This is a genomic window from Citrobacter sp. Colony219, assembly GCF_019382635.1.
Classification (GTDB): domain Bacteria; phylum Pseudomonadota; class Gammaproteobacteria; order Enterobacterales; family Enterobacteriaceae; genus Citrobacter; species Citrobacter youngae.
This window is the reverse complement of the sequence record NZ_CP080033.1, coordinates 1,662,825-1,704,449: the sequence shown is the minus strand read 5'-3', so window position 1 is coordinate 1,704,449 and position 41,625 is coordinate 1,662,825. Positions and strand designations below refer to the sequence as shown.

Annotated in this window: 43 protein-coding genes; 30 read left to right on the top strand and 13 right to left on the bottom strand. The window is 51.2% G+C overall.

The features are described 5' to 3' along the window. Window positions 1–462, bottom strand: a 462-nt coding sequence (locus JTI85_RS07350; protein ID WP_219352357.1) for a zinc ribbon-containing protein, incomplete at its 3' end; no start/stop codon positions are given. A gap of 235 nt (window positions 463–697) precedes the next feature. Between JTI85_RS07350 and leuS the strand changes: the two genes are divergently transcribed. The 4 genes from leuS to nadD are packed head-to-tail and all read left to right on the top strand — an operon-like array spanning window position 698 to window position 5,562. Continuing rightward, on the top strand, window positions 698–3,280 hold the full coding sequence (leuS, locus tag JTI85_RS07345) for a leucine--tRNA ligase (protein ID WP_086523620.1): 2,583 nt from the start codon (window positions 698–700) through the stop codon (window positions 3,278–3,280). Between the two features lie 14 nt (window positions 3,281–3,294). Beyond that, the gene (gene lptE / locus JTI85_RS07340) at window positions 3,295–3,888 is read left to right on the top strand and encodes an LPS assembly lipoprotein LptE (RefSeq protein WP_048212293.1); all 594 of its coding nucleotides are present in this window, start codon (window positions 3,295–3,297) and stop codon (window positions 3,886–3,888) included. Beyond that, complete coding sequence (gene holA, locus JTI85_RS07335; protein ID WP_115600775.1) at window positions 3,888–4,919, top strand: DNA polymerase III subunit delta; 1,032 nt, start codon at window positions 3,888–3,890, stop codon at window positions 4,917–4,919. Before lptE ends, holA begins: the two co-directional genes overlap by 1 nt. A gap of 1 nt (window position 4,920) precedes the next feature. Then, on the top strand, window positions 4,921–5,562 hold the full coding sequence (gene nadD / locus JTI85_RS07330) for a nicotinate-nucleotide adenylyltransferase (protein WP_086523834.1): 642 nt from the start codon (window positions 4,921–4,923) through the stop codon (window positions 5,560–5,562). Here the strand turns inward: nadD and cobD are convergent. Further along, the gene (gene cobD / locus JTI85_RS07325; protein ID WP_219352355.1) at window positions 5,537–6,631 is read right to left on the bottom strand and encodes a threonine-phosphate decarboxylase CobD; all 1,095 of its coding nucleotides are present in this window, start codon (window positions 6,629–6,631) and stop codon (window positions 5,537–5,539) included. The genes nadD and cobD overlap by 26 nt on opposite strands. Window positions 6,632–6,728: 97 nt before the next feature. Here cobD and JTI85_RS07320 point away from each other — a divergent pair, with 97 nt between their 5' ends. From JTI85_RS07320 to lipA, 10 genes are all read left to right on the top strand, one after another. Beyond that, on the top strand, window positions 6,729–7,340 hold the full coding sequence (locus JTI85_RS07320; RefSeq protein ID WP_061067512.1) for an adenosylcobalamin/alpha-ribazole phosphatase: 612 nt from the start codon (window positions 6,729–6,731) through the stop codon (window positions 7,338–7,340). Between the two features lie 255 nt (window positions 7,341–7,595). Next, window positions 7,596–7,913 (top strand): ribosome silencing factor, encoded by a 318-nt coding sequence (gene rsfS / locus JTI85_RS07315; RefSeq protein WP_003022728.1) that lies wholly within the window; start codon window positions 7,596–7,598, stop codon window positions 7,911–7,913. 3 nt (window positions 7,914–7,916) lie between these two features. Then, a complete protein-coding gene (rlmH, locus tag JTI85_RS07310; protein WP_003022725.1) occupies window positions 7,917–8,384 on the top strand; it encodes a 23S rRNA (pseudouridine(1915)-N(3))-methyltransferase RlmH in 468 nt (155 codons plus the stop codon). 30 nt (window positions 8,385–8,414) lie between these two features. Further along, complete coding sequence (gene mrdA, locus JTI85_RS07305) at window positions 8,415–10,316, top strand: peptidoglycan DD-transpeptidase MrdA (RefSeq protein WP_048212298.1); 1,902 nt, start codon at window positions 8,415–8,417, stop codon at window positions 10,314–10,316. A gap of 2 nt (window positions 10,317–10,318) precedes the next feature. After that, complete coding sequence (gene mrdB / locus JTI85_RS07300; RefSeq protein ID WP_003022718.1) at window positions 10,319–11,431, top strand: peptidoglycan glycosyltransferase MrdB; 1,113 nt, start codon at window positions 10,319–10,321, stop codon at window positions 11,429–11,431. Between the two features lie 10 nt (window positions 11,432–11,441). Then, window positions 11,442–12,545, top strand: coding sequence for an endolytic peptidoglycan transglycosylase RlpA (gene rlpA, locus JTI85_RS07295; protein WP_116360528.1), 1,104 nt, complete (start codon window positions 11,442–11,444; stop codon window positions 12,543–12,545). Window positions 12,546–12,687: 142 nt separating this feature from the next. Next, window positions 12,688–13,899, top strand: coding sequence for a D-alanyl-D-alanine carboxypeptidase DacA (dacA, locus tag JTI85_RS07290; protein ID WP_048212300.1), 1,212 nt, complete (start codon window positions 12,688–12,690; stop codon window positions 13,897–13,899). Window positions 13,900–14,005: 106 nt separating this feature from the next. Further along, entirely contained in the window at window positions 14,006–14,269 is a 264-nt protein-coding gene (gene ybeD, locus JTI85_RS07285; RefSeq protein ID WP_000850547.1) for a DUF493 family protein YbeD, read from the top strand. Between the two features lie 113 nt (window positions 14,270–14,382). Next, the gene (lipB, locus tag JTI85_RS07280; RefSeq protein ID WP_061067510.1) at window positions 14,383–15,024 is read left to right on the top strand and encodes a lipoyl(octanoyl) transferase LipB; all 642 of its coding nucleotides are present in this window, start codon (window positions 14,383–14,385) and stop codon (window positions 15,022–15,024) included. Between the two features lie 206 nt (window positions 15,025–15,230). After that, window positions 15,231–16,196: a lipoyl synthase gene (lipA, locus tag JTI85_RS07275; RefSeq protein ID WP_003022702.1), complete on the top strand. Its 966-nt coding sequence runs from the start codon at window positions 15,231–15,233 to the stop codon at window positions 16,194–16,196. Window positions 16,197–16,293: 97 nt separating this feature from the next. On the opposite strand, the gene tatE is transcribed toward lipA, so the two are convergent. Both tatE and JTI85_RS07265 read right to left on the bottom strand, forming a co-directional pair. Continuing rightward, complete coding sequence (tatE, locus tag JTI85_RS07270) at window positions 16,294–16,497, bottom strand: twin-arginine translocase subunit TatE (RefSeq protein WP_048212302.1); 204 nt, start codon at window positions 16,495–16,497, stop codon at window positions 16,294–16,296. A 128-nt stretch (window positions 16,498–16,625) separates the two neighbouring features. Then, window positions 16,626–17,414, bottom strand: coding sequence for a deaminated glutathione amidase (locus tag JTI85_RS07265; RefSeq protein ID WP_219352353.1), 789 nt, complete (start codon window positions 17,412–17,414; stop codon window positions 16,626–16,628). 90 nt (window positions 17,415–17,504) lie between these two features. Between JTI85_RS07265 and crcB the strand changes: the two genes are divergently transcribed. Continuing rightward, window positions 17,505–17,888 carry a fluoride efflux transporter CrcB gene (crcB, locus tag JTI85_RS07260; RefSeq protein WP_043015566.1) on the top strand — a complete coding sequence of 128 codons (384 nt, stop codon included), beginning with the start codon at window positions 17,505–17,507 and terminating at the stop codon, window positions 17,886–17,888. Between the two features lie 51 nt (window positions 17,889–17,939). On the opposite strand, the gene cspE is transcribed toward crcB, so the two are convergent. Beyond that, window positions 17,940–18,149 (bottom strand): transcription antiterminator/RNA stability regulator CspE, encoded by a 210-nt coding sequence (cspE, locus tag JTI85_RS07255; protein WP_000034825.1) that lies wholly within the window; start codon window positions 18,147–18,149, stop codon window positions 17,940–17,942. Window positions 18,150–18,321: 172 nt separating this feature from the next. Further along, window positions 18,322–18,885, bottom strand: a complete 564-nt coding sequence (pagP, locus tag JTI85_RS07250) for a lipid IV(A) palmitoyltransferase PagP (RefSeq protein ID WP_048212304.1) — start codon at window positions 18,883–18,885, stop codon at window positions 18,322–18,324. A 457-nt stretch (window positions 18,886–19,342) separates the two neighbouring features. Here pagP and dcuC point away from each other — a divergent pair, with 457 nt between their 5' ends. Next, window positions 19,343–20,725 (top strand): anaerobic C4-dicarboxylate transporter DcuC, encoded by a 1,383-nt coding sequence (gene dcuC / locus JTI85_RS07245; RefSeq protein ID WP_048212305.1) that lies wholly within the window; start codon window positions 19,343–19,345, stop codon window positions 20,723–20,725. Between the two features lie 149 nt (window positions 20,726–20,874). On the opposite strand, the gene dpiA is transcribed toward dcuC, so the two are convergent. Together dpiA and dpiB are read right to left on the bottom strand one after the other, a co-directional pair. Continuing rightward, entirely contained in the window at window positions 20,875–21,555 is a 681-nt protein-coding gene (dpiA, locus tag JTI85_RS07240; protein WP_005120841.1) for a two-component response regulator DpiA, read from the bottom strand. Beyond that, window positions 21,524–23,185 (bottom strand): sensor histidine kinase DpiB, encoded by a 1,662-nt coding sequence (dpiB, locus tag JTI85_RS07235; protein WP_219352352.1) that lies wholly within the window; start codon window positions 23,183–23,185, stop codon window positions 21,524–21,526. Before dpiB ends, dpiA begins: the two co-directional genes overlap by 32 nt. A gap of 389 nt (window positions 23,186–23,574) precedes the next feature. On the opposite strand from dpiB, the gene citC reads away from it, so the two are divergent. From citC to rna, 8 genes are all read left to right on the top strand, one after another. Continuing rightward, window positions 23,575–24,651: a [citrate (pro-3S)-lyase] ligase gene (gene citC, locus JTI85_RS07230; RefSeq protein ID WP_048212308.1), complete on the top strand. Its 1,077-nt coding sequence runs from the start codon at window positions 23,575–23,577 to the stop codon at window positions 24,649–24,651. Further along, window positions 24,648–24,944 (top strand): citrate lyase acyl carrier protein, encoded by a 297-nt coding sequence (gene citD, locus JTI85_RS07225; protein WP_005120843.1) that lies wholly within the window; start codon window positions 24,648–24,650, stop codon window positions 24,942–24,944. The genes citC and citD overlap by 4 nt, the downstream gene beginning before the upstream one ends. Further along, window positions 24,941–25,849 (top strand): aldolase/citrate lyase family protein, encoded by a 909-nt coding sequence (locus JTI85_RS07220; RefSeq protein WP_048212309.1) that lies wholly within the window; start codon window positions 24,941–24,943, stop codon window positions 25,847–25,849. The genes citD and JTI85_RS07220 overlap by 4 nt, the downstream gene beginning before the upstream one ends. 9 nt (window positions 25,850–25,858) lie before the next feature. Beyond that, complete coding sequence (gene citF / locus JTI85_RS07215; RefSeq protein WP_048212310.1) at window positions 25,859–27,391, top strand: citrate lyase subunit alpha; 1,533 nt, start codon at window positions 25,859–25,861, stop codon at window positions 27,389–27,391. A 3-nt stretch (window positions 27,392–27,394) separates the two neighbouring features. After that, complete coding sequence (gene citX, locus JTI85_RS07210; protein ID WP_219352351.1) at window positions 27,395–27,949, top strand: citrate lyase holo-[acyl-carrier protein] synthase; 555 nt, start codon at window positions 27,395–27,397, stop codon at window positions 27,947–27,949. Beyond that, window positions 27,918–28,823 carry a triphosphoribosyl-dephospho-CoA synthase CitG gene (gene citG / locus JTI85_RS07205; protein WP_048212312.1) on the top strand — a complete coding sequence of 302 codons (906 nt, stop codon included), beginning with the start codon at window positions 27,918–27,920 and terminating at the stop codon, window positions 28,821–28,823. The genes citX and citG overlap by 32 nt, the downstream gene beginning before the upstream one ends. A 23-nt stretch (window positions 28,824–28,846) precedes the next feature. Next, a complete protein-coding gene (gene citT / locus JTI85_RS07200; protein WP_048212313.1) occupies window positions 28,847–30,310 on the top strand; it encodes a citrate/succinate antiporter CitT in 1,464 nt (487 codons plus the stop codon). Between the two features lie 110 nt (window positions 30,311–30,420). After that, the gene (gene rna, locus JTI85_RS07195; protein ID WP_137345363.1) at window positions 30,421–31,227 is read left to right on the top strand and encodes a ribonuclease I; all 807 of its coding nucleotides are present in this window, start codon (window positions 30,421–30,423) and stop codon (window positions 31,225–31,227) included. A 41-nt stretch (window positions 31,228–31,268) separates the two neighbouring features. On the opposite strand, the gene JTI85_RS07190 is transcribed toward rna, so the two are convergent. After that, window positions 31,269–31,892 carry a flavin reductase family protein gene (locus tag JTI85_RS07190; protein ID WP_219352349.1) on the bottom strand — a complete coding sequence of 208 codons (624 nt, stop codon included), beginning with the start codon at window positions 31,890–31,892 and terminating at the stop codon, window positions 31,269–31,271. 96 nt (window positions 31,893–31,988) lie between these two features. Further along, entirely contained in the window at window positions 31,989–32,819 is an 831-nt protein-coding gene (locus tag JTI85_RS07185) for an alpha/beta fold hydrolase (RefSeq protein WP_048212316.1), read from the bottom strand. A gap of 732 nt (window positions 32,820–33,551) precedes the next feature. On the opposite strand from JTI85_RS07185, the gene rnk reads away from it, so the two are divergent. Both rnk and uspG read left to right on the top strand, forming a co-directional pair. After that, window positions 33,552–33,962, top strand: a complete 411-nt coding sequence (gene rnk / locus JTI85_RS07180) for a nucleoside diphosphate kinase regulator (RefSeq protein ID WP_005120853.1) — start codon at window positions 33,552–33,554, stop codon at window positions 33,960–33,962. A gap of 183 nt (window positions 33,963–34,145) precedes the next feature. Then, window positions 34,146–34,574 carry a universal stress protein UspG gene (gene uspG, locus JTI85_RS07175; protein ID WP_005120854.1) on the top strand — a complete coding sequence of 143 codons (429 nt, stop codon included), beginning with the start codon at window positions 34,146–34,148 and terminating at the stop codon, window positions 34,572–34,574. A gap of 122 nt (window positions 34,575–34,696) precedes the next feature. Here the strand turns inward: uspG and ahpF are convergent, their stop codons facing one another. Then, window positions 34,697–36,262: an alkyl hydroperoxide reductase subunit F gene (gene ahpF / locus JTI85_RS07170; protein ID WP_048212318.1), complete on the bottom strand. Its 1,566-nt coding sequence runs from the start codon at window positions 36,260–36,262 to the stop codon at window positions 34,697–34,699. Between the two features lie 187 nt (window positions 36,263–36,449). After that, a complete protein-coding gene (gene ahpC / locus JTI85_RS07165) occupies window positions 36,450–37,013 on the bottom strand; it encodes an alkyl hydroperoxide reductase subunit C (RefSeq protein WP_002894394.1) in 564 nt (187 codons plus the stop codon). Between the two features lie 374 nt (window positions 37,014–37,387). Here ahpC and dsbG point away from each other — a divergent pair, with 374 nt between their 5' ends. From dsbG to JTI85_RS07145, 4 genes are all read left to right on the top strand, one after another. After that, entirely contained in the window at window positions 37,388–38,134 is a 747-nt protein-coding gene (gene dsbG / locus JTI85_RS07160) for a thiol:disulfide interchange protein DsbG (RefSeq protein ID WP_048212319.1), read from the top strand. 225 nt (window positions 38,135–38,359) lie between these two features. Then, on the top strand, window positions 38,360–39,301 hold the full coding sequence (locus JTI85_RS07155) for a LysR family transcriptional regulator (RefSeq protein WP_115600783.1): 942 nt from the start codon (window positions 38,360–38,362) through the stop codon (window positions 39,299–39,301). Between the two features lie 122 nt (window positions 39,302–39,423). Continuing rightward, window positions 39,424–40,647, top strand: coding sequence for a phosphoadenosine phosphosulfate reductase (locus JTI85_RS07150; RefSeq protein WP_199982250.1), 1,224 nt, complete (start codon window positions 39,424–39,426; stop codon window positions 40,645–40,647). After that, on the top strand, window positions 40,632–41,249 hold the full coding sequence (locus tag JTI85_RS07145) for a ParB/RepB/Spo0J family partition protein (RefSeq protein ID WP_048212322.1): 618 nt from the start codon (window positions 40,632–40,634) through the stop codon (window positions 41,247–41,249). Before JTI85_RS07150 ends, JTI85_RS07145 begins: the two co-directional genes overlap by 16 nt. 13 nt (window positions 41,250–41,262) lie before the next feature. Here JTI85_RS07145 and JTI85_RS07140 read toward each other — a convergent pair. Continuing rightward, a partial coding sequence (locus tag JTI85_RS07140; protein ID WP_219352347.1) for an aminotransferase class I/II-fold pyridoxal phosphate-dependent enzyme occupies window positions 41,263–41,625 on the bottom strand: 363 nt, incomplete at its 5' end.

Genomic DNA, 41,625 nt, shown 5'->3' with positions numbered 1-41,625 from the left:
TTGGAACTGATCATGACCACATTTCGGGCACAGCGGCAGCACATCCGGTGTGTAAACGGCTAAGTGGAAGTGGCACTTCTCGCACACAAGATTGCCCAGCCCAACCACTTCACCGCTGTGATAAACCCCGTGATGGCTCAGATCCTGGAACACTTCGCGCCATTCGAGCTGCGTTTTATCGGTAATATCGGCCAGTTCCTGCCAGATACTCTCCTTGATAACCCGCATAAAGACGCTGTCTGTCTCCTCATCGAGACTTTCTTCATAACTGAGTGCAAACTCTTCCAGGTCGCGTCTGACGGCCCTTGTGAGTTCCTCCACCTCGGTTCGGGTTAACTCCCCGGTCTGCATAACTCGCTGACGCGCCTGCTCCACCAACGCGTCGATATCGCGTTCGCCGTTACGCAGACGTTCGCTGAGTGACGTCACCAGTTCACGGTAATATTGAGCAACCTTGTTCATCGCTTCGCCTCCTGGGTCGTTAACTGTCTATAATAATAGACGTTATTTACGCTACGCTTTGCAAGACTGTCCACAGAGTGTGTAAATTCGTGTCAGAATTATCCTTGCGGGAATTCAACGCTGAATGCGCGAAAGGCTGTTTTGACGCGGGCGTTTGGGCTATGCTATGCGGATCTGAAACACCACATCTAGAGCTACGTTTGTAGCTGTATTGAAAACAGGACCACTGGCTGCCATGCAAGAGCAATACCGCCCGGAAGAGATAGAATCCAAAGTACAGCTTCACTGGGATGAGAAGCGCACATTTGAAGTTACCGAAGACGAGAGCAAAGAGAAGTATTACTGCCTGTCTATGCTTCCCTATCCTTCTGGTCGACTACACATGGGCCACGTACGTAACTACACCATCGGTGACGTGATCGCCCGCTACCAGCGCATGCTGGGCAAAAACGTACTGCAGCCCATTGGCTGGGATGCGTTCGGCCTGCCTGCGGAAGGTGCGGCGGTAAAAAACAATACCGCGCCAGCACCGTGGACGTACGACAACATCGCGTACATGAAAAACCAGCTCAAAATGCTGGGCTTTGGTTACGACTGGAGCCGTGAGCTGGCGACCTGCACCCCGGAATATTACCGCTGGGAACAGAAGTTCTTCACCGAACTGTACAAAAAAGGTCTGGTATACAAGAAAACCTCTGCGGTGAACTGGTGCCCTAACGACCAGACCGTACTGGCGAACGAACAGGTTATTGACGGCTGCTGCTGGCGCTGCGATACCAAAGTTGAGCGTAAAGAGATCCCACAGTGGTTCATCAAAATCACCGCTTACGCAGACGAACTGCTGCGTGATCTGGATAACCTGGATCACTGGCCTGACACCGTTAAAACCATGCAGCGCAACTGGATTGGCCGCTCTGAAGGTGTAGAAATCACCTTCAACGTGAACGGTTACGACAACACGCTGACCGTCTACACCACCCGTCCGGATACCTTTATGGGTGCGACCTACCTGGCCGTTGCCGCAGGTCACCCGCTGGCGCAAAAAGCGGCGGCAAATAACCCGGAACTGGCTGCCTTCATTGACGAATGCCGTAACACCAAGGTTGCTGAAGCCGAAATGGCGACCATGGAGAAGAAGGGCGTCGATACCGGCTTTAAAGCGGTTCATCCGCTGACTGGCGAAGAAATCCCGGTTTGGGCGGCAAACTTCGTCCTGATGGAATACGGCACCGGTGCGGTGATGGCCGTTCCGGGTCACGATCAGCGCGACTACGAATTTGCCACCAAGTATGGCCTGTCCATCAAGCCGGTAATTCTGACTTCTGAAGGCGCAGAGCCGGATTTGTCCGAGCAGGCACTGACCGAAAAAGGCGTGCTGTTTAACTCCGGTGAGTTTGACGGCCTGGCCTTCGAAGACGCGTTCAACGCCATTGCCGACAAGCTGGTCGCTCTGGGTGTCGGTGAGCGTAAAGTTAACTACCGTCTGCGCGACTGGGGTGTTTCCCGTCAGCGTTACTGGGGCGCGCCAATTCCGATGGTGACGCTGGAAGACGGTACCGTACTGCCGACACCAGAAGATCAACTGCCGGTAATTCTGCCAGAAGATGTCGTCATGGACGGTATCACTAGCCCGATCAAAGCCGATCCGGAGTGGGCGAAAACCACCGTTAACGGTATGCCTGCCCTGCGTGAAACCGACACCTTCGATACCTTTATGGAGTCCTCCTGGTACTACGCGCGCTACACCTGCCCGCAGTACAACGAAGGCATGCTGGACCCAGAAGCGGCAAACTACTGGCTGCCGGTTGATATCTACATTGGCGGTATTGAACACGCCATCATGCACCTGCTCTACTTCCGCTTCTTCCACAAACTGATGCGCGACGCGGGCATGGTCAACTCTGACGAACCGGCTAAACAGCTGCTGTGTCAGGGAATGGTGCTGGCCGATGCGTTCTACTACGTTGGCGCAAACGGCGAACGCAACTGGGTTTCTCCGGTTGACGCCATCGTTGAGCGCGACGAAAAAGGTCGTATCGTTAAGGCGAAGGATGCTGAAGGCCATGAACTGGTGTATACCGGCATGAGCAAAATGTCCAAGTCCAAAAACAACGGTATCGACCCGCAGGTCATGGTTGAGCGCTACGGCGCGGACACCGTGCGTCTGTTCATGATGTTCGCCTCTCCGGCTGATATGACCCTGGAATGGCAGGAATCCGGCGTAGAAGGGGCAAACCGCTTCCTGAAGCGTGTCTGGAAACTGGTTTATGAGCACACTTCACAGGGTGATGCTCCGGCGCTGAACGTTGCTGCACTGACGGAAGATCAAAAAGCGCTGCGTCGCGACGTGCACAAAACCATTGCTAAAGTGACTGATGATATCGGTCGCCGTCAGACCTTTAACACCGCAATTGCGGCGATTATGGAACTGATGAACAAGCTGGCGAAAGCACCGCAGGAAGACGAGCAGGACCGTGCCCTGATGCAGGAAGCGCTGCTGGCCGTTGTACGCATGCTCAACCCGTTCACCCCACACGTTTGCTTCACCCTGTGGCAGGCGCTGAAAGGCGAAGGCGATATCGACAATGCGCCGTGGCCGGTAGCTGATGACGCCGCAATGGTTGAAGACTCAACGCTGGTTGTGGTTCAGGTAAACGGCAAAGTACGTGGCAAAATCACCGTTCCGGTAAACGCCACTGAAGAGCAGGTTCGTGAACGTGCTGGCCAGGAGCCTCTGGTGGCAAAATATCTTGATGGCGTTACCGTACGTAAAGTGATTTATGTACCGGGTAAACTCCTCAATCTGGTCGTTGGCTAAGCGCGGGAGGAAGCGTGCGATTTCTGACAACATTGTTGTTATCTCTGGCGGTGCTGGTCACCGCCGGGTGTGGCTGGCATCTGCGTAGTACTACGCAGGTTCCCCCCACGATGAAAACCATGATTCTGGTCACGGGTGATCCGAACGGCCCGTTAAGCCGGGCGGTGCGTAATCAGTTGCGTTTGAATGGCGTTACACTGCTGGAAGACAGCTCAACGCGCAAAGACGTTCCGTCCTTACGCCTTGGCGCGGTCAGCATTTCGCAGGATACCGCCTCCGTGTTCCAGAACGGTCAAACCGCTGAATACCAGATGGTGATGTCCGTGAGTGCTTCAGTCCTGATCCCGGGCCATGATATTTACCCGATCAGCGCTAAAGTCTATCGTTCATTCTTCGACAACCCGCAAGCGGCACTGGCGAAGGATAACGAGCAGGAGATGATCGTTAAAGAGATGTACGACAAGGCGGCCGAGCAGTTGATTCGTAAACTGCCAAGCGTACATATTGCTGATGTTCAGTCATCCGGCGATGACGTCGAGCCTGCAGTGAAAACTGCAGCGCCAGCGTCCTCCTCTCCGGCGCGTGTTTCCACCACGCTGGGTAACTGATGCTCAAGTTGTACCCTGAACAACTCCGCGCACAGCTCAATGAAGGGCTGCGCGCGGCGTATTTACTCTTAGGTAACGATCCCCTCTTATTGCAGGAAAGCCAGGATGCCATCCGCCAGGCTGCCGCAACGCAAGGGTTCGAAGAACACCACGCTTTCACCCTGGACAACAGCACCGACTGGGGGGAAATTTTTTCACTCTGCCAGGCGATGAGCCTGTTTGCCAGTCGTCAAACGTTACTCCTGCAGCTGCCAGAAAATGGTCCCAATGCCGCCATTAACGAACAACTTGCCTCGCTCGTCACACTGCTACATGACGATCTGCTGCTTATTGTTCGTGGTAACAAGCTGACCAAAGCCCAGGAAAACGCCGCATGGTATACCGGACTGGCGAATAACGCGGTACTGGTCAGTTGCCAGACACCTGAACAGGCACAGCTTCCGCGTTGGGTAGCCGCAAGGGCGAAACATCATAATCTGCAGTTGGATGACGCTGCCAACCAGCTCTTATGCTATTGCTACGAAGGCAATCTGCTAGCGTTAGCGCAGGCGCTGGAGCGGTTGTCGCTACTTTGGCCTGACGGTAAATTAACATTGCCTCGTGTGGAGCAAGCCGTTAACGATGCCGCGCACTTTACCCCGTTTCACTGGGTGGACGCGCTGCTGATGGGCAAAAGCAAACGCGCGCTGCATATTCTGCAACAGCTCCGTCTTGAAGGCAGTGAACCCGTTATTTTGTTACGTACTCTGCAGCGGGAATTATTACTGCTGGTGAACCTGAAACGGCAGTCGGCCCATACCCCATTACGGGCATTGTTTGACAAACATCGGGTATGGCAAAATCGCCGTGGCATGATGGGAGAAGCGTTAAACCGGCTGACTCCCACGCAGTTACGTCAGGCGGTCACGCTGTTAACACGTACGGAAATTACGCTTAAACAAGACTATGGTCAGTCAGTGTGGGCAGAGCTTGAGGGACTTTCCCTGTTGCTTTGCCATAAATCACTGGCAGATGTTTTTATTGATGGTTGATATGAAATCATTGCAGGCTCTGTTCGGCGGCACCTTTGATCCGGTGCATTATGGTCATCTGAAACCCGTTGAAATTCTGGCTAATCTGATTGGCCTCTCTCGGGTCATTGTCATGCCCAATAACGTGCCACCACATCGTGCGCAACCGGAAGCCTCCAGCGCCCAGCGTAAACATATGCTTGAGCTGGCCATTGCCGACAAACCTTTGTTTTCACTGGATGAACGCGAGCTAAAACGCGATACCGCCTCGTACACCGCGCAAACGCTGCAAGAGTGGCGTGTGGAACAAGGCCCGGATGCACCGCTGGCATTCATTATTGGTCAGGATTCACTGCTGACCTTTCCTTCCTGGCATGACTACGACACGATTCTGGACAACACCCATCTTATCGTGTGCCGACGTCCGGGTTACCCGCTCGAAATGGCACAGGAACAGCACCAGCAGTGGCTGGAAAATCATCTGACCCATACGGCAGATGATCTGCATAATCTGCCGGCAGGTAAGATTTACCTTGCCGAAACGCCGTGGTTCAATATCTCCGCCACGCTTATCCGCGAACGCCTGGAAAAAGGCGAGCCGTGCGACGACTTACTGCCACGCGCCGTGCTCGACTATATCAACCAGCAGGGTTTGTACCGCTAAGCGTGTTGTTTAATGCCGCCAACAGGCGGTCATTTTCGTCCTTACTGCGAACAGCAACCCGGTAATAACGCGCGTCCAGGCCAGGGTAATTGGCACAACTGCGGATCAAAACATGTTGTTCCAGCAGTGATTTTTGCAAATCGATATCCGGTCGATCGCAGCGTAACAGCCGATAGTTAGCCCGACCGGGATAGACTGTCAGGCCGGGCAGTGTTTGCAATTGTTGATCAAATCGCTGTCCTTCCTGTGCCAGCCATTGCCACGTCGCCTGCTGGTAGGCGCTATCGCTAAGAATCAGCTCTCCCGCCAGCGCGGCAAATGCGTTAATTGACCACGGCATTTGTCGGCTGCGCATCCGTGCCACGGCCTGTTCATCGCTATTGACCAGATAACCCAGTCGCAACCCCGGTATCGCATAGAACTTGGTCAGCGAGCGAAGAACCCAAATGTGCGGATTCTCTTGTAGCCGCGGAATAAAACCTTCCTCCCCGGCAATAAAATCGATAAAGGCTTCATCCAGAATCAAGGTAATCCCCAATTCAGCGCAGCGCGTTGCTATCGCAGCAAGCAGATGACCATCGGGCAATAGCCCTGTAGGGTTGTTGGGCGTACAGAGAAAAAGGCAGTCCAGCTCTGGCGTTAACACATCAAGGATCGTGGTGGTGAGCTGCCAGCCATCCTCCTCGCGCAGCGCAAATTCATGGATCGCACATTCTCCCCATTCCAGCGCCCGGCGGTATTCAGCAAATCCAGGGGCAACAATCATCGCATGACGCGGCTTGAGCCCATTAACCAGGGTGAAGATAGATTCTGTTTCGCCATTCCCCGCGAGGATCCACGAAACAGGTATCTGGTGATGCTGCGCCAGCGCCGCATGCAACTGGGTGTAGTCAACGTCCGGGTAGCATTCAGCCCTGTCCAGATTGTCGATAAGCGCGCATTTTAAGGTTGCGGGCATACCCAGCGGGTTAATATTCGCGCTAAAATCCAGCAATTGCTCAGGCGGGATGCCCAACAATGCGGCGGCTTCTCGGGTATTACCGCCGTGCGCGCTCTTCAATAAAGACATCGTGCCGCTCCAGTTAAAAAGGGGTATTTTATTGAAAAAATCTCTGCGCAATCAGGGCAAGCATCATATTTTGTGCGAATAGCCCCAAGAGGAAAAAATGAGACTCTGGTTAGTACGTCACGGAGAAACCGAAGCCAATGTCGCTGGGTTATACAGCGGTCATGCTCCCACACCGCTAACGGAACGGGGGATTGTTCAGGCGCAATCACTGAGTGGGCTGCTACGCAATGTCCCTTTCGACAACGTTCTGTGCAGCGAACTCGAACGCGCCCGCCATACAACCCAACTGATTCTGGCGGAACGCGATGTTCCTGTGCGTGTCATGCCTGAACTTAATGAGATGTTCTTTGGCGACTGGGAAATGCGCCATCATCGCGATCTTGCGCGCGAAGACGCTGAAAATTATGCCGTATGGTGTAACGACTGGCAGAACGCAACCCCAACTAATGGCGAAGGATTTCAGGCATTTTCACAGCGTGTTGAACGTTTCATTGCTCAGCTTGCTGAATACAAAGACAGTAAAAATCTGTTGGTGGTAAGTCATCAGGGCGTGCTGAGCGTACTGGTGGCCCGGCTGCTGTCCATGCCCACGGCCGCCATGTGGCACTTTCGCATCGAACAGGGATGCTGGAGTGCCATTGATTTTTGTGACGACTTTGCAGTTCTGAAAGTTCTCAATAGTCGCGCCGTGTGGCACGAGGGTGAGTGAATGCACTGTTTTTTCTGCCGAAGGGCCTCTCTCCCATTGACACCCTATGACAGGCTGCTATTCTCCGCAACCTGACTTTTCCCGCCTTTCAGAGCTTTGCAGAAATTGTTTTACAAAAATGGCGATGCATTCTGTTGCGTGGGGTGGGATGATAGCGCACCTCAAAAGCGCTTTCGGAGACATTTGTCCCGATATCGCCTCTGGTTCAGGTATACTAACAGACGTTTTTAACTCTTTTTCACCCAGGGGGAACACTTGCAGGGTAAAGCACTCCAGGATTTTGTAATCGACAAAATTGATGACCTGAAAGGTCAAGACATCATCGCCTTAGATGTTCAGGGCAAATCCAGTATCACCGATTGCATGATTATCTGCACTGGCACGTCCAGCCGCCATGTCATGTCTATCGCCGATCACGTTGTTCAGGAGTCTCGCACCGCCGGTCTGCTGCCGCTTGGCGTAGAAGGCGAAAACGTAGCTGACTGGATCGTCGTCGATCTTGGTGATGTGATTGTCCACGTTATGCAGGAAGAGAGCCGTCGCCTGTATGAACTGGAAAAACTCTGGAGTTAATGCGTGAAGCTGCAACTTGTCGCTGTGGGTACGAAAATGCCTGACTGGGTGCAAACCGGTTTTACGGAGTACCTGCGCCGGTTTCCGAAAGACATGCCCTTTGAGCTGATCGAAATCCCGGCAGGAAAACGCGGCAAGAACGCGGACATTAAGCGCATTCTCGACAAAGAGGGTGAACAGATGCTGGCCGCCGCAGGCAAAAACCGCATCGTCACCCTTGATATCCCAGGAAAACCCTGGGACACGCCACAACTGGCGACCGAGCTGGAACGCTGGAAACTGGATGGTCGTGACGTCAGTCTGTTGATTGGCGGACCGGAAGGACTGTCCCCCGCCTGTAAAGCGGCAGCGGAGCAAAGCTGGTCACTCTCTGCATTAACCCTTCCCCACCCTCTTGTCCGGGTGCTGGTCGCAGAGAGTCTGTACAGGGCGTGGAGCATTACCACCAACCATCCTTATCACCGTGAGTGATCATTGATTCTTGAGTAGATTAAGCAGCGGATGAAACTACAGAATTCTTTTCGCGACTATACGGCTGAGTCCGCGCTGTTTGTGCGCCGGGCGCTGGTCGCTTTTTTGGGGATTTTGCTGCTCACTGGCGTGCTAATCGCCAATCTTTATAATCTGCAAATCGTTCGCTTTACTGATTATCAGACCCGTTCGAACGAGAACCGCATCAAACTGGTGCCTATCGCCCCCAGCCGTGGCATCATTTATGACCGCAACGGAATTCCCCTCGCCCTTAACCGCACCATTTATCAGATAGAAATGATGCCGGAAAAGGTCGACAACATTCAGGATACGCTCGACGCGCTGCGTAACGTCGTCGATCTGACGGACGATGACATTGCCGCCTTCAAAAAAGAGCGCGCCCGTTCACACCGCTTCACCTCTATTCCGGTAAAAACCAACCTGACTGAAGTTCAGGTCGCACGCTTTGCCGTGAATCAGTATCGTTTTCCTGGCGTCGAAGTTAAAGGCTATAAACGCCGCTATTACCCCTACGGCTCTGCACTGACCCACGTGATCGGCTACGTATCGAAGATCAACGATAAAGACGTTGAACGCCTGGATAAAGACGGCAAGCTGGCCAACTACGCGGCGACGCACGACATCGGTAAGCTGGGTATTGAACGTTATTACGAAGACGTACTTCATGGTCAAACCGGTTATGAAGAGGTTGAAGTCAATAACCGCGGCCGCGTTATTCGCCAGCTTAAAGAAGTGGCGCCGCAGGCCGGGCACGATATCTATCTGACGCTTGATTTGAAACTCCAGCAATACATTGAAACGCTGCTGGCGGGTAGCCGTGCCGCCGTCGTGGTCACAGACCCGCGTACTGGCGGTGTCCTGGCACTGGTCTCTATGCCAAGCTATGACCCGAACCTGTTTGTGGACGGCATCTCCAGCAAAGATTATTCCGGGTTACTCAATGACCCCAATACCCCACTGGTTAACCGCGCCACGCAAGGCGTTTACCCTCCGGCGTCCACGGTTAAACCTTATGTTGCGGTCTCTGCGTTAAGCGCAGGCGTTATTACCCGCAATACCGGGCTATTCGATCCGGGCTGGTGGCAATTACCCGGTTCAGAGAAACGTTACCGTGACTGGAAAAAATGGGGTCACGGTCATCTGAACATCACCCGTTCTCTGGAAGAGTCCGCTGATACGTTTTTCTATCAAATCGCCTATGATATGGGGATTGACCGTCTTTCTGAGTGGATGAGCAAATTTGGTTACGGCCATTATACGGGCATCGATCTCGCTGAAGAGCGCGCGGGTAACATGCCAACCCGCGAGTGGAAGCAAAAACGGTTTAAAAAGCCCTGGTACCAGGGTGATACAATCCCTGTCGGTATCGGTCAGGGCTACTGGACAGCAACGCCTATCCAGATGAGCAAAGCGCTGATGATCCTCATCAACGACGGCATGGTGAAAGTCCCTCATCTGCTGATGAGCACAGCGGAAAACGGCAAGCAAGTGCCGTGGGTACAGCCACATGAGCCTCCTGTCGGTGACATTCATTCTGGCTACTGGGAAATCGCCAAAGACGGTATGTACGGTGTAGCGAATCGCCCTAATGGGACTGCGCACAAGTATTTTGCTGGCGCACCCTACAAAATTGCGGCGAAATCCGGTACCGCGCAGGTATTTGGCCTGAAAGCCAATGAAACCTATAACGCACATAAGATCGCCGAACGTTTACGTGACCACAAACTGATGACTGCATTCGCGCCCTATGACAAACCCGAGGTCGCTGTCGCGATGATCCTCGAAAACGGTGGGGCCGGTCCGGCTGTAGGTACACTCATGCGCCAGATCCTTGACCACATTATGTTGGGTGACAACAACACCAATCTGCCTGCTGAAAACCCGGCGGTTGCAGCAGGTGAGGACCAATAATCGTGACGGATAATCCGAACAAAAAAACATTCTGGGACAAAATTCATATCGATCCCACAATGTTGCTTATCTTGCTGGCTCTGCTGGTCTACAGCTCGCTGGTCATCTGGAGCGCCAGCGGCCAGGATATTGGCATGATGGAACGTAAGGTCGGCCAGATCGCTATGGGGCTGGTCATCATGGTGGTGATGGCGCAAATTCCTCCCAGAGTCTATGAAGGTTGGGCGCCGTACCTCTATATCTTCTGTATCATCCTGTTGGTTGCTGTCGATGCCTTCGGCGCCATTTCCAAAGGTGCACAACGTTGGCTGGATTTGGGAATCGTGCGTTTTCAGCCCTCGGAAATCGCCAAGATAGCCGTCCCGCTGATGGTGGCGCGCTTTATCAACCGCGATGTCTGCCCACCTTCGCTGAAGAATACGGCTATAGCGCTGGTGCTCATTTTTATGCCCACGCTGCTGGTTGCCGCGCAGCCTGACCTCGGCACCTCAATCCTGGTTGCGCTTTCCGGCCTGTTTGTCTTGTTCCTCTCCGGCTTGAGCTGGCGTTTAATCGGCGTTGCTGTGGTTCTGGTGGCCGCATTTATTCCAATACTGTGGTTCTTCCTGATGCATGATTACCAGCGACAACGCGTGATGATGCTTCTCGACCCGGAAACCGATCCGCTGGGCGCGGGCTATCACATTATTCAGTCTAAAATTGCTATTGGTTCAGGTGGGCTACGCGGCAAAGGCTGGTTGCATGGTACGCAGTCGCAGTTGGAGTTTTTGCCCGAACGTCATACTGACTTTATCTTTGCAGTACTGGCGGAAGAGCTGGGTCTGGTAGGGATTTTAATCCTGCTTGCCCTGTACATTTTGCTGATTATGCGCGGATTGTGGATCGCCGCCCACGCACAAACGACCTTTGGTCGCGTCATGGCCGGTGGTTTAATGTTGATATTATTCGTTTATGTCTTCGTAAATATTGGTATGGTGAGCGGTATTCTGCCTGTAGTTGGGGTTCCACTCCCACTGGTCAGTTACGGAGGCTCTGCACTAATCGTGCTGATGGCCGGGTTCGGGATTGTCATGTCGATCCACACCCATAGAAAAATGTTGTCAAAAAGCGTGTAAGGGGTACGCAATGCGTAAGCAGTGGATTGGAATCTGCATCGCAGCAGGAATGCTCGCGGCGTGTTCAAGTGATGATGGTCAGCAACAGGCTGCCGTCGCGCCGCAACCTGCGGTGTGTAATGGTCCGATTGTTGAAATCAGCGGAGCCGATCCGCGTTTTGAACCCCTGAACCCAACGGCGAATCAGGACTATCAGCGTGACGGTAAGAGCTACAAGATAGTCCAGGATCCCTCCCGCTTTAGCCAGGCTGGACTGGCCGCCATTTACGATGCGGAGCCAGGAAGTAATTTGACCGCATCAGGTGAAGCGTTCGACCCGATGCAGCTGACTGCTGCGCACCCGACGCTGCCCATTCCAAGCTATGCCAGAATTACTAACCTGGCAAACGGTCGAATGATCGTCGTACGCATTAACGATCGTGGTCCATATGGCAACGATCGCGTCATTTCGCTGTCGCGAGCAGCAGCCGATCGTCTGAACACATCTAACAACACGAAAGTGCGTATCGATCCTATCATTGTCGCACAGGATGGTTCTCTGTCCGGCCCAGGTATGGCCTGTACGACAGTGGCCAAACAAACCTATGCCCTGCCCTCTCGCCCTGATTTAAGCGGCGGTGGCAGCATGCCTGCTACACCGGATGCGGGTCAGCCGCAAGGAGATATCCGCCCGATCAGCAATTCCACGCTGAAAAGCGATGACCCTACCGGAGCACCAGTAAACAGCGGTGGATTCCTCGGTGCGCCGACTACGCTCGCTTCCGGCGTGCTTGAAGGTAGCGAACCGACGCCAGCGCCACAACCGGCTGCCCCTGTGACTGCCCCAGCCACAACACCGACTGTCGCAGCAGCACCAGCCGTCGCCGTTGCCACTCCGGCAGCTGCAGCCAACGGTCGTTACGTCGTTCAGGTTGGTGCGGTAAGCGAGCAGGCGCGTGCACAGCAGTATCAAAAGCGTTTAAGTCAGCAGTTTGGCGTTCCGGGCCGGGTTGTGCAAAACGGTGCCGTTTGGCGTATTCAGATGGGGCCATTCGCCAGCAAGGCTGAAGCCTCCACACTGCAGCAGCGTCTGCAATCCGAGGCGCAATTACAGTCCTTCATCACCGGCGTGTAATAACGTAAACCAGGCATCTGAATTGTCAATTTCTGTAAATGACATTAACAAAGTCACGCGGAAAGTCAGATGCCTGCCAGTTATGCATTTGCTATAGTAGGGCACTTTTTTTAATTTCACCACGGACGTCGTAGTTCAGACCATGAAGACCACTTTTTCCGCTCGTTTCGTGCAGCGCATGGCGCTCACCGCGGCTCTCTGCGCAGCCTCTCTTTCTGCTGCCCATGCAGATGACCTGAATATTAAAACCATGATCCCGGGTGTTCCGCAGATCGATGCGGAGTCGTATATCCTGATTGACTACAATTCAGGCAAAGTTCTCGCAGAACAAAATGCGGACTCTCGCCGTGACCCCGCCAGCCTGACCAAAATGATGACCAGCTACGTCATCGGCCAGGCGATGAAAGCCGGGAAATTCAAAGAAACCGATCTGGTCACCGTCGGCAACGACGCCTGGGCTACGGGCAACCCGGTGTTTAAAGGTTCATCGCTGATGTTCCTCAAACCTGGCATGCAGGTTCCTGTTTCTCAATTGATCCGTGGTATTAACCTGCAATCAGGGAACGATGCTTGCGTGGCAATGGCGGACTTCGCAGCCGGAAGCCAGGATGCTTTCGTCGGTCTGATGAACAGCTATGTGAATGCGCTGGGCCTGAAAAACACCCACTTCCAGACCGTTCATGGTCTCGATGCTGACGGTCAGTACAGCTCGGCCCGTGACATGGCACTGATTGGTCAGGCGCTAATTCGCGACGTGCCCAACGAATACTCTATCTATAAAGAAAAAGAGTTCACCTTTAACGGTATCCGCCAGCTCAACCGTAACGGTCTGCTGTGGGATAACAGCCTGAATGTTGACGGTATCAAAACCGGCCACACTGACAAAGCTGGCTATAACCTCGTTGCATCCGCAACCGAAGGCCAGATGCGTCTGATCTCCGCCGTGATGGGTGGTCGCACCTATAAAGGCCGCGAAACTGAAAGTAAAAAACTGCTGACCTGGGGCTTCCGTTTCTTTGAAACCGTGAACCCGCTGAAAGTCGGCAAAGAGTTTGCTTCAGAACCGGCCTGGTTTGGTAATACCGATCGTGCGTCATTAGGTGTCGATAAAGACGTGTACCTGACTATTCCACGCGGCCGCATGAAAGATCTGAAAGCCAGCTATGTTCTGAACACCACGGAACTGCATGCACCGCTGCAGAAAAACCAGGTTGTCGGCACCATCAACTTCCAGCTTGATGGCAAAACCATTGAACAGCGTCCGCTGGTGGTTCTGCAGGAAATCCCGGAAGGCAACTTCTTTGGTAAAATCATTGATTACATTAAATTAATGTTCCATCACTGGTTTGGCTAAAAATCGAACACTTGAAAGTGTGATTTACGTCCCCATATACTAGGTATCCAGATAACTCCCACGCGCCGTGGGAGTTATTATTTTTTGATGTAACGCCGGAGCTGACATGAAAACCAAACTTAACGAACTGCTTGAATTCCCTACTCCATTTACTTACAAAGTAATGGGGCAGGCGTTGCCTGAGCTGGTTGATCAGGTGGTTGAAGTGGTACAGCGCCATGCGCCAGGTGATTACTCCCCAACGGTAAAACCGAGCAGCAAAGGCAATTACCACTCGGTCTCTATCACTATTAATGCGACACACATTGAGCAGGTTGAAACACTGTACGAAGAATTAGGTAATATCGATATCGTACGTATGGTGCTGTAAAAGCCTGTCGGTTACCCGCTGCATCCCCGCTCGGGTAACCCCTCCCCCCTGTGATATACTTTTCCCCTCTTTAACATTCTCTACTCTATGTGAGTATCTACGGAGATGCCGTTTTGTATCAGGATAAAATTCTTGTCCGCCAGCTCGGTCTTCAGCCCTACGAGCCAGTCTCTCTGGCCATGCACGAATTCACCGATACCCGCGATGAAAATAGTCATGATGAAATCTGGCTGGTAGAGCATTATCCTGTCTTTACCCAGGGTCAGGCCGGTAAAGCAGAGCACGTACTGATGCCCGGTGATATTCCCGTTATCCAGAGCGATCGGGGCGGTCAGGTGACATACCACGGACCCGGCCAGCAGGTTATGTATGTTCTGTTGAATCTCAAACGCCGCAAACTGGGCGTGCGTGAACTGGTAACACTGCTGGAACAAACCGTGGTGAATACGCTTGCGGAGATAGGTATTGACGCTCATCCGCGCGCTGATGCGCCTGGCGTATACGTCGGGGAGAAGAAAATCTGCTCTTTGGGGTTACGTATCCGTAGAGGATGTTCGTTTCACGGCTTAGCGCTCAACGTGGATATGGATTTGTCGCCTTTCCTGCGTATCAATCCTTGTGGTTACGCCGGAATGGAGATGGCGAAAGTATCGCAGTGGGATAGCGCAGCCACGACCGAGAGCGTGCGTCCTCGTCTGCTGGCTAACATTTTAGCGCTGTTGGGCAATCCCCCCCACGAGTACATCGCAGACTGAAAAACAGGTTATCGTTTGCCGCAGCATATGTTGTGGCAAATGGCACAAAACAACAACTATTTTACATTTTGCCAGCCTGTCAGGCTGCTTTCTGGCCCGTTTCAATGATATACTGCGTATCACTAATTCAAAAATAGTTGATAAATGCAACATTCCCTTGAATTGAAACGCTTTCCTTCGTAATTCGCAACTGGAACACGCAAGCTATGAGTAAACCCATTGTGATGGAACGCGGTGTTAAATACCGCGATGCCGATAAGATGGCTCTTATCCCGGTAAAAAATGTAGCAACAGAGCGCGAAGCCCTGCTGCGTAAGCCGGAATGGATGAAAATAAAACTGCCAGCGGACTCCACTCGCATCCAGGGTATCAAAGCAGCGATGCGCAAAAATGGCCTGCACTCTGTCTGCGAAGAAGCGTCCTGCCCTAACCTGGCAGAATGTTTCAACCACGGGACCGCGACCTTTATGATCCTCGGCGCAATCTGTACCCGCCGTTGCCCATTCTGTGACGTCGCCCACGGTCGCCCGGTTGCCCCTGATGCTAACGAACCGTTAAAACTGGCCCAGACGATTGCGGACATGGCGCTACGCTATGTTGTCATTACCTCCGTTGACCGCGACGATCTACGCGATGGTGGCGCTCAGCATTTCGCGGATTGTATCACCGCAATCCGTGAGAAAAGCCCGTCGATTAAAATCGAAACGCTGGTACCTGACTTCCGTGGTCGTATGGATCGTGCGCTGGATATCCTCACGGCCACCCCGCCAGACGTGTTTAACCATAACCTCGAGAACGTTCCGCGTATTTACCGTAACGTACGCCCTGGGGCTGATTACAACTGGTCACTGAAGCTTCTGGAACGTTTCAAGGAAGCGCACCCTGAGATCCCAACCAAATCCGGTCTGATGGTGGGTCTGGGTGAAACCAATGCTGAAATCATTGAGGTTATGCGTGACCTGCGCAGCCATGGCGTGACCATGCTGACGCTGGGGCAGTATTTACAGCCAAGCCGTCACCACCTGCCGGTTCAGCGCTATGTAAGCCCGGACGAGTTTGATGAGATGAAGGCTGAAGCCATGGCAATGGGCTTTACCCATGCAGCCTGCGGCCCATTTGTTCGTTCTTCTTATCATGCGGACATGCAGGCGAAAGGGCTGGAAGTGAAGTAATCGTGTAATACTCACTTACATTTCAGCAATAAAAAAACCGGCAATTGCCGGTTTTTTTTCATGCAGAGTATGCAGTATGAGCATCGTGCTCCTGACATTACTCTTTATGGGAAAGCTTCTCAGTCTGAACGCTACCGTCAGCATCTTTCTTAGCATCGGCATTATCATCGTTCATCGCTTTCTTGAAGCCTTTAATTGCCGTTCCCAGGTCTCCACCCAGTGTACGTAACTTCTTGGTACCAAACAGCAGAACGACCAGTGCGGCAACCACCAGCAGTTTGGTAATACTAATCTCACCCATAGATACCTTCTTAACTTAAACCAGGCTGCATAAAGCGCCATATTAACCTGAGAATATTAACGGCCTTTCGACGCGCGCACACAATAGCAATCTGTAACAAGGTGAATCAAGCCTTGTTTAAAAAAACGTCATAATAATTGCGGTGGCGCAAAGCGGCGGTTACGTAACACAGGAAGTTGCGCCCTGACCTGCCTCACCCGCTCAGCAGAAACCTCCGTCATTATCAGCGCAGGCGTTTCCGCCGCAGCGGCAATCGTCACGCCAAACGGATCGATGACCCGGCTTTGACCTATATTCTTGTTACCACACTCCCCCGCAGCAATCACATAACAGGTTGCATCCAGAGCTCTTGCCGCCAACAGCGTTGTCCAATGATGCTCTTTGAGCGATCCTCGCACCCAGGCCGCCGGTAAGACCAGGATTTCAGCCCCCTGTAACGCGAGCGCCAATGCCAGCTCAGGAAAGCGCAGGTCATAGCAGGTCATTAACCCTACCCTTAATCCGTCTACGTCCAGCAATGGCGCTACAGCCTCACCTGCATCGACATTCCGCGACTCCTGAATCGAAAAGGCATCATAGAGATGTAATTTTGCGTAATGGGCGATAACCCGACCTCTCCGTAGCGCAACCAGCATGTTCAACGCCCGGCCAGGTACAGAGGGAACATGAATCGTCAGAATCGTCGTCATCTCATTTTGCGCACTCTCTTGCTGTAACCGCGTCAGAAAACCGCCTTCCAGTAGCTGGGCTGACTTCACCGATAGATCGGGGTCGAGATCGTCACGGGCCAACAGCGCTTCCGGCAGCACCAACAGAGATGCGCCTTCTCCTGCGGCCTGAGACATCAACTGGACACACGTTTCCGCATTTTTTTCCCACGAGGGGCCCACGGCAAATTGCCCTGCTGCAACAAACATATTCCCTCCAGAAAAATGGGTTAAGCTCGCCAACAACGATTATTCAGCGTTACACTCACGCTATATACAATCAAATAGCAGGATTATGCAGTGTTACAACTCCTTTTAGCAGTTTTTATCGGTGGCGGTACAGGAAGCGTAGCAAGATGGATGTTAAGCATGCGGTTCAATCCGCTGCATCAGGCTATCCCATTCGGTACGCTGGCAGCAAATCTGATTGGCGCGTTTATTATTGGCATGGGGCTGGCGTGGTTTAACCGCATGACAAACATTGATCCAATGTGGAAAGTGCTCATTACCACCGGTTTCTGCGGAGGGCTGACGACGTTTTCAACCTTCTCGGCAGAAGTCGTGTTTTTGCTGCAAGAGGGACGCTTTGGTTGGGCAATGGTGAATGTGCTGGTTAACCTGTTGGGTTCATTTGCGATGACGGCTCTGGCATTCTGGCTGGTTTCTGCCTCTCCTGCACACTAGGCGAAAAAAAACCCGCAATTAAGCGGGTTTTGAATGCTTGCTGTCGTATGCTTACAGAGCGATTACGTTTGCAGCAGAAGGGCCTTTGGCACCGTTAGTGATTTCGAACTCTACGCGCTGACCTTCAGCCAGAGTTTTAAAACCATTGGTCTGGATTGCAGAGAAGTGTACGAACACGTCTTTGCTGCCATCTTCCGGAGTAATGAAACCGAATCCTTTGGACTCATTAAACCACTTAACGTTACCTTTAATCTTAGACATCAAAATTACCTTTACATGAAAAATAGACACAAATGCTGTGTCGGGTATCAGTACAACAATTGTGATGCACTTTGTCCAGTCGAACTTTGTCAAAAAGTGATAAATGTCGCGTTATTTTTCGGACAAACAATGTATCCATCTGTTTTTAAACAAGTTTATAATAATCCACCTGTCAAAACTGGAAACGCATCCAGGCAAAGTAGACATTTCCGTTGTTATACGTACCCGGAATGTAGGTCATCTGGAACGTTGCCGGCCCATAGCCTATCGATGCCAACGGCAGGATCAATGGCACGGGAATATAGTTCCAGTTATCGCGCGCGGTGAAACCAGCTGTATAGCCCAGCCCCAGCCGGAAATTATCATCGGCCAGCGGTCGCCAGGTTTTTTCCCAGCCATAGCCGCCAATCGGCTCCCATTTATTAAAGGAATCCTTGAAGGCCATAATATAGAGCCCGTGCCAATTACCTTTATCATCCCAACGGGACTGGCCAAATCCTGCCCCCCAGGGACGTTCGTTGTAGCGATCGGTTTTCTCTTTATCGTAGGCAAAACGCGCATGCCAGGTAATGGCCGGCACATACAGATCATAATGCTCAGGCTGCTGCCAGGTTTCACTGACATTATCTTTAAAAGTATCAAACCACCCTTTATCCTCAGCAAAACCCTGAGGAATAAAGGCTAACTGAATAAAAAGAAATGAAAAAATGAGAAAATAACGTTTAGCGACAATCACGACTTAATTACCATCCTGGGAGTTAGTATTAATTGTAGCAAACAAAACCTTAATGTTAGCTTAACAAAGATGCGCTAATAAAAAATCAGAATATTCTCCACATATAAATTTCAGATCGTTGTCATTATATTTATTGTGGTTTTTATATGTGACATGTTCTCTTATTTCTATTAACCGGCTTCTTTTACGCAAAAACACCAAATAAATTACAATTAATTAACATTAATGCATCATTACAAAACAAAATGACACATAAAACCAGAGTGTTTCACAGTTTTTGATTGCCGTACTCCCTTTTCATCCGCTATGTTGAAAAAACGCCTGCGCCATCGGTTGAATCCGTATTTTTATTGATTTTAATCAGCAAGAGGCAGGTGTTTATTAGGCACATTCTCACACCGCTTTATGCTTTTTTTAGTTTTTTTACTTTCTGGGCGTCAATATGACAGGGGAAACAATGTTGACATTTATAGAACTCCTTATTGGAGTCGTTGTTATTGTGGGTGTGGCTCGCTACATCATTAAAGGTTATTCCGCGACCGGCGTATTGTTTGTCGGGGGCCTGGTTTTATTGATTATCAGCGCCCTGATGGGACATAAAGTTCTGCCCGGCAGTGCCGAAAGTACCGGCTACACCGCGACAGATATTGTTGAATATATTAAAATTTTGCTGATGAGCCGCGGCGGCGACCTCGGCATGATGATTATGATGCTGTGTGGTTTTGCCGCCTACATGACGCATATCGGCGCGAACGATATGGTCGTTAAGCTGGCCTCCAGGCCCCTGCAATATATCAACTCGCCTTACATGCTAATGATTGCCGCCTATTTTGTTGCCTGCCTGATGTCACTGGCAGTCTCTTCGGCAACCGGGCTGGGCGTGCTGTTGATGGCGACACTCTTTCCGGTCATGGTTAACGTTGGGATCAGTCGTGGTGCTGCGGCGGCCATTTGCGCCTCCCCTGCCGCAATCATTCTTTCTCCAACTTCCGGGGATGTCGTGCTGGCTGCAAAAGCAGCGGAAATGCCACTGATCGACTTCGCGTTTAAAACCACGTTGCCGATTTCCATTGCTGCCATTATTGGTATGGCGATTGCTCATTACTTCTGGCAGCGCTATCTGGATAAAAAAGAGAACATCTCTCACGAAATGTTAGATGTGGCAGAAATCACCACTACGGCTCCCTCGTTTTACGCCATTCTGCCGTTTACCCCGATCGTCGGTGTACTGATTTTTGATGGTAAATGGGGCCCGCAACTGCACATTATCACGATTCTGGTGCTGTGCATGCTTATTGCCGCAGTGCTGGAGTTTATCCGCGGATTCAACACCCAGAAGGTTTTCTCAGGTCTGGAAGTCGCCTACCGCGGAATGGCAGATGCCTTTGCTAACGTCGTCATGTTGTTAGTTGCAGCCGGTGTATTTGCTCAGGGTCTGAGCACCATTGGCTTTATTCAGAGTCTGATCTCTATCGCCACCTCATTTGGTTCTGCGAGCATTATTCTGATGCTGGTCCTGGTGATTCTGACCATGCTGGCCGCAATGACCACGGGCTCCGGTAACGCGCCTTTCTACGCCTTCGTTGAGATGATCCCAAAACTGGCGCACTCTTCCGGTATCAACCCTGCCTACCTTTCGATCCCAATGCTGCAGGCGTCAAACCTCGGACGCACAATCTCCCCGGTATCCGGTGTGGTTGTGGCTGTCGCGGGGATGGCGAAGATTTCACCGTTTGAAGTCGTAAAACGAACTTCTGTTCCGGTAATGGTCGGACTGCTGATTGTGATTATCGCCACTGAAGTGATGGTACCGGCAACGTCTGCCCTGATTGGCGGTTAACGATACCTGTTAATACCTGACCTTAATACACAAAATCATTTATGCTGCATCGCGGCGGCAAGTGAAGACATCCCCAGGAGCATAGATAACTATGTGACTGGGGTTTCTGCACGCAGCCAACAAAGAGGCAGCTTAAAGGATGACGTGTATTAGCCGCCGTGGTAAATACGCTGCGGTCTACCTACCTTCCCGTGAATAATCTCTGCAATGATCAAATGGCGGCTGGCACAGTACTCCAGGTAGCGTCTGGATGTTGTACGGCTGATGGTTAGCGCCTGGGCGATCGTTTCCGCAGTATGATGTACCGTCGGATCAGCAAATAACTTCAGTACAGCATTCAGCGTTAGCGCGTCGATCCCCGTCGGCAAATCCCCTTTCGGCTCACCGCGCGCATAGGCATTAAACATTTCATCAATCTGTTTTTGGCTGGCACTGTCATTACCGGCCAGCATTCTTCTGCGTTGCTGATAGCGGGTAAGCGTCTGCCCCAGTCGCTCGTAGGCTATAGGTTTAACCAGATAATCAAACGCCCCGCTGCGTACGGCTTCTGAGACCGTATCCATATCACTGGCTGCCGTGGTAAACACCACGCCGCCAGGGTAACGTGCCTGAGTCAGCTCGTGTAACAGAGTTATGCCCTTGCCATCCGGCAAGTAATTATCAAGAAGAATCAAACCGGGCTTAAAACGCTCAATCATCATTCTTGCCTGCGCAAGATTACCCGCCAGCCATATCTGGCTAAAACCGGGTATATGGCGGATATATTCAGCATGCATTTCCGCCAGTAGCGTTTCATCCTCAACGATCAACAGCGTTAATGGTTCCGTCATTGTTTTTTTTCACTTTCGGAAGAAATAAAGAAAATAAGGTGCCGCAGGGGGCGTTATCTTCGAGCGTAATAACCCCATTACAGCGCCTCACATAACTTGCAATCAGATACAAACCGATGCCATGTTCGCCTGGTTCATCAGTACGAGTGCTCACACCCTGTTCAAATATTTTTTCGCGCAATGCTTCCGGTACGCCACAACCTTGATCGGCGACTTCGATGATCACCTCATCGCCCTCATCGCTCAGATAGAGTTCAACGACCTTGTTACCCTGCTGGGTACGCAAACTGGCTTCAAAAGCATTATCAAGCAGATTGCCAACAATTGCTGCAAACTCTGTGCTATCCAACCCCTCAGGAAGTTTATGCAGTTGACTGCCAGGCACAATGGTCATTGTGAGACCCAGTTCCCGCGCACGCTGTACCTTGCCAAACAGCAGGCCTGCAACCTGACGATCGGCGAAAGCGCCGCGCAGACTATCAATGAGTTGCTGCTGCGCCTGGGATTCTCCCTGCACCATGGCCAGAACCTTGTCATATTCTTTCATTTGCAGCAGGCCATTGATGGTCGACATCCAGTTCAGGTGCTCATGGCGCAGCGTTCTCAGGCTCTCTACATACTGTTTGATCTGCGTTAATTGCGCATTAAGGGTAGCAATTTCATCTTTACTACGAAAACTGATGATTGCCCCGAGCAGTTCATCGCCTGAGCGGATAGCCTCGCGGTTGGCAATAACACTCAACCCATTAAAGTTAACCATCGCATCCTGGCGCTTTTCCGCAATCTGCTGGGTAAAAAAGTCTGCTGGCTGAACGACGTCCGCAATCGGCTTACCCAACCACTTACGTCCAGGCGACGAGAGCCCCAGCATTTTTCTCGCACTGCGGTTTATCGCCGTAATGCACCCGTCAGGATCAACAGCAATTAAGCCTTCGTAGACTGAGCTAAACAGCGCCTCCTGCTGACGTACCACCCGCGCGATTTGTTTAGGCTCCATACCCAACATCTGACGCCGAATATGGGCGGCAAAAAACCAGGAAAGTAACATAAGTACCAGCAACAACAGAATGAACACCCCAGCCATCGGAAGTAAGAAATCCGAGCGCCAGCTGTCTATTTTACTGATCAGGTAGCCAATTGAGACAACACCGATGATTTTACCATCATCATCAAAGATAGGGGTTTTGGCGCGCATCGCCATCCCGATAGACCCTTTACCGGTAATAAAGTAGCTTTCCCCTTTCTCCAGCGCGCCGGGTTTGGTGAACTGCATGGGGTAGCCAATTTTATCCGGATTAGGGTGATAAAGACGGATCGAGTGGGTATCGCCAATAACCACATAGTCAAAGTCAGTCCCGCTCTGCAACTTATCCGCTATCGTTGCCAGACGCTCGTAATCACGGTGCTTTACGGCAGCAATAATGCTGTCGTTGGAAGCGATAATTTTCGCCTGATTCATTGCCATATCGCGGACATGCGTTGTCAGATAATCTTCAAAGCTGGCGGTAAAGTATTGTGCTAACGCCGCGATGATAAAAACAGAAACGACCAGAATGAGTAGAAAAATACGCAACGGAAACGCCAGGCTGCGAAAAAAAGGAAACCGTGTTTTATTTTTCTTTTTTGACATGTTTTTTCCTCACCGACGTTAACCGAAACTTATTTTTCGTTGTATATGTAATAAAAATGTTTTATTTACAAGTCGCGGCCTAAAATAGGATCGTTACAGATTCCCCACCTTAAATCAATTAAACAAATAAAAACCACACGCTATTTTCGGGTTAAATTAATTAAAAAACTTAAAACCATAAAACACATTAAAACCATCTAACTTATTGTGAAATAAATCAAAATTTGCCGCCAAAATACTCCTTACGATGTATGCAACAGGGAAAAAAAGAAATACTCCGTAATAAAAAAACATTCCCTTCAATTGCAAACAAAACGTTATCAAGTTGCTAAACAGAGCAACAAAAACAGAAACCCAGTAACAAATATACCATCGGGGCTCTATTTACTATGTTCGGTAATAATATATTCACGCAAGTTAAACGCTCAGAAAATAAAAAGATGGCGGTTATCGCTCAATTTCTGAAAGAGAACGATTTGAGCGTTGATACCACCGTCGAAGTATTTATCACCGTCACCCGTAACGACCGTCTGATCGCTTGTGGCGGTATCGCCGGCAATATCATTAAATGCGTCGCGATCTGTGAATCCGTACGCGGTGAAGGCTTAGCGCTGACGCTGGCGACTGAGTTAATCAACCTTGCCTACGAGCGGCATTGCACCCATCTCTTCATCTATACCAAAACCGAGTATGAGTCACTGTTTAAGCAGTGCGGCTTTTCGACGCTGACCAGCGTGCCCGGCATTATGGTACTGATGGAAAACAGCACCACGCGTCTGAAACGTTACGCTGAATCTCTGGCAAAACAGCGTCGTGAAGGGAAAAAAATTGGCTGTATCGTCATGAATGCCAACCCCTTCACCAACGGGCACCGTTTTCTGATCCAACAAGCCGCTGCACAGTGCGACTGGCTGCATCTGTTTTTGGTGAAAGAAGATACTTCGCGTTTCCCGTATGAAGACCGACTGGACCTGGTCCTCAAAGGGACAAAAGATATTCCACGTTTAACCGTACACCGCGGTTCGGAATACATCATCTCTCGCGCCACGTTCCCGTGCTACTTCATTAAAGAGCAGAGCGTTATTAACCACTGCTACACCGAAATAGACCTGAAAATTTTCCGTCAGTACCTGGCCCCGGCACTCGGCGTTACGCACCGTTTCGTCGGTACTGAGCCATATTGCACCGTCACCTCCCAGTACAACAACGATATGCGCTACTGGCTGGAGACCCCAACACTTCCCGCCCCGCCGATTGAACTGGTGGAAATTGAGCGGCTGTGTTTCCAGGAGATGCCGATTTCCGCCTCCTGGGTGCGCAAGCTGCTGGTTAAAAAAGATCTCACGGCTATCGCATCCCTGGTACCCGAAGCCACGCTGCACTACTTGCAAAGCATGGTTGAGCGAACCTCATCGGCTGCGGCAGTCCGCCAAAATACCCCCGCATTAGCAACAGGTGAAAAATGAAAATAAACCAGGCAGCCGTCGCAGGCACTCTCGAGTCCGGTGATGTGATGATCCGCATCGCCCCGCTCGATACGCAGGATATTGACCTGCAGGTTAACAGTAGCGTCGAAAAGCAGTTCGGTGATGCCATCAGGGCCACCATTCTGGACGTTCTGTCCCGCTATAACGTCCGCGGCGTGCAATTAAATGTTGATGATAAAGGCGCACTGGACTGCATTTTACGTGCGCGACTGGAAGCATTACTGGCCCGCGCCAGCGGCATTCCGGCACTGCCATGGGAGGATTGCCAATGATTTCCGATTCTTTACAACAACGTAAATCCCGCACACGCCGCAGCATGTTGTTCGTACCAGGCGCTAACGCCGCGATGGTCAGCAACTCATTCATCTACCCGGCAGATGCGCTGATGTTCGACCTGGAAGACTCCGTCGCACTGCGTGAGAAAGACACCGCGCGCCGCATGGTCTATCACGCGCTGCAGCATCCGCTGTATCACGACGTTGAAACTATCGTGCGCGTAAACGCCCTCGACTCCGAATGGGGCATCAACGACCTTGAAGCCGTGGTACGCGGTGGTGCTGACATCGTACGTTTACCCAAAACGGATACCGCCCAGGATGTCATCGACATCGAAAGCGAAATCCTGCGCATCGAGAAAGCCTGTGGTCGTGAACCCGGCAGCACCGGTCTGTTGGCCGCTATCGAATCACCATTAGGTATTACCCGCGCGGTAGAAATTGCCCATGCTTCCGAGCGTCTGATCGGTATTGCGCTCGGCGCAGAAGACTACGTGCGTAACCTGCGCACTGAACGCTCCCCGGAAGGTACTGAACTGCTGTTTGCCCGCTGCTCAATTCTGCAGGCTGCGCGTTCTGCTGGCATTCAGGCGTTCGATACCGTCTATTCCGATGCCAATAACGAAGCGGGTTTCCTGCACGAAGCCGCACACATCAAGCAACTGGGTTTCGATGGTAAGTCGCTCATCAACCCGCGTCAGATTGAACTCCTGCACAACCTGTATGCCCCGACGCGCAAAGAGCTGGCTCACGCACGTCTGGTGGTAGAAGCCGCTGAAGCCGCCGCCCGTGAAGGCCGTGGCGTAGTTTCCCTCAACGGCAAGATGGTCGACAGCCCGGTTATCGAGCGCGCCCTTCTGGTTATCTCCCGTGCAGAACTTTCCGGCATTCGCGAAGAATAAGGCAAAAAAATGACGCAGAAAATCGAACAGTCTCAACGCCAGGATCGCGTGGCGACCTGGAGCCGTCATGCAGAAAGCGAGCTTTCCGCTTATCAGAGCACCGCAAAAGTTGAATTACAGGCGCAAAAACCGCGCAACAAAAAACTGTGCGCTAACCTGGAAGAGGCCATTCGCCGTTCAGGCTTACAGGATGGCATGACCATCTCCTTCCACCACGCTTTCCGTGGTGGCGATCTGACGATCAACCTGGTGATGGATACCATCGCTGCAATGGGCTTTAAAAACCTGACGCTGGCTTCCAGCTCCCTGAGCGACTGCCATGCGCCGCTGGTTGAACACATTCGTCAGGGTGTCGTCAGCCGTATTTATACTTCTGGTCTGCGTGGCCCGCTGGCAGAAGAGATCTCTCGCGGTCTGCTGGCTGAACCTGTTCAGGTCCACTCTCACGGTGGTCGTGTACATCTGGTACAAAGCGGCGAGCTCAACATTGATGTCGCCTTCCTCGGCGTGCCGTCCTGTGACCCGTTTGGTAACGCCAACGGTTATACCGGTAAAGCGTGCTGCGGCTCACTGGGCTATGCCCGCGTAGACGCCGAAAACGCAAAACAGGTTGTCCTGCTGACCGAACAGCTGCTGACCTACCCGCATAATCCAGCCAGCATTACCCAGGATCAGGTGGATCTGATCGTGCAGATCGATCAGGTCGGTGATGCGGACAAAATTGGTGCTGATGCCACTCGCATGACCACCAACCCGCGCGAATTGCTGATCGCCCGCAGCGCAGCAGAGGTTATTGCTAACTCCGGCTACTTCAATGAAGGCTTCTCACTGCAGACAGGCACCGGCGGCGCGTCTCTGGCCGTTACCCGTTTCCTGGAAGACAAAATGCGCAGCCGCGACATCCGTGCTGACTTTGCGCTGGGCGGTATCACTGCCACCATCGTTGACCTGCATGAGAAAGGTTTAATCCGCAAACTGCTGGATGTACAGAGCTTCGACCGTAATGCGGCTGAGTCCCTGGCCCGCAATCCAAATCACATTGAAATCAGTGCTAACCAGTATGCCAACTGGGGCTCAAAAGGCGCCTCTGTCGATCGTCTGGACGTCGTGGTGCTGAGCGCACTTGAAGTGGATACCCACTTCAACGTTAACGTACTGACCGGTTCTGACGGCGTACTGCGCGGCGCATCCGGTGGTCACTGTGATACAGCTGTTGCCGCAGCGCTTTCCATCATCGTCGCACCGCTGGTTCGCGGGCGCATCCCGACGCTGGTTGATAACGTCCTGACCTGCGTAACCCCGGGTTCCAGCGTTGATATCCTGGTCACTGACCACGGTATCGCCGTCAACCCTGCGCGCCCTGAGCTGGCAGAACGTCTGCAAGAAGCGGGTATGAAAGTCGTGTCCATTGAATGGTTACGCGAACGTGCACAGCAGCTTACCGGTCAGCCACGCGCAATCGAATTTACTGACCGCGTAATTGCCGTTGTGCGTTATCGCGATGGCTCAGTGATTGACGTTGTGCATCAGGTGAAGGAATAAGCCATGCACCTGCTCCCTGAACACGCCACCTGCCACGCGGTTTCCATTCCCGAGCTGCTCGCCAGCCGTGATGAGAGACAAGCGAGGCAACATGCCTGGCTCACGCGTCAACACGCGCCATTGGTCTCTTTTACCGTGGTAGCGCCAGGTCCGATCAAAGACAGCGAATTAACCCGTCGCATCTTTAATCACGGCGTCATCGCCCTGCTTGCGCTGGCGAAACAATCATCCTGGATTGTCAGGGAGCAAACTGCGCTGGTCTCCGCCAGCGGTCCGGAAGGTCTGTTGTCCATCCAGGCACCAGCCCACGACCTCAAGCTTGCCACTATCGAGCTTGAGCATTCACATCCGCTGGGACGGTTATGGGACATCGATGTCCTGACCCCTGAAGGAGAAATCCTGTCCCGCCGTCATTTCGCGCTTCCTGCCCGCCGCTGTCTGTTGTGCGAGCAAAGCGCTGCCGAATGTGCGCGGGGTAAAACCCACGCGCTTTCCGACTTACTCATTCAAATGGAGGCACTGCTGCATGATGCCGATTCCCGCAACATCGACGAATAACGCAGTCCTTCCACTGGATCTGCCCGACGCCTACGCAACGCTTGCCTGGCGCGCCATGCTGACTGAAGTCAACTTATCGCCCAAGCCGGGTCTGGTGGATCGCATTAATAATGGCGCGCATAAAGATATGGCGCTGGAAGATTTTCATCGCAGCGCAGAGGCTATCCAGGCCTGGCTGCCACGTTTTATCGAATACGGCGCATTCAGCGCGCAGTTGTCACCTGAAGAAGTACTGAAAGGACTGCGTCCGCTGGGTATGGCCTGCGAAGCTGATATGTTTCGCGCCACCGCTGGGGTAAATACCCACAAAGGCAGCATCTTTTCTCTGGGACTGCTGTGTGCCGCCATTGGCCGCCTGCACCAGCTCCAACTGACTGTTACCGCTGAAACCATTTGCTCTACGGCAGCAACATTTTGCCGGGGCCTGACCGAGCGCGAACTGCGCCAGAACAATCAACAACTCACGGCTGGCCAACGTCTTTATCAGCAACTGGGATTAACCGGCGCACGGGGCGAAGCCGAAGCGGGATACCCGCTCGTCATCCAGCATGCCCTGCCGCACTACCGCGCACTGCTGACTCAGGGCCGCGACCCTGAACTGGCGTTACTCGACACTTTATTGCTGCTGATGTCTATCAACGGCGACACCAACGTGGCTTCACGTGGCGGCGCAGAAGGTCTGCGCTGGCTACAGCAGCAGGCCACCGCCCTGATACAGCAAGGGGGGATTCGTACCCCTGCCGATCTCGAATACCTACACCAGTTCGACCAACAGTGCATTGAACGCAACCTCAGTCCCGGAGGCTGCGCCGATCTGCTGATCGTCACCTGGTTCTTAGCTCAGATTTCACAAGTTCATCATTATCACAATTAAAGATCCTTTCCGGAGAATCACACATGTCTTTAGCAAAAGATAAAATATGGAAGTTACTGGCCCCATTGGTCGTAATGGGCGTCATGTTTCTTATCCCCGTCCCTGATGGAATGCCTCCACAGGCCTGGCACTACTTTGCCGTGTTTGTGGCGATGATCGTCGGTATGATCCTGGAGCCAATTCCGGCAACAGCGATCAGCTTTATCGCCGTAACGATCTGCGTTATCGGCAGCAACTATCTGCTGTTTGATGCTTCAGAACTGGCCGACCCGGCATTTAAAGCGGGTAAGCAAGCGCTGAAATGGGGTCTGGCGGGCTTCTCCAGCACCACCGTGTGGTTGGTGTTTGGTGCGTTTATTTTCGCGCTGGGTTATGAGGTCACCGGTCTGGGTCGTCGTATCGCGCTGTTCCTGGTGAAATTCATGGGGAAACGTACCCTGACGCTGGGCTATGCGATTGTTATCATCGACATTCTGCTGGCGCCGTTTACACCGTCCAACACCGCGCGTACCGGTGGTACTGTATTCCCGGTTATCAAAAACCTGCCGCCGCTGTTTAAATCCTTCCCTAACGATCCTTCCGCGCGCCGTATCGGCGGATATCTGATGTGGATGATGGTTATCAGTACCAGCCTGAGCTCCTCTATGTTCGTTACTGGCGCTGCGCCAAACGTACTGGGTCTGGAATTCGTTAACAAAATCGCCGGAATTCAAATCAGCTGGTTGCAGTGGTTCCTCAGCTTCCTGCCGGTCGGTATTATTTTGCTGATCGTTGCTCCGTGGCTGTCCTATGTTCTGTACAAGCCGGAAGTCACCCACAGTGCTGAAGTTGCCGCATGGGCCGGTGATGAACTGAAAACCATGGGTAAACTGACCCGTAAAGAGATAACGCTGATCGGTCTGGTTCTGCTCAGCCTGGGTCTGTGGGTTTTCGGTGGCAAGCTGATTGACGCTACCGCAGTGGGTCTGCTGGCGGTCTCCCTGATGCTGGCGCTGCACGTGGTACCGTGGAAAGATATTACCCGCTATAACAGCGCATGGAACACCCTGGTCAACCTTGCCACTCTGGTAGTAATGGCCAACGGTTTAACCCGTTCCGGTTTTATCGACTGGTTCGCCAACACCATGAGTACGCATCTGGAAGGTTTCTCGCCTAACGCGACAGTAATCGTGCTGGTGCTGGTGTTCTACTTTGCTCACTACCTGTTTGCCAGCCTTTCTGCGCACACCGCCACCATGCTGCCGGTTATTCTGGCTGTAGGTAAAGGTATCCCGGGCGTGCCGATGGAACACCTGTGTATCCTGCTGGTGTTGTCCATCGGTATCATGGGCTGTCTGACTCCATATGCAACAGGCCCTGGCGTTATCATCTACGGCTGTGGTTATGTGAAGTCTAAAGACTACTGGCGTCTGGGTGCTATCTTCGGCGTTATCTACATCTCTATGCTTCTGCTGGTCGGCTGGCCGATTCTGGCAATGTGGAGCTAATCATTTCGGTTCACGCCTGATGAAAATGATGCCAGTCAGCTAAACCTGACTGGCATTTTTTATGATTAAATAGATGATATTCATAATTTATATAAGTATTCGAAATCATCATGACATCAACATGGCGTTATTCTTCATTACTGGCAGCGCTTCTGCTGCCAGTTTCTGCGGCTCAGGCCGATGAACTCCAGGCAAAACAGTACGCTGACTTTGACAGCTACGTGCTGGCCCTCTCCTGGCAAACCGGATTTTGTCAGAGCCAACACGAGCGTAATCGTCAGGAGCCTGACGAATGTCGTTTACAAAAAGAGAGCGCAGACAAAGCGGATTTCCTGACCGTTCACGGTTTATGGCCCAGCCTGCCTAAATCCATTGCCGCCCGAGGAGTAGACAACCGCCGCTGGATGCGTTTTGGCTGCGCGACTCGCCCTATTCCCAACCTGCCTGAAGCACGTGCCAGCCGTAAATGCGCGGCCCCCGAAACCGGGCTGTCGCTGGAAAGCGCAGCAAAACTCAGCGCTGTAATGCCCGGCGCTGGAGGGAGATCCTGTCTGGAACGTTACGAGTATGCCAAACATGGCGCGTGTTTCGGTTTTGATCCCGACGCGTACTTTAGCACGATGGTACGGCTGAATAATGAGGTTAAGAACAGCGAGGTGGGCAAATTCCTGGCGGAAAACTACGGCAAAACCGTCAGCCGTAACGCATTTGACGCTGCAGTTGCCAAAAGCTGGGGCAAAGAGAACGTCAAAGCTGTGAAGCTAAGCTGCCACGGCAATCCAGCGTATCTCACTGAGATCCAGTTCTCCCTGAAAGCCGACAACATCAACCAGACGTTATCTGCACAGTCATTCTTACCGCAACCACATCCAGGTAGCTGTGGTAAACAGTTTATTATCGACAAAGTGGGATATTGAAACTTGCGACCGACGCTGCAAGCTGGCGTCGGTCCGTAAGCTTAGCGTTTTGCTCGGGCGTCCGGGCGAACTAAATCAAAACGGTGTGTTTCACTGATCGAATAATACGCCGTTGGCCCACCAGCACGCAGTACCGGCTTCGCTTTCGCCGTCTGATAGATGCCGTCTTCCAGCAGCGTTTCATCGATGTGGATGCCCACCACTTCCCCCAATACCAGCCAGGTATCAACCGGTGAGCCATCTGCGGCCGTCAGTTGCAGGCTCTGTGATAAACGACACTCAAAATTGACGGGACTTTGTGCCACGCGCGGCACGTTGACTATCCGGCTATCTGCCTTGCTAAGCCCTGCGGCAAAGAACTCATCCTCGCCGTGCGGCAGACTGGCCGACGTTTCGTTCATCGCACTGGCCAACTCAAGGGTGGTCAGGTTCCAGACAAACTCACCTGTTTCGATAATATTCTGCACACTGTCTTTCCAGCCGCTGCTGGCAAAACCGATAATCGGTGGATGATAGTTAAAGCAGTTAAAGAAACTGTACGGCGCCAGATTATGCCGACCGTTACTGTCACTCGACGTAATCCATCCAATAGGGCGTGGCCCAATAATGGCATTGAGCGGGTCATGTGGCAGGCCGTGTCCCTGTGACGGTTGATAGAAATACATAGTTTTCCCTGGTGAAGTTAACCTCTGCTAAGCATAAATTGTGCTTCGCTCATCCCCCTGACGGAAGAGGATCAGCGTAGAACAATCCACGAACGATTACGACTGAATAAAGTTGAGCAGGTCACCGTTGATCTGTTGTTTATGGGTGGTGCAAATACCATGCGAGCCGCCGACATATATCTTCAACTGCGAATCAGGCAGTATTTCCGCCGCGACCTTTCCGCAGGTTTCAAACGGGACAATCTGATCGTCGTCACCGTGGATCACCAGCGTCGGGATGGTCATTTTTTTGAGATCCTCACGCAGATCTGTTTCCGAAAACGCGTGGATACAGTCGTACAACGCTTTGATGGAGCCTTGTAAACCCTGTTCAACAAAACTTTCCCTGACGGCTTTCGACTCTTTTGCGCCAGGACGGTTGTAGCCATAGAATGCAGCGGTCAATTCATAGAAAAAGGCGGCGCGATCGTTCACAACCCCTTCACGAATGCCATCGAATACCTCTTTCGGCACGCCATTTGGATTAAAGTCGGTCTTGATCATAATGGGCGTCACCGCGCCAATTAACACCGCTTTTGCGACCCTCTGCGTCCCATGGCGGCCAATATAACGAGCAACTTCGCCACCGCCGGTAGAGTGCCCGACATGCACAGCATCTTTGAGATTGAGATACGCGGTAAGTTCGGCCAAATCGTCAGCATACTGATCCATATTGTGGCCATCCCAGGGCTGGGCCGAACGCCCGTGCCCTCGTCTGTCATGGGCTATCACACGAAATCCTTTCGACCCGAGAAACAGCATCTGATCTTCAAATGCATCTGCGGTTAGCGGCCAACCATGGCTGAACACAATGGGCTGGCCGCTTCCCCAGTCTTTGAAATGCAAATAGCTGCCATCTTTTAAGGTAAGTTTGTCGTACTGGCTCATGAGATCTCCTGTCGAGGAACACTGAGTTGTCGTGACGCGCCCGCAGCGAGCGCTTAAAAAGCATAATGCAAATTTGAGAACGATCACGTTTTTCGGCTAAAATCACACCATACGCGTAATGCTTGTCAGTTACGAACTAAAGGTAATGAACCTGTTGCCTCTGGTGTATTGTTCCGTTCACCTTATGTTTTTCACTTCTCTGAAACCATACTGCCTGTGAACGTGTTAAGGGTACTATCGCTGTACCCTTAACAATCCCGGCTCCCGGCGGAAAATCGATGAGGCGTTGACGGCTGACCGGGTCTGTCCGCAGGGATGCGGACAGAGGGGACGGCCTGCATGGACGTAGGCTCGGCCCCGACCCGACAGGCAGACGGCATAAGACGAATACATCGCGTAGCGACGATTTTCCCGCCGGGAGCCTGGGTTGCAAGGGAGGCGGCGGCGAGCCTCCCTTGCCCGTTCACGGGGGCTGTGCCGCAGAAAAGTGATGCCGCTGAAGTGAACGGAACCCTGAGCCGGAATCACATGTTCCCTATAATGCTTAACTGGCTGACATTACACCATACGCGACAATATTGATGATTTGCCTGAATGTGAACTAAATCACTTCAAACATGGGGTAAGTCTCAGTATCATCATAAAAGCTAAACCCTTGCCGCCTGACGGTGAGGGTTTTCTTTTGGGATTATTTACCTGCGCATCCGCAGTATCGACGACATGGAGTAATAAATGTCCAGACCAACTATTATCATTAACGACCTCGATGCGGAACGCATTGACCGCCTGTTGGAGCAACCTGCGTTTGCTGGTTTACCGATAGCGGACGCATTAAACGCTGAACTGGATCGCGCCCAAATGTGTTCCCCGGAAACCATGCCGCACGACGTGGTGACCATGAACAGCCGCGTGAAATTCCGCAATCTGAGCGATGGCGAAGTGCGTGTACGTACCCTGGTATATCCGGCCAATATGACTGACAGCAGTACACAGCTTTCGGTAATGGCGCCAGTCGGTGCAGCGCTTCTGGGCCTGCGCGTTGGCGATACGATCCATTGGGAATTACCGGGCGGTACATCGACCCACCTCGAAGTCATCGAGCTTGAGTACCAGCCTGAAGCTGCAGGCGACTACCTGCGCTAACTCTGTCTTATCAAAGCGACTCGCTTTATCTTACAGGGGATGCATCCGCATCCTCTTTCCGCTTAGATCTCCCTGCTCCTCACTTCCTTTCCTGTTCGCAAAACATAAATCTGTGTCGTGACTGACAGAATCATTTTTAATACTATGCTGTTATGTGTTCATGTAATGACAAGGAGAATGTTTATGTACAACACAATCATAATGCCTGTTGATGTATTCGAAATGGAACTGAGCGACAAGGCTGTTCGCCATGCAGAATTTCTGGCACAAGATAAAGGGGTGATCCATCTGCTGCATGTGCTCCCGGGTTCTGCCAGTCTGAGTCTGCACCGTTTTGCCGCTGACGTTCGTCGTTTTGAAGAGCATCTGCAACACGAAGCGGAAACCCGTCTGCAAACGATGGTCGGTCACTTCAGTATCGATCCTTCCCGCATTAAGCAGCACGTTCGCTTTGGTAGCGTGCGTGATGTGGTAAACGAATTGGGTGAAGAGTTGAATGCAGATGTGGTGGTCATCGGATCGCGTAACCCATCGATCAGCACCCATCTGCTCGGATCTAACGCCTCCAGCGTTGTCCGCCACGCTACCTTACCGGTGCTGGTCGTTCGCTAATAAAAAAAGAGGCTACCTTCCGGTAGCCTCTTTCTCCTACAAACCGATGATATCCCATTTGTAGGCCCGATATGCTTGTGCTATCGGGCATTTCGCTTCTTTTGCAGGTGAGTCTTACTTTCTTATACGGTTGTGGTGCGAATCAGATAATCAAACGAGCTCAATGATGCTTTGGCACCTTCGCCAGTCGCAATGATAATCTGCTTATACGGTACGGTGGTGCAGTCTCCGGCCGCGAAAACGCCCTTCACGCTGGTCTCGCACTTGGCATCAATGATGATTTCACCCATGCGGTTACGCTCAACGGCGCCTTCCAGCCAGTTGGTATTTGGCAACAGACCAATCTGTACAAAGATACCCGCCAGTTCCACATTGTGGATATCACCGCTGACGCGGTCACGATACTCCAGACCGGTGACTTTACTGCCGTCGCCTTTCACTTCTGTGGTTTGCGCATTCAGAATAATGTCGACGTTTTTCAGACTGCGGACTTTATTCTGCAGAACCTGATCGGCTTTCATTTCCGGGGCAAATTCCAGCAACGTCACGTGCTCGACGATACCCGCCAGATCGATAGCCGCTTCAACACCCGAGTTACCGCCACCTATCACCGCGACACGCTTGCCTTTAAACAGCGGGCCATCACAGTGCGGACAGTAGGTTACGCCCTTGGTGCGATACTGATCTTCACCCGGAACATTCATGTTGCGCCATTTTGCACCGGTAGCAATGATGATGCTGCGTGCTTTCAACACCGCGCCGGAAGCCGTTTCAATCTGATGCAAACCACCTTCCTGAGCTGCCGGAACCAGTTTGCTCGCACTCTGGCTATCAATAACATCAACATCGTAATCATCAACATGTGCTTTCAGTGCGCCAGCCAGTTTCTGGCCTTCGGTTTTCGGTACAGAGATGTAGTTTTCGATATCAACGGTATCAAGAACCTGACCGCCAAAGCGTTCGCCCATCAGACCGGTGCGAATACCTTTACGTGCAGAGTACACCGCAGCCGCTGCCCCGGCAGGACCCGAACCGACGATCAGCACATCGTAAGCATCACGCTTATTCAACTCTTCCGCTGCGCGCTTTTCTGCACCGGTATCCACTTTCGCTACGATTTCAGTCAGCGTCATACGACCCTGGCCGAACTCTTTGCCGTTCATATAGACCGCCGGTACGCCCATGACGTTACGATCGGTAATTTCGTTCTGGAATGTACCGCCATCAATCGCCGTATGCTTGATGCGTGGGTTAAGTACAGACATCAGGTTGAGCGCTTGCACCACATCCGGGCAGTTATGGCAGGACAGTGAATAATAGGTTTCAAACTCAAAGTCCCCGTCGAGGTCGCGGATCTGCTCCAGCAGTGACTGTGCCTCTTTTGACGGATGACCACCGGTCCACAACAGCGCCAGAACCAGAGAGGTAAACTCATGCCCCAGCGGAGAACCGGCAAAGCGCGGCCCCTGGTGAGAACCAGGATTGGTAATCAGGAACGATGGCTTACGTACCGCCAGAGTATTGTCTTCTTTAAAGGTGACTTTTTCTGACAGTTCAGCAATTTCAGTCAGCAGTTCCTTGATTTCTGCCGATTTAGCGCTGTCATCCAGCGTAGCAATCAGCTCAACAGGTTTGGTCAGTTTCTCAAGATAAGCCTTGAGCTGGGTTTTCATATTTGTGTCGAGCATTATTCTTCCCTCTCTGAAAACATCATCATGCAAGCCGAATTCGCGGGGCCGCATCAATGCAACTTGCGTCATGGTGCTGGAATGAAATGGGCGCGTCTGCGCCCATTGATTGCCGGGTGGCACTTCGTTTACCCGGCCTACGGTTTCGTAGGCCTATGCAAGCGCAGCGCCGCAAGGCAAAACAGACTTAGATCTTGCCGACCAGATCTAAAGATGGCGCTAAGGTCGCTTCGCCTTCTTTCCATTTAGCCGGGCAAACTTCACCTGGGTGGGAAGCGACATACTGTGCAGCTTTAATTTTGCGCAGCAGGTCAGACGCATCACGGCCGATACCTTCAGCGGTAACTTCGATTGCCTGGATGATACCCTGCGGGTCAACAACAAATGTTGCACGGTCAGCCAGACCTTCATCTTCACGCATGTTGTCGAAGTTACGGGTCAGGGCGCCAGTCGGGTCGCCGATCATCGCATATTTGATTTTCGCGATGGTTTCAGAGCTGCTGTGCCATGCTTTGTGAGTAAAATGAGTGTCAGTAGAAACAGAGTAAACGTCCACACCCAGTTTCTGCAGTTCTTCGTAATGGTCAGCAACGTCGCCCAGCTCGGTCGGACATACGAACGTAAAATCAGCCGGGTAGAAGAAGAAGACACTCCAACGACCTTCGGTATCTTTCTCGGTTACTTCGATGAACTCACCGTTTTTGAACGCCTGGTTTTTGAAAGGTTTAATTTTGGTATTAATCAAAGACATCTGTACTTCCTCCGTGTTTTCGTTGAGGGATAAGTTAACGAAAATCATTGATAAGGGCTAATGCGTTTCCTTTATCAAATCAATAAGCGTTAACTAACAACCGACTCAACCGCATGGTGTAAACCCTATTCTAAAAGTAAAAAAGGCTCCCTTTGCAGGGAGCCTCATTACCCGAGTTACCCGCAAGTAACTTCAGTGCCAGCAGAACTGGCTATGTGTTGCGCTCTACATTACCTTAACCAAGGTCGTAACAGCGATTGGGATTACATCACCCAACTACCGAAAGGGCAATCGACAGACTGTCGATCTTACCTATGGCTGCGATAGGTTTTGCAACTTAACTCCCTTTCCTTCTAATTTTATAAGGAAAATCAATGTTTAAACGTACATTACTCTTAGCTCTGCTCCCTGCAGTCGTCCACGCTGAAGAGCTTCCTGCCCCCGTGAAAGCGATTGAGAAACAGGGCATTACGATTCTGAAGTCGTTCGACGCCCCGGGAGGCATGAAAGGTTATCTGGGCAAATATCAGGACATGGGGGTCACTATCTATGTGACGCCTGATGGAAAACAGGCGATCTCCGGCTATATGTATAACGAGAAAGGTGAAAACCTGAGTAATGCGCTGATAGAAAAAGAGATCTATGCCCCTGCCGGGCGCGAGATGTGGCAACGCATGGAAAAAGCGTCGTGGATTCTGGATGGCAAAAAAGACGCGCCAGTTATTGTGTATGTGTTTGCCGATCCCTTCTGTCCCTATTGTAAACAGTTCTGGCAGCAGGCGCGCCCGTGGGTGGACGCCGGTAAAGTCCAACTGCGCACGTTGCTGGTTGGCGTAATAAAACCCGAAAGCCCGGCAACCGCTGCGGCCATTCTGGCAAGCAAGGACCCCGCTAAAACCTGGCACGACTATGAAGCCTCCGGCGGCAAAATGACGCTGGCACTGCCAGCAAACCCGCCTGCCGAGCAAATGAAGACGCTGAATATCAACCAAAAACTAATGGACGATTTAGGCGCCAATGTCACGCCCGCCATTTATTACATGAGCAAAGATAATACCCTGCAACAGGCAGTAGGTTTGCCCGATAAAGAGAAGCTGGATATTATCATGGGAGCCAAATAAATATACGCAACGAATGATTGATATTATTTTCATATCAATCATTCTTCTTTTCTATATCAATTAACCCGTTAGCACTTTTTACCGAAAAAATAACCCTGCCTGTGCTATTTTAAGTAGTAGTAAACTATTCATTAAGTTTTACATGTATATGAAACGATGATGCATTAAAACTCATACATAACAAAATGAAATATTTCACAACTAAACTAAAACAGGAATTAGCGTATGGCTAACCTTTACGACCTCAAAAAATTCGATCTGAACCTGCTGGTTATTTTCGAGTGTATCTATCAGAATCTGAGCATAAGCAAAGCCGCCGAAACGCTGTTTATTACCCCCTCAGCCGTTAGCCAGTCGCTACAAAGGCTTCGCACTCAATTCAATGATCCTTTGTTTATTCGGGCAGGGAAAGGCATTACGCCTACCGTAACGGCGGTCAATCTACACCATCACCTTGAGAACAATCTCAACAGTCTGGAAGAAACAATAAATATCATGCACAGCTCCAGTCTGAAGAAAAAATTCGTCATTTACAGTCCGCAAATTATCAGCAATGCCTACATAAGTGAGTTAATTAAATCTATCAGGGAAGACAAATATGTTGAAATTGAACATCGTGATATTCTGATAACATCGGAAACCGCTGAAGACTTACTCGCCTACCGTAAAGCGGATGTTGTCATCACGACATCACCGATCGTTAACCGCTCAATTATATGCACCCCATTCAGGACAATTGAGACCGTATTGGTCTGTGGCAAAAACCACCCCAGAATAAATGAAAAAACAACGTTAAATGAAATACTGGAAGAACAGTTTTCGTGGTTTCTCTCTGACGATGCTGGTGTAAAAGAGTACCAGTCGGAAACAAATGCTTTTCTCGCCAATCGTAAAACTGGGTTCTCTAGTGATTCACTGATGTCAATTATCAACATTATATCCATTACAGATATCATTGGTTTCATTCCTAAATCAACCTTCGAATTATATTCATCATTATTCAATTTAAAGAAAATCAAAACAGATATTAAGCCACCATCAATGAATCTATTTTTAATGTACAACCGGGCCTCACTTAACAACAAAAACTTTGAGAATTCCATAACAAAAATAAACAAAAAAACCGAAAAAAACGACATATCAAAGAACCATACATACACTAAATAAAAAAATATTTTAAATACATTAAGTGAATATATTTAAAGGTTGCACGCTTCATAAATTGGCATATCTTATTCAAAGTATACATTAGAGATGTTACTCTTTTATTCTTTCAGTATGGACTTGCTATGTCTGTTTACAAAATCCCTCTGAGTCAGAGCGTGCTGGAAGCCGCTCAGGAACGCATTACCTGGACTTTGGAAACACTGCCTCGCGTGTGCGTTTCACTGTCTGGAGGGAAAGACTCCGGGCTCATGATGCATCTCACCGCCACTCTTGCACGCCAGTTACATAAAAAAATAAGCGTATTGTTTATTGACTGGGAAGCCCAGTTCTCTTGTACTATCGACTATGTTGAAGCGCTACGAGAACACTATTCTGACGTTATAGAACGTTTTTATTGGGTAGCAATACCGCTCACCACCCAAAATTCTCTCTCACAATTTCAACCGGAATGGCAGTGTTGGGAACCCAATACACAATGGGTGCGGCAACCACCAGCAGATGCGATTACCGATCCCTGTTTCTTTCATTTCTACCAACCCGGCATGACCTTTGAACAATTCGTTCGTGAGTTCGCTGACTGGTTTTCAGAAAAACGTCCTGCGGCAATGATGGTGGGCATCCGTGCCGACGAGTCATATAACCGTTTTGTCGCCATTGCCCATTCACGTAAGCAACGTTTTGCCGATGACAAACCGTGGACTACCGCCGCACCGGGAGGACACACCTGGTATATCTATCCGGTGTATGACTGGAAAACAGCCGATATATGGACATGGTTTGCGAAAACAAAAATGCCATGCAACCCCCTGTATAACCTGATGTACCAGGCTGGCGTGCCAACACGATATATGCGCATTTGCGAACCCTTTGGCCCGGAACAACGCCAGGGACTGTGGCTGTATCATGTTATTGAGCCACAGCGATGGGCAGCCATGTGCACCCGGGTTAGCGGCGTTAAAAGCGGCGGAATATACGCCGGCCATGACAACCATTTTTACGGCCACCGGAAAATATTAAAACCTGAGCATTTAAGCTGGCAAGCGTACGCCATGCTGCTATTAGACAGCATGCCGCAACAGACCGCAGAGCACTACCGCAACAAAATCGCCGTCTATTTACAGTGGTACAAGAAAAAAGGGATCGATAATATTCCTCAAACCCAGGAAAACGATATTGGTTCTAAAGATATCCCTTCATGGAGACGGATCTGCAAAGTACTGCTGAATAATGACTACTGGTGTCGGGCACTCTCATTCAGTCCCACAAAAATGAAAAACTATCAGCGTTATAACGAACGTATGAAAACCAAACGCCAGGAATGGGGGATCTTATGCAACGACGACTAACTCAGGAACTCACCGGTTTTCTTTCTGGCCTTTCAGAAGAAGAACGAATTGAAGCAATCAATGAATTCAGGATGGCAATCCATAGCGTCAGCCCTTTCCGTGAAGAACCGGTAGACTGCGTTCTGTGGATCAAAAACAGCGCTATTTCGCCAAATGATTACAACCCAAATAACGTTGCGCCGCCGGAGAAAAAGCTACTGCTGAAATCCATTGAAGCCGATGGCTTCACACAACCGATCGTCGTGGTTCAATCAACCCCGGAAGAATATGAAATCGTCGACGGATTCCATCGACATGAAATCGGCAAAAACAAATCATCACTAAAATCACGCCTGAAAGGTTATCTGCCCGTTGCCTGTCTGCAACGCGGGCGTCATGAGCGCATGGCGGCAACAATCCGCCACAATCGTGCCCGTGGGCGGCATCAAATCCATGCTATGTCGGAAATCGTTCGTGAATTATCACAATTAGGCTGGAGCGAAGAGAAAATCGGTAAAGAACTGGGAATGGATAGCGACGAAGTCTTACGTTTGAAGCAAATCAACGGTCTGCAAGAGTTATTTGCCGACCGTCGATTCTCCAAAGCCTGGACGGTGAAGTAGCGAAATCGCGTCACTACAGCGTAACCAGGCGTTCTGCCGCTGCCAGCAGCGTCGATTCTTGCTTAGCAAAACACAGGCGAATCAGCTTATGTGGGAAAGGATCGGCGCAGAAAACGGACAGCGGTATCGCCGCCACGCCGACCTCTTTAGTCAGCCATTGGCAAAACGCCACATCGTTGAGATCAGAAACAGCACTGTAATCAATCAGCAAAAAGTACGTCCCTTCGCAGGGTAGTATTTCCAGCCGACTGTCACACAGCGCATTCACCAGCACATCACGTTTTTTCTGATAAAAGGCTGGCAACTCACGATAGTGTGCAGGATCTTCTCGTAGCATATCCGCCAGTGCCAACTGAGCCGGCGTGTTGACGGAAAA

Coding starts and splice junctions, on each gene's coding strand:
- leuS (WP_086523620.1), top strand. CDS start 698: ATGCAAGAGCAATACCGCCCGGAAGAGATAGAATCCAAAGTACAGCTT.
- holA (WP_115600775.1), top strand. CDS start 3,888: ATGCTCAAGTTGTACCCTGAACAACTCCGCGCACAGCTCAATGAAGGG.
- nadD (WP_086523834.1), top strand. CDS start 4,921: ATGAAATCATTGCAGGCTCTGTTCGGCGGCACCTTTGATCCGGTGCAT.
- cobD (WP_219352355.1), bottom strand. CDS start 6,631: ATGTCTTTATTGAAGAGCGCGCACGGCGGTAATACCCGAGAAGCCGCC.
- JTI85_RS07320 (WP_061067512.1), top strand. CDS start 6,729: ATGAGACTCTGGTTAGTACGTCACGGAGAAACCGAAGCCAATGTCGCT.
- mrdA (WP_048212298.1), top strand. CDS start 8,415: ATGAAACTACAGAATTCTTTTCGCGACTATACGGCTGAGTCCGCGCTG.
- rlpA (WP_116360528.1), top strand. CDS start 11,442: ATGCGTAAGCAGTGGATTGGAATCTGCATCGCAGCAGGAATGCTCGCG.
- dacA (WP_048212300.1), top strand. CDS start 12,688: ATGAAGACCACTTTTTCCGCTCGTTTCGTGCAGCGCATGGCGCTCACC.
- ybeD (WP_000850547.1), top strand. CDS start 14,006: ATGAAAACCAAACTTAACGAACTGCTTGAATTCCCTACTCCATTTACT.
- lipA (WP_003022702.1), top strand. CDS start 15,231: ATGAGTAAACCCATTGTGATGGAACGCGGTGTTAAATACCGCGATGCC.
- tatE (WP_048212302.1), bottom strand. CDS start 16,497: ATGGGTGAGATTAGTATTACCAAACTGCTGGTGGTTGCCGCACTGGTC.
- JTI85_RS07265 (WP_219352353.1), bottom strand. CDS start 17,414: ATGTTTGTTGCAGCAGGGCAATTTGCCGTGGGCCCCTCGTGGGAAAAA.
- cspE (WP_000034825.1), bottom strand. CDS start 18,149: ATGTCTAAGATTAAAGGTAACGTTAAGTGGTTTAATGAGTCCAAAGGA.
- dcuC (WP_048212305.1), top strand. CDS start 19,343: ATGTTGACATTTATAGAACTCCTTATTGGAGTCGTTGTTATTGTGGGT.
- dpiA (WP_005120841.1), bottom strand. CDS start 21,555: ATGACGGAACCATTAACGCTGTTGATCGTTGAGGATGAAACGCTACTG.
- dpiB (WP_219352352.1), bottom strand. CDS start 23,185: ATGTCAAAAAAGAAAAATAAAACACGGTTTCCTTTTTTTCGCAGCCTG.
- citC (WP_048212308.1), top strand. CDS start 23,575: ATGTTCGGTAATAATATATTCACGCAAGTTAAACGCTCAGAAAATAAA.
- citD (WP_005120843.1), top strand. CDS start 24,648: ATGAAAATAAACCAGGCAGCCGTCGCAGGCACTCTCGAGTCCGGTGAT.
- JTI85_RS07220 (WP_048212309.1), top strand. CDS start 24,941: ATGATTTCCGATTCTTTACAACAACGTAAATCCCGCACACGCCGCAGC.
- citF (WP_048212310.1), top strand. CDS start 25,859: ATGACGCAGAAAATCGAACAGTCTCAACGCCAGGATCGCGTGGCGACC.
- citX (WP_219352351.1), top strand. CDS start 27,395: ATGCACCTGCTCCCTGAACACGCCACCTGCCACGCGGTTTCCATTCCC.
- citG (WP_048212312.1), top strand. CDS start 27,918: ATGATGCCGATTCCCGCAACATCGACGAATAACGCAGTCCTTCCACTG.
- citT (WP_048212313.1), top strand. CDS start 28,847: ATGTCTTTAGCAAAAGATAAAATATGGAAGTTACTGGCCCCATTGGTC.
- rna (WP_137345363.1), top strand. CDS start 30,421: ATGACATCAACATGGCGTTATTCTTCATTACTGGCAGCGCTTCTGCTG.
- JTI85_RS07190 (WP_219352349.1), bottom strand. CDS start 31,892: ATGTATTTCTATCAACCGTCACAGGGACACGGCCTGCCACATGACCCG.
- JTI85_RS07185 (WP_048212316.1), bottom strand. CDS start 32,819: ATGAGCCAGTACGACAAACTTACCTTAAAAGATGGCAGCTATTTGCAT.
- rnk (WP_005120853.1), top strand. CDS start 33,552: ATGTCCAGACCAACTATTATCATTAACGACCTCGATGCGGAACGCATT.
- uspG (WP_005120854.1), top strand. CDS start 34,146: ATGTACAACACAATCATAATGCCTGTTGATGTATTCGAAATGGAACTG.
- ahpF (WP_048212318.1), bottom strand. CDS start 36,262: ATGCTCGACACAAATATGAAAACCCAGCTCAAGGCTTATCTTGAGAAA.
- ahpC (WP_002894394.1), bottom strand. CDS start 37,013: ATGTCTTTGATTAATACCAAAATTAAACCTTTCAAAAACCAGGCGTTC.
- dsbG (WP_048212319.1), top strand. CDS start 37,388: ATGTTTAAACGTACATTACTCTTAGCTCTGCTCCCTGCAGTCGTCCAC.
- JTI85_RS07155 (WP_115600783.1), top strand. CDS start 38,360: ATGGCTAACCTTTACGACCTCAAAAAATTCGATCTGAACCTGCTGGTT.
- JTI85_RS07150 (WP_199982250.1), top strand. CDS start 39,424: ATGTCTGTTTACAAAATCCCTCTGAGTCAGAGCGTGCTGGAAGCCGCT.
- JTI85_RS07145 (WP_048212322.1), top strand. CDS start 40,632: ATGCAACGACGACTAACTCAGGAACTCACCGGTTTTCTTTCTGGCCTT.